Origin of the sequence: Blautia sp. AF14-40 (genome assembly GCF_003479665.1) — a bacterium.
Taxonomy (GTDB): Bacteria; Bacillota; Clostridia; order Lachnospirales; family Lachnospiraceae; genus Fusicatenibacter; species Fusicatenibacter saccharivorans.
In genome coordinates, this window is record NZ_QUHK01000004.1 from 115344 (window position 1) to 173014 (window position 57671).

Below are 57671 nucleotides of genomic sequence, written 5' to 3' on the forward strand. Positions count from 1 at the left end.
CCTCCCGCTACGGAACACCGAAAGAGTTTAAATATCTTGTTGATTATCTGCATAAAAATAAAATCGGTGTTATTCTGGACTGGGTACCGGCACACTTCCCGAAAGATGCGCACGGCCTTGTTGATTTTGATGGTCAGCCGCTGTATGAGTACGCCGACCCGAGAAAGGGCGAGCACCCGGAGTGGGGAACGAAGATCTTTGATTACGGCAAAAATGAAGTGAAAAACTTTATGCTGGCAAATGCGCTTTATTGGGTAGAAGAGTACCACGTAGACGGTCTCCGTGTCGATGCTGTTGCTTCGATGCTGTATCTCGACTACGGAAAAGAGCCGGGCCAGTGGGTGCCGAACAAGAACGGCGGAAATGAAAATCTCGAAGCCGTCGAGTTCTTCAAACACCTGAATACCCTGGTGCGCGGACGAAACAAAGGTGTCATCATGATTGCCGAGGAGTCCACAACGTGGCCGAAGGTAACGGGAAGCGTAGAGGACGGCGGCCTGCATTTCTCCTACAAATGGAACATGGGATGGATGCATGACTTCCTCGATTACATGAAGCTCGATCCATACTTCCGCAAATACAACCATAACAAGATGACCTTCGGCATGACCTATGCATTTTCCGAGAACTACATTCTGGTGCTCTCGCACGATGAGGTTGTCCACTTGAAATGCTCGATGATCAATAAAATGCCGGGCGATCTGGAGGAAAAATTCCAGAACCTGATGGTAGGCTATGCTTTCATGTTCGGGCACCCGGGCAAAAAACTTCTGTTCATGGGACAGGATTTCGGACAGCTCCGCGAGTGGAGCGAGGAACGCGAGATCGACTGGTTCCTGCTGGCAGATGAGGGGCATCAGCATCTGCAGACCTTCTTTAGTGACCTGCTGAAAATGTACCGCAAGTACCCGGCACTCTACGCGAACGACTGCGGCTACGAAGGCTTCCAGTGGATCAATGCCAACGACGGCGACCGCAGCATTTACAGCTTCGTCCGCTGGTCACCGACAGGAAAAAACAACCTGTTGTTCGTCTGCAATTTCACACCGGTCGAGCGTCCGGATTATATGTGTGGCGTACCGCGCAAAAAACAGTACCGCCTGATACTCGACAGCTCCGATATGAAATACGGCGGCCCGACCGAAAAACGCCAGGTAGCCTACCGTGCCAAAGAGGGAGAATGCGATGGCCAGCCATATCGGATTGCATATGCACTTCCGGCGTATGGTGTGGCGGTGTTCAGCTTCTAAAATAAGATAGCTACTAATTTTCATTAATATCATGACCGGCAGAGAACGAAAGAGATTTCTTAAATCTGTCGGTCATTGTGTTTTGTGTTCGAAGGAAAAGAGGTGTTGATTTGATGAAAGAAGAAAGAAAAGAGCCGATACAGATTCCGCACATCCAGACAATCAACGATCACATTTCCTATCTTACACCGACAGAACATCCACTTTCGGCAAATGTTGTGATCATCGAGGGTGATGCATTTTTCTGGGTATATGACGTGGGAAATCATCCTGCGGTTTCAGAAATTCTGCAGAAAAAGTCAGAACAGACAGGAAAAGAAATTCGGGTGATTTTATCCCATTTTCATCCCGACCATATCGGGAATCTGTCGGAGATTTCGTGCGAAGCGGTTTACCAGGGGAAAAATACGTTTCGTTATACAAAAACAGGAACTGTGATAGAAGAAGATACGTGGTTTCAGGACGGTGACGTGTGGTTACATTTATTTCCGATTCCATCGAGTCATGCCAAAGGATCGCTTGCATTGGAAGTGGATGAGACGTGGTGCTTTCTCGGGGATGCGGCATATGCGACGCAGAAAAACGGACAGACCGTTTATAATGCCGAGCGCCTGCTGGCAGAAATCCGAGTTCTGAAAAACGTGCGTGCGCCGCATTTTTTCCTAAGTCACAGCGAACCGTTTCAGCAGAACAAAGAGGATGTGCTGGAATGGATGGAAGCGATTTATGAGAAACGGAAACGAGATGAATCATATATAAAAACACCCCAGCGCTTATGACAGGGAGTCCTTCGAGGCTGAATCAGTTATGCCACTTCGGCAATTCACTTTCTTTCACCGAAACTGATTCAAGATCCATATTCGACCAATATGAGCCGATATCTGAATTTGTGAAGTATTCAAAATTGCCCGTGGAAGATTTCAGCTTTCCATTCTTGACTCCATTGCAGACATAAACCAGTTCGTAGTTTGTCCCATCCGAAAGGTTAAATCGAAAACTGGTCACATCTGCGCCTGTGATTTCCTCGACTTGTTTGTCTGTCAATGATAAGTTTTCAAACATATGATACAAGTCTGTTATATCAGTTTTTGCAACGACTATTTTCTTTTCTGCTGATACCGGTGCTCCCGCATAGTGGTACATTTCGACATTTTCAACATCTCCAACTTCAAAAGGAAAGTCGATATGGACCGTTTCTTTGCTACAGCCGACCAGTACCATCATTAAAATCAGAAAGGATATCAAATTTGTCGCTTTTTTCATATCATTGCACTCCTCGTCATGTTTTTGACAGGTCAAGAGTTCAAAAATCCTCTTGCAAGCGAGCTTGCATTAGCTTTTTGAGCCTGGTATCATGATGATTTGAGTATATCATAGTTTAACCGAATCAAACAAGTCCCCTGCTTCCATTGCGAAAAGTAATAAGCAGTGGGTGGGGACTTGCTTGTATCAGGAGTGGTACAAGCCACTTCTGATAAGCTGCGAAGCAGCTATTCGGTTATGAGCAAGTAGCGAAGCGGATTGCGAATATCCGCTTTGACCCGAATCAAACAAGTCCCCTGCTTCCATTGCGAAAAGTAATAAGCAGTGGGTGGGGACTTACTTGATTCGGTTAAAAAAACAAGGGAGATGAAAAAATGAATGAAATTATAGCTTTACAGAAATATGAAAACGAAGCACAACTTGCAAAAGAGCTGATTCGAGGCTTTTGGCTGGCTCATGGTGATTATGTTATAACCGACGAAGAGGCCGCGGAGAATCTTGCTGCCTGGACAGACAAAGGGCATGTGTTTTATTTTATCTTAAAAGAAGAGATCCCCATTGGATTTGTGCATCTCGGAAGCCGCGGGGCGGAAGTTGACTGGATCGAAGATCTTTTCGTACTTCCGGAATACCAGGGAAACGGATACGGAAGTCATGCGATTGCGCTGGTTGAAGCCGAGATAAAAAAGTATTCTGAATCTGTCTATCTTGAGGTAGCTGCGCGAAATTTTGGAGCGATGAAACTCTATCATAGATTGGGATATCATTGCCTGAACACTGTGACGTTACGCAAAGATTTTCAACCGGAGAATTTTGAAGTGATTCGCAGCGAAGAGCTTTTGGGGTATCCGTTGGAAGTTAAGAAGTATATTAAGTAGAATCTCACGCCGATTTGCGCAGCAAATCCAGACCTCTCCACCTCCCGCCTCAATGTCAGCCCGGAAGTGCGTCTGTGTCGTCTGGGACTGTGTCCTGGGGCGGCGCAGGTGCACTTCCGGGTGTCCGTTTTTTAAACAACCGCAACCCCCGCCATCCCCAGTACCGCCGCAATCGCAAACAGCACCAGCAGATGCACCGGATAAAACGCATAAAACGGATACTTCAGATTCAATCCCCGTTTTCCGTTATAAAAATGCACCGGAATCATAGCCAGAAAACAGGTGATTTCATTCAGACTCAACAGCGTAAGCACCGCACACCCGATTCCGATACAGTACATTTTATTCTTTCTCATATTATACATCAGCACAATCGTCAGAATTCCCATTGCACTGTAATCTGTCTTCAACAGCGTGGCCACTGCACAGGCTGCCACAATCACCAGCAGCTTGCCAACCGAAACCTTCCAGTTCGCCCTCTGCCATGCACCGGCATCTTTTTGCGCTTTTGAATCGATTTTCTGCAGAAAAATCATCATCACAAGGCCGATAAATAAAGTGAAAAATACATTCTGATAATTCAGATAAAACGGTTTTCCTGCAAATGCCAGATCGAACGGGATCTCCGAAACCAGTGCAAAAATCCCAAGATTCAGCGCATACTTTTTCACATCATGCGTATGCATGAACCCTTCAATCAACAGAAAACAGAAAATCGGAAAACTGATCCTTCCGATTGCGCGCATAATCATATCCGCATAATAAATCACAGCTGTGTTTCCGGTAGAGAGAAATGATGCGCCTCCGTCCGAAGCGTTCACCGCATTCAGAAGACCGCGGGAAATCAGGATTCGGTCGAAAAGTACAGCTGCAGTGTGGTCGATCAGCATACAGACCATCGCAATGATTTTCAAGGTACTGCCGGGAATTTTACCGGCGCTTTTTACGGGTTTCGTAGTAGTAGCTGCCATATAAAACATCCTTTCTGGAACGCAAACGAAAGGCAGACTGTGCAAGCCGTCTGCGGATCAGGTTCCTGTAACGACAAACAGCAGAAAATCCTGCTGTTTTGCCAGAGTTGTAATACTATGATTATACGTTCTGAGGAGGTTAATGTCAAAGAAAAAACAGTTCTGAAATAACGCAGAGTATGGTAGAATCTGCCAGTCGGGTAAATGAAAATAGAAAGCGTCTCCGGGCTCATCCCAAAACGAACGGGGCAGCGTACCAATTCGTAAACCAGAATTGGTACGCTGCCCCGTATTTTAAAATACATCCAGGTCTTTTCCGTTCACGACATATCCGTCATACCCTGCATCCCGGATTTCATCCAGAATCGCGGCATCGCGCCATGCCATCTCGGCGGCAAGGTTTTTGTGGTTATCCTGTACATTCATATGGTAAATCCGGTGATACGTAACGAGCAGTTTCGGATTTGCCTTTTTTGCAACACCGGCAAGATCCGTGCTTAACGTATGCACTTCCCGGTGGTATTTCTGCCATTTTGGTTCGCGGCAGGAGATTCCGGCGGCGTATTCCACTTCGTGCAGCAGGATATCACAGCCTTTCGATTTTTCTGCCACGAGATCCAGCGGAGCGGTATCGCCGGTGATGACGATTGTGCGGTCCGGTGTGGTGAATTTATAGCCGTAGCATTCCAGTGTTCCGTGGCTGACCGGAAAAGCCTCCACCGTAACCAGGTCATCCCGGTAGACAATGCCGGATTCAATTTCTGTTACCTCAACGCGGTAGCCGGATTCGTTTGCTTTTTCGAAACCGTGAATTCGGAAATCAATGTCGGTTTCATAGGCCTGTAAGATATGATCGGTCATGTGCTGTAAGCCCTTTGGCCCGAAAACTTTCAATGGAACCGGGCGCTCCAGCACCCACGGAGTAAAAATCAGATCCGGGTATCCGGCGGTATGGTCTGTGTGAAGGTGCGTACAGAAGGCAACGGTCAGAAGATCCGGCCGCAGGGCATCCACGCCGTTAAAATAGGCGGCTGAGGCCTGGCGGACAACGCCAGGGCCAAAATCTACCAGATAAGCACGGTCACCGACCACGACAGCGGAGGAAGGTCCGTTGGCATTCGGACACGCATTTGGTGTGCCGGTTCCGAGAAGAACAAGTTTTGTCTGCATTCTTTCTCTTTTCCTTTTCTTTTTTTGTTTCTGTTTATGATTTCCTGTTACGATTTCTGCTTTTGCCTTATTTCTCTTCTTTTGATTCATTGTTTTTGGTTTCCGGAAGATGCTTAATGGAAATTCCGGTAAATCCATAGAAAATACTGAAAACCGGGGTCAGGTAAAGCAGGAATAAGTACGGGAAAAATGCCGACCATGCAACACCAAGTGTGCCGGCCATGTATACGCCGTAGCCATGCCATGGAATCATAGGACCAGCCATAGTTCCGGAGTCTTCGAGGCAGCGGGAAAGAATTTCCGGTGCAACCTTGCGCTCTTGAAAGACAGGTGCCATCAGACGGCCGGTCAGAACGTGTGCCATCGGCTGGGAGCAGCTGATGAGGCTGGTCACGTAACCGACAATCATCGTTGCCAGGATCATACTTCCATCGCTGTTGATTCTCTTTACAATCGCCTGAAGAATGTGATCCAGTACACCGAGTTTTTCCAGCATGCCGCCCATGCCGACAGCAAAGCAGATAATGGCTACGTACTGGAGCATGCTTCCCATGCCGCCGCGGTTTAAGATGGATTGTAATACCGGTTCTTCGATTGCGGTTGTGTAACCGTTGTAAGCTGTGCGGATGATGTCCTGCAGAGTATCGTGCTGCACAAAATAGGAAACAAATCCGGCAGCGAAGCTGGAAAGACCAAGTGCAGAGATCGCATTTACTTTGCAGAGGAGCAATACAATAATCAGGATGGCAGGGATCATGGTAATCCATCCGAGCTGGAATTCACCGTTTAAAGCATCGATGTAAACGGTAATGCTTCCCTCGGTATAGCTTCCGCTGGTCTGCTGGAAACCGAGAATAGTAAAAAGAATTAAGGTAATCACATACGTTGGAAGGGTGGTCCAGAGCATCGAGCGGATATGATCGCCAAGTTTTGCATCTGCAACGGCCGGAGCAAGGTTTGTGGTATCGGAAAGAGGACTTAATTTGTCACCGAACATGGCACCGCAGATGACAGCACCGGCTACCATGCCAGGATGGATACCCATGGCGTTTCCGATCGCCATCATGGCAACACCTGCGCTTCCGACGGAACCATAGGAAGTACCGGTTACAATACTCAAAATGGAGCAGAACAGCAGCGTCAGAGGCAGCAGCCAGGACGGGTTAATCATTTTTAAGCCCCAGGAAATGATGGTGGCAATGGTGCCACTCTGCAGCCAGGTGCCGATCATGACACCGATGGCCATCAGAAGGCAGAGCGTCGGGACGACCATACGGATGGCATCGTATGCGCCGGCAACAATTTTGGCGTAAGAAATACCGAAAATTTTACAAAACAGATAGATAAAAATCCAGCTTGCAAACAGGCCGATCATAGGACCGCCGGTTTTCAGGCGGATACAGACTGCGACGGATACGATGATCAGCAGCAGCAAAAGCAGTGACTGTGGCAGATTGAGTTTTTTTTCTTTCGTTCCACTCATAAAAAAAGTCCCCCATTCATAGGTAAAATGATTTGCTCATTCAACGCGTTAAAGTAGAAAAGATATGTAATATATTATAATGGTGAAATGCAGAAAAAGCAAGGGAAATCCCCTTGATTTTTTGTTCTATGGTTGCTATAATAGGCGTGAGTGTGGGGCGGAGGATAAACTTCGGCCCTTTTATAGCTAACTATAAACGGAATCAACAAGATAAAGAGGTTAAATCAATGACAAGAATAGACATTATTTCAGGTTTCCTGGGCGCAGGAAAAACAACCCTGATCAAAAAACTCCTCGGAGACGCACTGAAAGGCCAGCAGGTTGTCCTGATCGAGAACGAATTCGGTGAAATTGGAATCGACGGAGGCTTCTTAAAAGATGCCGGTATCGAAATCCGTGAAATGAACTCCGGCTGCATCTGCTGCTCTCTTGTGGGAGACTTCGGCGTAGCATTAAAAGACGTTATCACCAAATATCACCCGGACCGCATCATCATCGAGCCGTCCGGCGTAGGTAAACTCTCCGACGTCATCAAAGCGGTAGACGGCGTAGAAAAAGAAGCAGGCGTAGCCCTGAATTCCGCAACAACCGTAGTCGACGTTATGAAATGCAAAATGTATCTCAGAAACTTCGGCGAATTCTTCGAGAATCAGGTAAAGAGCGCAGGAACCATCATCCTGAGCCGTACCGATAAAGCCGATACGGAAAAAGTAGAGGCAGCAGTAAAGATGCTCCGCGAACTGAATCCGGAAGCACACATTATTACCACACCGGTTGAAGTACTGGGTGGTAAGAAAGTACTCGATACGATGGAAGGTGCCATCATCAACCTTGCGCAGGTAGAAGAGGAAGAGCATCATCACCATCATCATGACCACGACGAGTGCTGCTGCGGTCATGACCACGATGAGGAGCATGAGCACCATCATCACGATCATGATGACGAGTGCTGCTGCGGTCACGATCACGAGGAGCACGAGCACCATCATCACGACCATGATGACGAATGCTGCTGCGGTCACGATCACGAGGAACACGAGCATCACCATCATGACCATGATGACGAATGCTGCTGCGGTCACGATCACGACCATGAGCATCATCATCACGATGATGCGTGTGGCTACGGTCACGAGCATCACCATCATCACCACGCAGACGAAGTTTTCACAAGCTGGGGTCAGGAGACTGTGAAGACCTTCACCAAAGAGCAGATCGAAGGCATCTTAAAGAAACTTTCCGAGGATACCGCTTATGGTATGGTTCTTCGGGCCAAAGGTATGGTAGCAGGCGCCGATGGACAGTGGATCTATTTCGATATGGTTCCGGAAGAGTACGAAGTACGTGACGGAGCACCGGAATTCACCGGAAGAATCTGTGTCATCGGTTCCAAATTAGCAGAAGATAAGCTGGCAGAGCTGTTCGGACTGTAAAAATACAAAGTAGCTGCGAAAATTACGGTCCGCAGGGTACCTGTGAACTGTAGTGAAGCTGCCGCATCAGAAACAAAATCCGATGTGGCAGCTTTTTTCTTGATTTAGAGACAAAGCAAAAGGCACGCCCGGAATCTCAGCCGCAAAAGCAAGTGCAGAAAGATTCCGGGAGTACGTCAAAGACAACGGAGGTACAAAATGTACGAAGAAGACGAAGTAGAAATTCCGATTTATCTCATAACAGGATTTCTGGAGAGTGGAAAAACCTCTTTTATCAATTTTACCGTAGCACAGGAATATTTCCAAATTGACGGGCCGACCCTTCTGATCACAACCGAAGAGGGTGAGGTAGAGTATGACGAAAAAGAACTGCTCAAACACAATACAGTACTGGAAATCGTAGAAGGACCGGAGCAGTTTACTTTAGATTACCTGAAAAAACTGAACCGTAAATATCGCCCGGAGCGTATTATTCTGGAATACAATCCGCTCTGGAGTGTAAAAAAACTCGAAGAAATGGAGCTGCCGCGCGGCTGGGGCATTGTACAGGAGATTGTGACGGTCGATGCAAGCTGCTTCCAGATTTATATGCAGAATATGAAATCTGTTTTCATGGAGATGGCAAAAAATGCGGATATGGTTATGTTCAACCGCTGTCGTCCGGAAGATCCGCTTCCATCCTTCCGCCGCAGCATCAAAGTAGTCAACCAGGCGTGCGACGTTCTGTTTGAGAACGAAGAAGGCGAAATTGACAACATTTTTGAGGATCAGATGCCGTTTGATACCGATGCCGATGTGATCGAGATTGATGACGCCGATTACGGAATCTGGTATGTCGATATGGGCGACAACCCGGAGCGTTACGAGGGCAAGACTGTTCATTTCCGCGGTATGGTATTAAAGAGCAAGGATGTCGGAGCCGATTTCTTTGTTCCGGGTCGTATGGCAATGACCTGCTGTGCAGATGATACTTCTTTTATCGGCTATGTCTGCAAATGCGCAAGCGCCAAATCTCTCGTAATGGGTTCCTGGGTTGACGTGACTGCAACGGTAAAATGGGGCTATATGAAGGTTTACGACGGCGAAGGCCCGGTTCTGTATGCAAAAGAAATCAAACCGGCCAAAAAGCCGGAGAGCGAACTGGTATACTTTAACTAAACATTGCCGAAGCATTTCAGCGAATAAAAGAGCAGGAAAAAGGCTGCTCTTTTGTTCGTGTTCTTTCTTTATGACAGATGGAAAAACAATATATCATTTTTCGGTGCGGCGAAGCAGCTATTCGGTTATGCGCAAGTAGCGAAGTGGATGGAGAATATCCGTTTTGACCGTGACGTGAACAAAAACTGCGCCGGAAAATGGTCTGATGACAGGAGAATTTATGTATATTATAGTAGGTCTGGGAAATCCAACGCGCCAGTACGAAGGGACGAAGCACAATGTCGGATTTGATACCATCGATTATCTGATCGATGAATATCAGATCCCTTCCTCCGGTACAGGCCACAAGGCTCTGTTCGGAAAAGGCATGATCGCAGGTCAGAAGGTTATCGTTGCAAAGCCGATGACATATATGAACCTGAGCGGTGAGTCCGTGCGGGAGCTGGTGAACTATTACAAAGTGGATCCGGAGAGCGAGCTGATCGTGGTTTACGATGATATCAGCCTGGCGCCGGGACAGATCCGTATCCGCAAAAAAGGAAGCGCGGGCGGCCACAATGGCATCAAAAACATCATCGCTAATCTTGGCACCGACCATTTTATGCGTGTGAAGGTCGGCGTCGGTGAGAAACCGAAAAACTGGGATCTGGCGGACTACGTGTTAAGTCCGTTTACGAAAGACGAACGTCCCCTTGTAAATCTGGCGATCGAGCATGCGGCAAAAGCAATCGAGCAGATGCTGAACGGGGATGTGGACGCAGCCATGAACGAGTATAACCGCAAATCTGCAAACCCGGCAGAGTAAGGAAAATGAAAGCGTTATTAGAACCGATCAAAGAAATTGCCCGTTTTGACGAGCTGTTCCGTGATCTGAAAAAAGGAACCGCAGGTGTGACGGTGATCTCGGGCTGTCTGGAAAGCCAGAAAGCCCATATGATCGCAGGTCTCTCCGAGGATGCCCCGGTGCGGCTTCTGATCGCGGAAAATGAATTAAAAGCAAAAGAATTATATGAGGATTACCGGCTGTACGATGCGGAGACGCTGTATTATCCGGCGAAGGACCTGATTTTCTATCAGGCAGACATTCACGGAAATCTGCTGATCCGGCAGCGGCTTCAGGTGATCCAGGCACTTCTTGAGCGGAAGGAAGTTACCATCATCACCAGTGTAGGGGGATGTATGGACTTTCTTCTGCCTCTTGGCGTGTTCGAAAAACATTGCATCCATCTGCGCAATGACAGCGAACTCGATCTGGATAAAATAAGAAAAGAGCTGGTGCGGCTCGGCTATGAGAGTACCTTTCAGGTGGAGTCGACCGGCCAGTTTTCCGTCCGCGGCGGCATTCTCGATATTTATCCGCTGACGGAACAGAACCCGATCCGGATTGAGCTATGGGGCGATGAGATAGATTCCATCCGAAGCTTCGATGCGGAGAGCCAGCGGTCGATTGAAAACCTCGAGGAAATCATAATCTATCCGGCATCGGAGCTGATTTTAACAGAGAATACGATTGCGCGCGGTGTGAAAGCGATTAAAAAAGAGGCGAAAGCGCAAAGCACAAAATTCCGCGACAAAATGATGACAGAGGAAGCGGCAAGGATCCGCCATGCAGCAGAAGAAATCTGCGACCAGATCGGAGAAGGCGAAATTCTGCAGGGAGCCGAACAGTATCTTCACTATTTTTATCCGGAGACCGTCTCGTTTCTTGAGTATCTGCCGGAGAACAGCCGCATTTTCCTCGATGAGCCGAACCGCATCATCGAGTGTGCCGATGCGCTGGAAGCAGAATTTCAGGAGAGCGTGAGCCACCGTCTCGAAAAGGGATACCTCCTGCCGGGACAGGCGAAGCTGATGTGCAGTACGGCGGAGCTTGTGGCAAAACTAAACCGCCGCGGCTGTGTTGCCGTATCGCTGATGGAGCCGCAGAAGGGCGAGTGGAATATCCGTGACGAATTCAGTGTGACGGTGAAATCGGTCAATTCGTATAACAATCAGTTCCCGCTTCTGGTAAAAGATCTGAAATCCTGGAAAAAAGCGGGTTACCGTATTGTACTGGCGAGTCCGTCGCGGACGCGGGCGCAGCATCTGGCAGAGGACCTGCAGAATGAGGAGATTCCGGCCTTCTACAGCGAGAATGAGGAGCGTGTTCTGAAACCGGGCGAGGTCATGCTGATCCACGGCGCGGCCCGCAGAGGCTTTGAATATCCGATGCAGAAATTTGTGCTGATTACAGAGACGGATATTTTTGGAAAAGAGAAGAAGAAAAACCGGAAGAAATCGGAGTATTCCGGTCAGAAAATCCAGAATTTTGCGGATCTATCGATCGGTGACTATGTCGTGCATGAGAGCCACGGTCTTGGTATTTACCGCGGTATCGAAAAAATTGAGATGGACCGCGTAACGCGTGACTACATGAAAATCGAGTATGCGGGCGGATCGAACCTCTATGTGCTGGCCACCCAGTTCGATACGCTGCAGAAGTATGCGTCCGGCGAAGCTGCAAAGGTACCGAAGCTGAATAAAATCGGCGGTCAGGAATGGAATAAAACGAAAACACGGGTTCGCCATGCGGTAAAAAATATTGCACAGGATCTCGTGAAGCTGTATGCCGAGCGGCAGGCGTCATCCGGCTATCCGTTCGGAAAGGATACGATCTGGCAGAAGGAATTTGAGGAACTGTTTCCGTTTGAGGAAACGGACGATCAGCTTGCGGCGATTGAGGCGACAAAGGCGGATATGGAGAGCAAAAAGATTATGGACCGCCTGATCTGCGGCGATGTCGGATACGGCAAGACCGAGGTTGCGATCCGTGCAGCGTTTAAGGCAGTGCAGGAGAGCAAACAGGTCGTCTACCTCGTTCCGACCACCATTCTGGCACAGCAGCATTACAATACATTTGTCGAGCGCATGAAGGATTTCCCGGTGCGCGTTGATCTTCTGTGCCGTTTCCGCACACCGGCCGAGCAGAAAAAAACGCTGGAGGATCTGAAAAAAGGACTCGTGGACATTGTCATCGGAACACACCGCGTTCTGTCGAAAGATGTGAAGTTCAAAGATCTTGGCCTTCTGATTGTCGATGAGGAGCAGCGGTTCGGCGTGACGCATAAAGAAAAAATCAAGCAGCTACAAAAAAATGTGGATGTTCTGACACTGACGGCGACGCCGATTCCACGTACCATGCACATGAGCCTGATCGGCATCCGCGATATGAGTGTGCTCGAGGAAGCACCGCAGGATCGTCAGCCGATCCAGACCTTTGTCTGTGAATACAATGAAGAAATGGTCCGCGAGGCGATTAACCGTGAGCTGGCGCGGGGTGGGCAGGTTTACTATGTCTATAACCGTGTCCAGTCGATTGCGGATATGGCGAACACGATTCAGAAGCTCGTGCCGGATGCAAATGTAGGCTTTGCGCACGGACAGATGAAAGAGCGTGAGCTGGAAAAGATCATGTACGGCTTTATCAACGGAGAGATCGATGTGCTCGTGTCAACAACGATCATTGAGACAGGACTCGATATTTCGAATGTCAATACCATGATTATCCATGATTCCGACCAGATGGGACTGTCACAGCTCTATCAGCTCCGCGGCCGCGTCGGACGGTCGAACCGGACTTCCTACGCATTTCTGATGTACCGCAGAAACAAGATGTTGAAGGAAGTGGCGGAGAAGCGTCTCCATGCGATCCGTGAATTTACGGAGATGGGAAGCGGCTTTAAAATTGCGATGCGTGATCTTGAGATCCGCGGCGCTGGAAATCTGCTGGGCGCGGAGCAGTCAGGCCATATGGAGTCGGTAGGATACGATCTCTACTGTAAAATGCTCGCAGAGGCTGTCCAGGAGGCGAAGGGCATCGCACCGGCAGAGGCGTTCGAGACAACGATTGATCTGAATGTCAGTGCCTATATTCCGGATAGCTACATCAGCAACGAGTCTCTGAAGCTTGACACCTATAAGCGAATTGCGGCGATTGAAAATAAGGAAGAGTATGAGGACATGACGGAGGAGCTGACCGACCGCTTCGGGGAACCGCCGAAAAATGTACAGAATCTTCTGGCTGTTGCAGAACTGAAAGCGCTGGCGCACTGTGCGTATGTGACGGAGCTGAAACAGATGGGCGATTCGGTACGAGTCACCTTACAGCAGCATGCAAAAATCGATGTGGCGCGGATTCCGGAGCTGCTGCAGAAATACCGAGACGAACTGAAATTCCAGATGGAGTCGCTGGCGTTTGTCTACACGCCGCGGCGGAGAAATTCAAAGGAAAAGATCGATCTGCTGGAGAAGAGCCATGCACTGGTGGAAGATCTGCTGCAGATCACGCAGGAGTGAAACACTCGCATACCCCCAAAATCGTGTGAAAAAGGCGTGAACAGGGAAGAAAAAAGTTGCCCTGTATCAGCAAAAAGGGTATAATAGAAAAAGCGTTTATAAAAATCGATGCAGGACCGGAAATTCGAATGTGTAAAAAGAAAAACTCTTTTTGAGCATACATTTCGTCCTGCATGAGGAGGAAGTAATGAAAAATTTAAAAGCAAAAGCAGTCTGCGTTATGCTGAGTGCTTCGATGGCAGCGATGGGACTGACCGGCTGCGGTTCCGACAATGTGGACGGAACAAAAACGGCAGTTACTGTAAATGACGAGTCGATTACACTCGGACAGGCAAATTTCATGCTGAGATATCAGCAGGCAACCATGTACAATTATTATTCCAAGATGTACTCTATGTACGGAATGCAGATGCCGTCTGAGATGTACGACAAGGAAGGCGACGATGGAAAGACTACCGGGGAAACGTTCAAGGAGCAGTCTCTTGATACGATCGAAAAAGAGCTTCTGATGCGGCAGCACGCAGAGGAATACGGAATTTCCCTGACAGACGAGGAAAAACAGCAGGCGAAAGAGGCTGCACAGGCATTCGCAGATAAGAACGGTGACGATGTGATGAAAAAGCTGCACGCAACCGTTGAGGACATCCAGGATGCACTGGAGCTGTATGTTATTCAGACCAGAATTTATGATCCGATCATCGCAGATGTAGATACCGAGGTATCCGATGAAGAGGCAAAGCAGACCTCCATCAGCTACATCACGGTATCCACAGCAGGAACCGAGAAGGATGACGATGGAAAAACGATTGATTTGACGGACGAGGAAAAAGCGGCAAAGAAAGAAATCGCACAGAGATTCCTGGATCTCTTAAAAGAGTCTGAGGATCCGGCAACCGCATCGTTTACCGATCTGCGCAAGGAGCTGAACGATCAGTTAAATGCGGAGAATACCGCAGATTCCACCGATTCTGCCGACAGCTCCGATGAGAGCAGCTCTTCTTCCGATGCTTCCGACACAAGCGCATCCGACGCTTCAAGCGCGAGCACATCGAGCAGTTCCGCCAGCGATTCCTCCTCTGAGGTTTCTTATCTGACCTCTTCCGAGACATCCTTTGGAACCGGATCGGAGAAAGACGATGACGATACCTGTTCTCTTGGAGATAAAGTAGCGGAAGAAGCAGCAAAGCTGAAGGATGGCGAGTATTATGACGGTGTCATCGAAGGCGACGATGCATATTATGTGATCCGTGTAGATAAAGCATTCGACGAGGACAAAACCGAGTCCAGAAGACAGACTATCATTTCCAACCGCAAATCGGATAAGTACAACGATACATTGGATGGATGGGTAAAGGAGAGCGATATCAAGGTCGCATCCAACTGGAAAAAACTTGAAGTAACGGACGCAGATCTGTATACGATGACAGTTGACAGCGCTTCTACAGATTCCACAGATGGAACCACAACCGACAGTACAACGTCTGACAGCACGACATCAGGCAGTACCGAAACGACATCGACAAGCAGCACAGGCACTGCTTCAACGTCTTCAAGCACTGCAGAATAAAAGCATACGATACAGGACAAACGGCAGCCGGATCCGGGAGAGGGATCCGGCTGCTGTTTGTGTCTGAAAATATTTTTGAATAAAAAAAAGAAAATAATAGGGAATTTGTAGAGTAAATTGACAATAGTAAGAAGTTCATTTAAAATGAAATTACAACCAGAGTGTATCTCGCAAATTGCGGAAATAATTTTTCAGACACGCTCTAATGTTCAGGCGAAAACGATGTACCAGGAAAGAAGGTGGAGAAATGAAGAAGGCAGTAATTTCCGTACTTGTCGGTACAGCAGTACTGGCTTTCGTTGCGTGTGGAAAAAATGCTGCAACGGAAAACAGTTCCGATTCGGGTGTTTCAACGGTATCGGCATCCTCGCAGGTGGAAAATGGACAGAAAGCAACCCGTGTGAATCAGGGAACAAATTTGTCTCCGGGGTCACCGAAAAATACCACATCCGGTGGAGGGAACAGCTCGGGCAGGACACATCATTCGGAGACACATCATTCAGACGCGCATCATGATTAAGGATGTCAGGGTTTGCTGAACATCCGTGAACGGAAACAGGAGAAGGGGTATCCAAAACGGATACCTCTTTTCTACTTGTCGGGAAAACAATACAATGCTATACTGAACATGAATTTGACGCGAAAAGCGCGGCAGGTTCAGAAAAAACAGCCGGGATTTGTCAGTATACGCGGACATGTGCTGCAGGTAACTCGGGCAGAATGGAGAAAAGAAAATGACAAGAGAAGAATTTGAACAGCTTGCCGGAGCAGGTGTCATTTTATTGGATGGCGCAACCGGATCAAATCTGACAAAAGCGGGAATGCCAAAAGGAGTCAGTACAGAGCTTTGGGTTCTGGAGCACCCTGATATTCTGGCAAATTTACAGAAGGCTTACGTGGAGGCGGGAAGCCAGATTGTCTATGCGCCGACCTTTGGTGCAAACAGATTGAAATTAGCGGATTATGGAAGAGAAAACGAGGTGGAGGAGCTGAACGCACGCCTGGTGGATATCTCGAAAAAAGCGCTTGCCGGAACGGGTGCGCTGATCGCGGGAGATTTTTCCACACCGGGAAAAATGCTGCAGCCAAAAGGCGATCTCTCTTATGAAGAGCTGCTGGAATCCTACACAGAGCAGGTAACAGCGGTAGCAAATGCGGGCGTTGATCTTCTGGTAGCGGAGACGATGCTGAGCGTAGACGAAACGTGTGTCTTTATGGATGCTGCACTTTCTGTCTGCGATCTGCCGATTATGTGTTCTCTGACGCTGGAAGCAGACGGTTCTGCCCTGTTCGGCGGAAACGCTGTGGAAGCAGTTGAGACACTGCAGGAAATGGGAGCATCCGCCGTAGGACTGAACTGCTCGGTCGGACCGGATCAGCTTGAGGCAGTCGTAAATTCCATGAAAAAAGTGGCAAGAGTACCGGTTATCGTAAAACCGAATGCCGGCCTGCCGAAAATCACGCCGACCGGTGAGGCAATCTACAGCATGGATGCGCCGACGTTTGCAAAATATATGAACATTCTGGTAGACGCGGGTGCAGGCATTGTCGGCGGCTGCTGCGGAACGACACCGGAGTATATTCGTCTGGTGAAAGAAATGCTGGATGCGAGAAAGTAAATCAAAGATTACAATTCGCAGGAAACTGTGAGATGTAATGAATTCCCCTGTTGCGGACAAAATCTGTACAGGGGAATTTTTTGCGTTACCAGAAACTTCGTTGAATTTTCCGATAAAGTAAAAAGCCCTCCTGGCAGGATTCTTTCTTACAGAAAGCAAGACAAAACAGGTTTCAACGATCTGGTCTGATGGAAAGCCCGGGTGGAGAAAAAAGATAGGAAGTCTGGAAAAAAGACATGGAATTGTGGAGAAAAGTCTGGTAGAATACGTGTCGTGTGGAAAACTTTCCGTAAGAAAGGATGATGAAGGATGTATCAGAATTATATTTTTGATTTATATGGAACTCTGGTAGATATACATACGAATGAAAAGAAAGCGTATCTCTGGAAAAAAATGAGCCTGTTCTTCGGCATGAAAGGGGCCGCCTATGAGCCGAAAGAACTCCGGATGGCGTATGAGACAAAAATCAAAGAGCAGGAAGCTGCGCTTAAAATGGAATGCCGCGGCAGCCATGTACCGGAAATCGACATTGCGGATGTGTTCCGGCAGCTGTTTGAGGATCAAGCTGTTTCGGTAACGGAAAAAGAAATTGCAGATCTGGCGAAAATGTTCCGTGCGATTTCGATAGAAGAACTGAAACTGTTCCCCGGCGTGCCGGAAATGCTGCAGCGTTTAAAAGACGCAGGAAAGAAGGTTTTTCTGCTGTCCAACGCACAGGCGCTTTTCACCGCGCCGGAAATTTCCCTGCTCGGCCTTACGAAATACTTTGACGGAATCCTGCTCTCATCGGATGCCGGTGTGAAAAAGCCGGATCCGGCGTTTTATGAGATGCTGCTGAAGCAGTATCACCTCGATCCGGCAGAATGCCTGATGACAGGAAATGACGACATCGCTGACTGCCACGGTGCAGCCTCTGCCGGAATCGCAAGCTGTTACGTGGCAACGCGCCAGTCACCGAAAATCAATGGTCCGCTGCCGGAAAACTGTGAGAAGATCGCGGCGATTGCAGAGTTGTTCTGATTAAAGAGCATTCAGCAGCACTCCTGAAAAAATAATGCGAAAAAAGGGGCTGTCGCACTACGTTCATTTTCTTAGTGCGACAGCCCCTTTTGCTTATGTCCGGAAAGGAATCCTTCAGTTTTTCCGCATTCCTTTATCCCATCGGAATTTCCGATAGCAGGCATAAATCAGAACACTGCATACCAGCCATCCCGCCGGATAACCAAGTGCAATCGGAATGATGGAATCAAATATATGAGACATCACAAACAGGTAAATCTGGCGGAACACGACGAAGCTTCCGAGCATTACGATCATTGGTGTTCTGGTGTCTCCTGCGCCACGCAGGACGTTAGAATAAACCTGGTTGACGCAGCAGAGAATGTAGAACGGGGAGAGGAGATACAGGAACAGGGTTCCGTAACGAATCACAGCTGCCTCCTGGTTAAACAGATAGACCATTTGCGGAGCGAAAATCAGCAGAGGAATCATCATCACAATGGTTACAAGCTCAGCAAGCAGGAATGCGGTTGTAGCACCCTTCTTTGCACGGTCAATGTAGCTGGCACCGACGTTCTGTCCGGTGAAGGTGGTCGAAGCAAGACCAACACTCATCATCGGCAGCATCATAAACTGGTCGATTTTCATGCAGGCACTCCAGCCTGCCATAACATCCGAGCCGAATACATTGATATAGGACTGCACGAAAACGTTGGAAACGGAAGTCACCATCTGCTGGATCGCTGCCGGCAGTCCGACGCAGACGATGCGGTACAGCAAAGACCAGTCCATGCAGAGCTTTTTCCAACAGATGCGGTATGGGCCGTCTGTTGTGGTCAGCACATACAGCGTCAGAACCGCCGAAAGGCACTGTGCAATAACGGTTGCAAGCGCCACACCCTCGATTCCCATGCCGAAGGAAACGACAAACAAAAGATCGAGCACGGTATTGACAACAGCGGAAAAAATCAGGAAATACAGCGGATGACGGGAATCGCCGACAGCGCGGAGAACGCCGGAGCCCATGTTGTAGAACATCAGACCGGCAACACCGCCAAAGTAAATTTTAAGATACGTTGCCGACTCACGGATGACGTCGTTCGGCGTACTCATCATGCGGAGCATGTACGGTGTAATGAAGATGCCGAGAATAGTAAAGACAATAGAGAGAAAAAATGTCATCACCAGTGTCGTGCTGACGGTGCGGCTGACCTTTTCATCCGCCTTTGCGCCATAATACTGAGAGATAATGACACCGGCACCGGTGGAAAGTCCCATGAAAAAGCCGATCAGAGAATTGATGATCGGACCGACGGAGCCGACGGCGGCGAGTGCTTCCTTGCCGACAAAGTTGCCGACAACGATGCTGTCAACGGTGTTGTAAAGCTGCTGGAAGAGATTTCCGGCCATCAGCGGAAGCGAGAAGAGAAGAAGCTGTTTCCAGATAGAGCCCTGGGTCATATCGCGGGCTTTGCTCTTTTGTACTGTTTTCGTCATAGTAGTCCCCTTTTTTACGTTGATTTTACCTTCTTTTTTATTGTAGCACTTTGAAGTTGTGATGGAAATATCAGTTTTTGACGCGATTTTCGGACTTTATTGATATAAACAGCCGAAAATAAAAGTGAAAAGAATTGTTTCTGAAAAAATTGTCTGGTATAATAAGGAGCAGATGCGTAAATGCAAAAACAACAGATGCTTCAAAGACCGGTGCAAAAACGGAAAGATCAGGGGGATTTTGCGGTGGTTTTTTGGAAACTGCGCGTCACAGAACAGGATAGAAAGAAGGTAACTGAAATATGGGAGATTATTTTGTATGCAGTAAAACAGATCCGGTAGTAGAGACAAAAGCAGGAAAGGTACGCGGTTTCCGACTGAACACGACGTATGCCTTTCATGGAATCCATTACGCCGAGGCGGATCGTTTCCAGATGCCGCAGCCGGTGAAACCGTGGAAAGGAATCAAAAATGCACTGGCATACGGCTATGTATGCCCGCTTTTAAAGCAGGATGAGCCGAACATGGAGGTGCTGGTACCGCATCGCTACTGGCCGCAGGACGAGCATTGCCAGAACCTGAATGTCTGGACACAGAGTCTTGATCCGGGTGCGAAAAAGCCGGTCATGGTATGGCTCCACGGCGGCGGCTTCAGCGCCGGTTCTGCGATTGAGCATGTGGCATATGAGGGGGATCACTTAAGCGAGTTCGGTGATGTCGTTGTTGTTTCCGTGAACCATCGGCTGAATATCCTCGGTTATCTCGATCTTTCGCCGTTTGGCGAAAAATACAAAAATTCTGCGAATGCAGGAAACGCAGATATGGTAGCTGCATTGCAGTGGGTACATGACAATATCGCGGCATTCGGCGGAGACCCGGAGAATGTTACGATTTTCGGTCAGTCCGGCGGCGGTATGAAGGTGGCAACGCTGATGAATACGCCGGCAGCAGACGGCCTGTTCCAGAAGGGTATCATCGAGAGCGGTGTTTATGAGGCAAAGGTTTATCAGAAAGAGGACGGAGACGGCACCGCGATTGTGAAGGCTCTGTTAAAAGAACTGAATCTGGACGAGTCCGAGGTGGAGAAGCTTGAGACGATCCCGTATTATGAGCTGTCAAATGCGTACAATAAAGTTGAGGCAGAGGTTGCTGCGAAAGGCTGCTATATCGGACAGGGACCGATGGAGAATGGCTGGTTCCGCGGAAATCCGATCAAGTGCGGATTTACGGATCACGCTAAAACGATTCCTGTGCTGGCAGGAACCAACATCGGTGAGTTTGATTTTGGACCGGTTGTGCCGGGAAAACATGAGATGAACCGTGAGGAACAGATTGCGTTCCTGACGAGAAAATATGGTGATGCAACGCCGGAGCTGATTTCTCTTTTTGAAAAAGCATATCCGGACAAAACAATTGTGGATCTGTGGTCTGTGGATACGTTCTTCCGTCCGGACACGATCGAATTCATTCGTCAGAAATCGGAGTTTACAGAAGCGCCGACTTATTCCTATCAGTTTACCTATGAATTCCCGATCGATGGCGGAAAAGCCGCATGGCATTGTGCCGAGATTCCGTTCGTATTCCATAACATCGACCGCATCGCCGTATGCAATGTCCCGGGCGAAACAGACCGTCTGCAGGAGCGTATGGCCACCGCCTGGATCAACTTTGCCCGCTACGGAAGTCCGGAAACCCCATCCCTCCCGAACTGGCCGGCATGCACCCCAGGGGATGAAGCAACCATGATTTTCGACAGAACCTGTGAAATCCGCCGCAACTTCGATCACGAGCTGGTGAAAAAATTGGTGGAAACCGAGTATAACCCGATGACACCGGTTGTGGAAGACGAGGAAGAGGACGCGTTCTTTATTCATTAATTAATTGACTCATAGCAATCCCAGAAAAAACAGCCAGAATGTTTTGCCTCAGTTAAAAACATTCTGGCATTTTTCAACTTATGCTAAATTGAACTTAAGGCAAGAATATCGTATGATAGAGGTAGAAAGAGAAAGGCGCAGGTGGAATATGGGAGTTTATCTGAATCCGGGAAATGAAAAATTTGCAAAAGCGGTTCAGTCCGAAATTTATGTGGATAAAACAGGGCTGATCGAGTATACCAATCAGGTGATTAATACTGTGCAGAGATATGTCTGTGTCAGCCGTCCGCGGCGCTTTGGAAAATCTATGACGGCGGATATGCTGACGGCTTATTATGGGAAGGAATGCGATTCCAGAGAACTTTTTTCTGGATTGAAAATTTCTCAAAATGCTGTATTTGGACAGCACTTAAATCAATATCCTACGATTTTTTTGAATATGCAGGAATTTCTGAGCCGGAGCAAGGAAATTGGCCAGGTGATTGACCGTGTTCGAAGAATGCTGCTGCGGGAACTGAAAAACAGTTATCCGGACGTGGACTACTTTGACGATACGGATCTGGTAGAATCGCTGCAGGATATTTATGCGGCAACAAAACAGTCGTTTGTCATTATCATTGATGAATGGGACTGTGTTTTCCGGGAATATCAGCAGGATAAAAAAGCACAGGAAGAGTATCTTGATTTCCTGCGGGATTTTCTGAAAGATAAGGTTTACGTAGCACTTGCCTATCTGACGGGTATTCTGCCGATCAAAAAATATGGAACCCATTCTGCACTGAATATGTTTGATGAATTTACAATGCTTGATCCAGGGCCGCTCGCAGAATATGTAGGATTTACGGAGCAGGAAGTAGAAGAACTCTGCGGCCGGTATCAGATGGATCTGGCAGAAATTAAAAACTGGTATGACGGCTATTCGTTCCCGGGAGAAAGTTCGGTTTACAGCCCGCGTTCGGTTGTCAATGCCATGCGATTCCGGAAAATCGGCAATTACTGGAATCAGACAGAAACATTTGAAGCACTACAGTGGTATATTGATCTGAATTTTGACGGCCTGCGGGATGACGTACTGCAGATGATGGCAGGGAAAAAGATTCCGGTGAACACGGGCAGTTTTACGAATGATATGACAACTTTCCGGACAGAGGATGATGTGCTGACACTGCTGATTCATCTTGGATATCTTGGTTATGAGGAACAGAATAAATATGTTTTTATTCCGAATGCCGAGGTACAGTCAGAATATGCCAGTGCGGTAACCGTTTCCCAATGGGGAGATATTTCAAAGGCACTGAAAAATTCCGCAGATCTTCTGCAGGCTGTGTGGGAAAAACAGGAAACACAGGTAGCAGAGGGAATTCGGCTGGCACATTTTGAAACGTCACAGCTTCAGTACAATGATGAAAATGCGTTGAGCTATACGATTTCACTGGCGCTGTATGCAGCACGGAATTTTTACACGGTTTACCGTGAACTGCCTGGGGGAAAAGGGTTTGCGGATCTTGTTTTCGTACCAAGAAAAAGATACCAGGACAAACCGGCGCTGGTTGTAGAACTGAAATGGGACAAAACAGCAGAGGGTGCGCTTGCGCAGATTAAGGACAAAGAATATTGCAGAAGTCTGGAAGAATATCAGGGAAACTTGCTTCTGGTAGGAATTAATTATAATAAAAAGACAAAAGAACATGTTTGCAGAATTGAGGAATATCAGAAGTAAAAGGGAGAGGACGAAGGCCTGATTCGGGACAGGATGAGTGGTGTCCTGAAATCATGTAATAGAAAAACCAGAGTCGGATGAGAATGTTTTCACCGGCTCTGGTTTTGCGTTTCCGGTAACGGTTTTGAGCGGTAAATGCTATGCAATTCTGCCGCGGGAATGGTATAATAAAACCAGTATGCGCCGCTTTAGGCAGGCTGCTTAGAAAGAGGATCGATGCATGTACACATATCTGATTGTAGATGATGAAATGATAGAGCGAAAGGGCATTCGGATGCTGCTTTCGCGGATGAATATCCGGGAGAATATTCTGGAGGCCTCCAATGGAGAGGAAGCGCTGGAGGTGTTTGAAAAAGAGAAAATTGACGTACTGCTGACCGACATCAATATGCCGTTCATGGATGGAATTGAGCTTCTTTCCCGGATTCATGAGGCGTATCCGGGGACGGAAACGGTGATTTTCAGCGGGTATGATGAGTTTTCCTACGCAAAAAAGGCAATTTCCTACGGTGTTTCCGCCTATATTTTAAAACCGGTCAACCCGGAAGAATTTGAAAAGGTGGTTGGTGAAATCACGGAAAAGCTTGCAAAGAGTGAGCGTGAGGAAAAACGGAAGGACGAAAGTATGGAGTTTCTGCGGGAGCATCTGCTGTATCTGATGGTCAATGGTCAGAGCCGCAGCGCAATGCAGGAGAAAACACAGACGCTTCTCGATATGAGCTTTGTCCGGGATTTTTGCCGTATGGTACTGCTGGAGTGTGCCAACAACTATTTTGAACAGGTAAACAGCGAACAGATTGAAAAGATGCAGAGCGATTTGCAGATGCCGTTTCACTATCTGAACCTGAACCCACAGCAGTCCATCCTGTTTTTTAGCGAGGAGCCGGATGGCGGCTGGGAAGCGTTCGGACGGAAGCTGTACCATTATATTCGTGAAATGTGGGACCAGGAATGCTTTCTGGCCGTGTCGGGCGAGATCACGCCGGACGGTGAGCTTTACGATGCATTTGCACAGACGGAGCAGCTCATGGAGCGGCGCTTTTATCACACGGGAAACCATGTTTTTCTTCCTTTTCAGGAGGAGCAGTCCGAGGTGCTGGTGCAGATTGATGCTGAAATCCTGATCCGCCAGATCCAGCAGGACATTCGCATGAAGGATCTGGAGAGCCTGCGTGAACACTTTGACCAGTTCTGCGAAAAGTATGAGCACCAGACGATTTTTTCTCAGATTTACATCAAATTTATGTTTTCCAACTTATTGAAAGAGATTTACGACAATCTCGAGAGAAAAGATGAGCGGGAGCTGGACCGTGAGATCGACGCCCTGTATCACAGCAGCAACATGACCGGTGTGATTCAAGCGGTCCGTATGGGTATTGACCGGCTCGAAACGGTCTTCCGCGCAGACGGCGGTGTTGCGAAACGCAGAGAAGTCGAGCAGATTAAACAGTATATCTGTGAGAACTATTCTGACAGTGGCATGGGTGTTGACCAGCTTGCGCGCGAGGTTGGCATGACACCGAATTATCTGAGCAGCATTTTCAAGAAAAATACAGGAGAAAACCTGAGCCGCTACTTAAAAGGTTTCCGCATGGAGCGTGCGCGGGAGATGCTTGAAAATACGAATGAGAAAATCGGTATAATCTGCGAAAAATGCGGTTTTGTGAATGTGTCCTATTTCTGTCAGAGCTTCCGCGAATATTTTGGAATCAGCCCGCAGAAATACCGGGATCAGGGGGAGTAAGATGACATCATTTGCCGGCAGAATAAAAAAAGCATTTTCAGATATGAAGGTACACCGGAAACTTATCGTGGCTTACGTTCTCACAGGACTTTTCCCAATGTGCCTGATGTTCACACTGTTTTACACCCAGATGCGCCGTGTACTTGTCGAGCGTGAGATCAAAAATCTGCAGACCACCTTTGATCAGGCAGTGGACGATGTGAATACGGAGCTTGCGCTGCACCAGAGTATGTCGGACTATCTGGCATTCGACCAGACGATTGTTCAGATTATAAAGGCAGAAGACAAAAACAGCTTCGAAGCATACGAGCGCATGGTGAAAGAGTTTGATCCGATGATGGATTCCTTAAGTTATTTTTACCCGGAAATCCGACAATCTACGGTCTATGTGCGTGATTTCGTCATTCCGCACGGCACGTATCTGCGTCCGGCGCAGGAAATTGAAAATGATGAATGGACAGCACCGGCGGACAATGACGTTCACTGGTATGCCGATATGGATCAGGGAACGGTGACGATGGTGCGGTCTATGCCGCTGATTGATGACGGAAAAGGCGGTTTTTTATACATTTCCATGGACTACAGTAAGATTTTTGGCTCCATGGAGCTTGCAGTCAATGAGGATTACGGTGTTTTCGTCTACAATGAGGACAAAGAAGTGCTGTATGAAAATCAGAAGATGACCAGGAATGCGAAATACCAGATGGAATTTTCAGACTTTCAGAAGATACAAAAAAAAGAGAAGCAGAATACAGCGAACTACATTCTCCTGGAAAAGGAGATTGAGCAGAATGGATGGCATGCCGCGTGCTATCTGCCGAAAAAAGGCATCATCAGTCCGATGCAGCCGATTCTTCTGATAGTTCTTCTGATGTGGGCGGGCTGCGTCCTTTTCTCTGCGGTCGTGATTATGAGATTCTCCGGAAATATGGCGCACCGCCTTGAAAAGCTGAAAAAGACGATGGCCGAGGTAGAGGAAGGAAACCTGGAAGTGGAAATGGTTTCTACGGAAAGAGATGAAATCGGTGATCTGACGCGTGGCTTTAATCAGATGCTGTCGCGTATCCGTCAGCTGATTCAGGAAGTCTATGAGAGCCGCATCCGCCAGAAGCAGTATGAAATGACGGCGCTCCGTGCGCAGATTAACCCGCATTTTCTGTATAATTCGTTGTCGCTGATCAACTGGAAAGCATTGGAAATCGGTTCGGATGATATCAGCAAGGCTACGCTGGCGCTTTCGCGGTACTACCGGACTTCTCTGAACAAAGGCAAAAATACGATGTCCATCCGCGAGGAGATCGACAATGTGCGTTCGTATCTGCAGATTCAGGAAATGTTTCACGACTACAGTTTTACGGTCAAAATGGATGTGGCGGAGGATATTCTGGATTACCGTACATTGAACCTGATTCTGCAGCCGCTTGCCGAAAATGCGATTGCACATGGAATTGACCGGCGGCGCGGCAGTGAGCCAGGCGTGATCACAATCAGCGGACGGCGTGACGGAGACTGTGTGGTGCTTTCCGTGGCGGATAATGGCGTTGGCATGGAACAGGAAAAAGCACAGACCATTCTGACGGAGAAGAGCAGCGGCTACGGTGTGCGGAATGTCAATTCCAGGATTCAGCTCGAATACGGAGAAGCGTATGGTCTTTCGATTGAGAGTGAGCCGGGAAAGGGAACGAAAGTGACGGTACGGATTCCGGGTGTGGAAAGGGAGGTACAGGCATGATGCAAAAAAAAATTGCGGCAGGCCTCGCTGTATTGCTGGCAGCGGGAACGATTCTGGGTGGCTGCGGAGAAAGTGGCGCAGCAGGGAATGATTCTGTTTCCGATGCTGCCGGAAATGAGGCTGCGGCTCTTACGGAAGCGAAAACAACGCCGTACGGACGTTACCCGGAAACCATCACGTACACGCTGGCAAAAATGACGGGTGTGAATAATTCCAATCTCCCGGAGGGAGAAACCTATGAGGACAATGCCTATACACGCCTGATCCGCGAAATCATTAATGTACAGAACGAGGATGTTTATGAAAACTACGGTGATACCTATAACGTTGGCATTTCTACCATGATTGCAACAGGAAACATTGCCGATATCATGGTTGTGGATCAGAAAACGATGAATGCCATGCAGAAAAACGATCAGCTTGCCGATCTTACAGAGGTTTATGCAAATTGTGCCAGCGACCGTATCAAGGATATTTATGCAAGCTACGGTGAGGAGATTCTGCAGGGCTGTACCTTTGACGGAAAGCTGATGGCATTCCCGGAAACCAACATTTCGGACGGTCCGAATCTTCTCTGGGTGCGGAAGGACTGGATGGAAAAACTGGGACTTTCCGTACCGGAAACGATCGATGATGTGAAACATATTGCGTTGACGTTTGCAGAGGAGAATCCGGCAAACCAGGAGATGAGTAACATCGGCCTTGCAGTCAGCACAACTCTGTACGGCGGCACGGGCATTTCTTCGGAATACGGCATGAATCTTATTTTTGCCTCATTTGGTGCATATCCGGGAAGATGGCTGACGGATGCGGAAGGAATGCCGGTTTATGGTTCCGTTCAGCCCAATGTAAAAGACGCACTTGGCATGCTGGCCGACTGGTACCAGGAGGGCGTCCTTGACCGGGACTTTTTGATCCGCACACAGGATGACATTGCCGATCTCATTGCCCAGGGACGCTGCGGCATTTTCTTCGCACCGTGGTGGGCACCGAACAATCCGCTCTGGCGCTGTCATGAGACGGATCCGGAGGCCGACTGGCAGCCGTTTCTGATTCGGACCGGGAAGGATGGAAGTGTGCGGTACTGCAACGAAAAGCTGACCGGAAATTATGTGGTAGTGCGAAAAGGGTATGAATATCCGGAGATTGTGCCGAAGATTCTGTCGGTGATGTTTGATTATATGCGTTATTCCTACGATGATCCAAGGGGAGAATTTCAGCAATATTATACGGGAAATATCGATCCGACGGCACGCCCCTTAGCAATCAATCTCGACTATAATCAGGCACTGACGATCTGTTACGAAAATCTGCAGGCGGCACTGAACGGGGAAAAATCGGAGGATGAGCTGGAGATTCTGGAAAGATCGTTCGAAAAGGTATGCCGCGCCTATCTGGAGAACCCGAAAACAGCGAGTGCGGAGGAGTGGAGCGCGTATTTATCCCGTATCAAAGCCTGCTCGCTTTTGAGCGACGAAAAGATTCAAAGAGTGAATACGATTTATCCGACCCGGACGAAGACCACAGAAGCATATCGTTACACCTTAAAAGAACTGGAGTCGGAGACCTTTTTAAAAATTATCCGGGGCGAGTCTGAGCTTTCTTCTTTTGATGATTTTGTAAAAGAGTGGCAGGAGGAAGGCGGAGATGAAATCATTCAGGAGATGATTCAGGAAAGGAAAAGCCTGAGTTCACAGGAAGATCAGAAGGCGGAAGAAAAAACAGAAGAAAAAACAGAATAAAAAACAGAAGAGGAGGCAGGACACACCGGAAAAACGGTGCGCTGCCTCTTTTTCTGCTGCGGAAAAGAATTCTGCAGATTGCGGAAATGATTTTCCGGATACGCTCCGGTGTAGAAATGTAACGTAGAAATCCAACATAGATCATAGATTCTTGATATTTCAGAAAAATCCGCCAACTGCTATAATAAAATCAACAAGAACGAGAGATACCAAGCAGCAAATGCGATATGACAGCAGACGTTCCAGAAAGAAAAATCATATAAGGAGGATTTTCAATATGAAAAAGAAAGTAGTATCTATTATGATGACCGCAGCACTTGCAGTTGGCATGCTGGCAGGATGCGGAAACAGCGACAGCGGTTCTTCAAATGCCGCTTCCGGAAACGATTCCAAGAGCACATCCGAGGCAGGAAGCACAAGCGCATCTGCTTCCAACGCAGCAGAGGAAGAGGAAATTACCACAACCCTTACCGTATGGTCTCCATCAGAGGATCAGGCAAGCGACAGCGGTGAGTGGCTGCAGACCATGTGCAATCAGTTTGCAGAGGAGCATCCATCCTGGCACATCACCTTCGATTACGGCGTATGCGCAGAGAGCGATGCAAAAGATACCGTAACACAGGACGTGGAAGGTGCAGCAGATGTTTACATGTTTGCAAACGACAACCTGACATCCCTGATCGCTGCAAACGGAATTTCCAAACTCGGCGGACAGACAGCAGAGGATGTAAAAAAGAACAACTCTCAGGCAATTGTGGATTCTGTATCCGTTGACGGCGATATCTACGGTGTACCATTCACCACAAACACCTGGTTTATGTATTATGATAAATCCGCATTCACAGAGGATGAAGTGAAAAACCTGGATACCATGATCGCAAAAGACAAGATTTCCTTCCCGATTACAAACTCCTGGTACATTGCTTCCTTCTACGTAGCAAACGGCTGTACGCTGTTCGGTGAGGACGGAACAGACGAGGCAGCAGGCGTTGACTTCGAAGGCGATAAAGCAAAAGCAGTAACCGATTACCTGGTTGACCTGGTAAACAATCCGAACTTCGTATCTGATGCAGACGGATCCGGTCTTTCCGGTCTGCGTGACGGTTCTGTAAAAGCAATGTTCTCCGGTTCCTGGGATGCATCCGCAGTTAAAGAGGCACTCGGTGATAATTACGGTGTTGTACAGCTTCCGACCATCACCATCAACGGCGAGGAGAAACAGATGAAATCCTTCTCCGGCTCTAAAGCAATCGGTGTGAATCCGAACTGTGAATATCCGCAGGTTGCAGTTGCTCTTGCAAGATATCTCGGAAGCGCAGATGCTCAGAAAGCACACTATGAAATGAGAAACGTAGTTCCGTGTAACGAAGAGCTGCTTTCCCAGATCACAGACGATGCACTGGTAACTGCTCAGAACGATACCTTCAACAATACTTCTATCATCCAGCCGTTCGTTAAGAATATGAGCAACTACTGGACTCCGGCAGAGAATTTTGGTAAATCTCTGGTCAACGGTGAAGTTACCCATGATAACGCTGCAGAAATGACAGAGAAACTGAACACAAGCATGAATACTTCTGCAGTCGAGTAAGTAAAACCGGCTCTGAAGCGTTCGAAAATCAACAGGATTGAAACCGCAGGCATTGTCAGACACCAGGATTGACAATGCCTGTCTTTCGGAAAGGATAGATTATGGCATCATTGAAAAAACGCGCCAAAGAGTTTGAGACTCCCTATCCGGTGACAAAAGCCATCACAAAGGGCGATGCGGTCACGAAACTTTCCATGCTTGTCATGGGACTGGGAAATCTGGCTCACAAACAGATCGTAAAGGGTATTTTATTTCTGGCAGTAGAAATTGCGTATCTCCTGTTTATGATCGAGGGCGGTATCAACAATCTCTATCATCTCATCACCCTGGGCGGCCGTGCGCAGGAAGAGGTGTGGAACGAGGCCAAGGGTATTTATGAATATACCGGCGGCGATATGACAATTCTGTTCCTGCTCTACGGAGTAGCAACGATTTTTATTACGGTTCTCTTCTTTATGATCTGGCGTGTCAATATGAAGAGTGCTTATGAGGTAGAGTGTCGCGCAAAGGAAGGGAAACATATCAACACCATCAAAGAGGATCTGGAAGCACTCGTTGACAAAAGACTGCACTGGACCCTGCTGACACTTCCGATTCTCGGTATTGTGATTTTCACAATCCTTCCACTGGTCTTTATGATCTGTATGGCTTTCACCAGCTACAGTAAAGTCGGCGACCATCTGACGATTTTTCATTGGGTTGGACTGAAAAATTTCAGTACGGTTCTTGGCATGGGCAACTCGATCGGCAAGACATTCTGGTCTGTTCTTGGATGGACACTGATCTGGGCTGTGCTCGCTACCTTCCTGAACTATATTTTTGGTATGATTCTTGCGATTGTCATCAACCGTAAAACGACCCGCATCAAGGGATTCTGGAGATTCTGCTTTATGCTCTCCGCTGCAATTCCGCAGTTCGTTTCTCTTCTTCTGATGCGTACGATGTTAAAGGACAACGGCCTGATCAACAACCTCTTGGTTCAGGCCGGTCTGATCAGCAGTCCGCTTCCGTTCCTGACAAATGCGACCTGGGCGAGAGCAACGGTTGTTATCATCAACCTCTGGGTTGGTATTCCGTTTACCATGATGCAGGTTACCGGTATCTTACAGAACATTCCGGGTGAGCTTTACGAGGCAGCCCGTGTTGATGGCGCAGGTCCTGTGACAATTTTCTTTAAAATTACGCTGCCGTATATGCTGTTTGTCACGACTCCGTATCTGATTACAACGTTTACGGGTAATATCAACAACTTCAACGTTATCTATCTGCTGACTGCAGGAGCACCGGTTCCGGTCGGAGCAACCGCCGGAAAGACGGACCTTCTGGTTACCTGGCTGTACAAGCTGACGGTTGACTTACAGTACTTTAACGTTGGTGCGGTTGTCGGTATTCTTACCTTTGTCATTCTGGCGGTAGTTTCACTGATCACGTACCGGAATACTGGTTCTTACAAGAACGAGGAGGGATTCCAATAATGAATAACAAAGAGAAAAAAACACACTCCATGAAAGCGCGCGGAATGATTTCCGATGTGGTTGTACATGTGGTTCTGGCACTGCTTGCGATTGTATGGGTGATTCCGGTTCTGTGGATTGCACTCTTAAGCTTCAGCACACAGAAGGGATCTTATGTTACCAGCTTTTTCCCAAAGGGATATACGCTTCATAATTATGTGCGTCTGTTTACAGATACGCAGGTTTTGGACTTTCCGCAGATGTTTAAGAATACGTTTATCATTGCTGTGTTCAGTTGTCTGATCTCTACGGTATTCGTGCTTTCGGTTTCTTACTGTATGTCGAGAATGCGTTTTAAAATCCGTAAGACTTACATGAACATCGCGATGATCTTAGGTCTGTTCCCGGCATTTATGTCGATGGTTGCTGTCTACTATATCTTAAAGGCAGTTGGTCTTTCGGAGGGATCAATGATCCGCGTGGCATTGATTCTGGTGTACTCGGGCGGTTCCGGAGCGGGATTCCTGCTTGCAAAGGGATTTTTCGATACGGTTCCGAAGGCACTGGATGAGGCGGCTTATCTGGATGGAGCAACGAGATTCCAGGTATTTACGAAGGTGACAATTCCACTGAGTAAGCCGATTATTGTGTACACGACTTTGAGTGCATTTCTGGGACCGTGGCTGGACTTTATTTTCGCAAAGGTTATCTGCAGGGCGAATGCGAAGTATTATACGGTTGCACTGGGTCTGTGGAAGATGCTGGAGAAGGAGTATATCGACAGCTGGTATACTTGCTTTGCGGCGGGAGCGGTTTGCATTTCGGTGCCGATTGCGATTTTGTTTGTTGTAATGCAGAGATATTATACAGATGGGCTTTCAGGAGCCGTCAAAGGATGATTTGTGGAGCAGCCGATGAGGGGTCGGCTGCTCTATTTGTGTGTGGGGGGGAGGGACGGATCTGGCTCCGGCGCCGTGGCACCTGCCGCACAGACGGGCGCGGTGGCATCGGCGGGCGGATGATGACGTGTGGGAGGCGGTGGATTGAGGAACCGAGGCTATTCGACAGGAAATCTGATGATTTCCCGTCTCAGAGCCTCTTGACTTCCGGCCTGGATGGCCGTCCGTCATCCTCACTCCACTGCCTCCCACGAGTGCATCATCCGCATGCCGCCGATGCCAATGCGCCTGTCTGCGCGGCAGGTGCCACGACGCCGGAGCCAGATCCTGGGGTTGGAGGACGGGAGGAGTGGTCTGGATCTGCCCGGAGGGCAGATCGGCGTGAGATTGTTGTGTGTGGAAGGGGAGAGTGTGTTGGAGGACGGGGAGAGGGGCTGGATTCGCCTGGAGGGCGAATCGGCGTGAGTTTGTTGACTGGTGCAAAGTTTGGAGATAGAATGAAAAAAATATTTTCGGAGTTTTTTGTGCTTGATTTTATGAGAACAGAAAAGTTTCGGGAAGATATTGTGTGAAATTTGGAGGTTTTTGGGTATGGATAGGATTCGACTGAATGCTTCGGAGTGGATGGATTTCCGGAGTGGAGAAAAGAAGTGTTTTTTGCTGACAAACGGACTGGGAGGTTATTGTTCGCTGACGGTGATGGGGAATGCGGCGAGGAATGATCAGGCGCTGTTAATGGGAGCATTGAAGGCGCCTACGGTGCGGGAGCATCTGATTTCGAATGTCTGGGAGACGTTGGAGGTGGATGGTGAGGAGACGGAGCTGTTTTCACAGGAGTTTGTGAATCGGACGCAGAATGTGGAGGGGTTTCGGTTTCTGGAAGGATTTGAGATGGGGAGTCTGCCGGTATGGTTTTACCGGGTGAAGGGGGTTGAGATTGAGAAGACGATTGGGATGGTTCAGGGGGAGAATACGGTTCTTGTCCGGTATCGGGTGAGAAGTGGGAAGAAGGGGAGTTTTTCGGTTCGGCCGGTGATGCGGTTTGCGGCGAAGGGGGAGCAGCTGCAGGAGGGGCAGGATTTTGCGGTGGACCGGAAGTGCATTGCGAGCAATGGTGTGATTCTTTCTTATGGGACAAATGGGGAGCTTCAGATGGAGAAGGAGAGGATCTGGAGGGATTTGTTTTTTGAGCAGGATGCGCGGGATGGAAGAGATGGCATCGGAAGTGCTGTCGTGAATCACCGGATTCGGTTTGAGATGACGGGAGACGGCAGGGAGCAGGTCTTTTTTGTTGTGTATAGTCTTGCGGATGATGTGGATAAGTGGGATGAGGAAAGGATTGCGCTGTGGATAGAAGAGGAAGAAAAGCGGCAGGAGGCGATTGCGGAAAAGTCCGGGATTTCTGATCCGGTGGGAAAGCGGCTGGCGGTGAGTGCGAGTCAGTATATTACGGAACGGGCATCGACAGGCGGGAAGAGTATTATGGCTGGCTTTCCTTATTTTGCGGACTGGGGGCGGGATACGATGATTTCGCTCCCGGGATGCACGCTGGCACTTGGGGAGTATGAGGCGTGTAAGAGCATTCTTCGGACTTTTATGGCATATACAAAAGAAGGACTGATGCCGAACCTGTTTCCGGAGGGGGATGCGCTTCCGATGTATAATACGGTGGATGCGGCCCTTTTGTTTCTGGATGTGGTGTATGAGTATTACCTTGAAACAGGAGATCTGGAGTTTGTGCGCGAGGCGTTTCCTGTGATGGAGGATATTGTGTTCTGGTATCAGAAGGGAACGGATTTCCATATTAAAATGGACAGTGACGGGCTGATTATGGCCGGGGGCGGCCTGGAGCAGGTGACGTGGATGGATGTGCGGATTGACAAGGAGCTGCCGACACCGCGTCACGGAAAGCCGGTGGAGATTAATGCGTACTGGTATAATGGTCTGAGGATTCTGGAAGAGCTGGCACCGTTTGTCGGAAAGGATGGATCGGCGTATGGGAAGCTTGCGGAGCAGGTGAAGAAGAGTTTTCTCGAAAAGTTCTGGATGGAAGAGGAAGGATATCTGAAGGATGTGCTGAACGGCACGTATGAAGAGAAGCAGTTCCGATGCAATCAGGTCTTTGTGCTGGCGCTTCCGTTTCAGATGGTGAGTCAGAAGCAGGGGCAGCGGATCTTACAGGCGGTCAAAGAAAAGCTGTATACGACAGCAGGACTGCGGTCATTGGAGATGGAGGATCCGGCGTTTCATCCATGGATCGGTGGAAGTCAGCCGGAGCGTGACAGAGCATATCATCAGGGGACAGTCTGGGGATTTCCGCTTGGGGCGTATTTCCGTGCGGTGCTGAATTATTATTTCCCGAAGGAGGGAAAACAGGAAGTGCGCCGCGGACTGGACCGTCTTGCGAGCTGGATGCAGGAAGGATGCCTGTTTCATCTGGCGGAGATTTATGATGGTGCGGCGCCGGTGATGTCGAAGGGCTGCTATGCGCAGGCGTGGAGTGTCGGAGAGATTCTGCGAGTTTACAAAGAAATGGAGGGAAAGAAGATGAATGCGGTGGTGAAAAGAACGCCGGCGGAGTGGAAAAGTTTTTTTGAATCGGAAGAATTTGTGGAAAACTTTACGTATGAAGGGGATGACCTCGGTGTTTCGGTAAAAAAGAGCGGGGAATGCGATGAAAACTGGCAGATGCCGAAAAAGGATGAACAGTTTGTGACAGAATGGAAGCTCTGGGCGCCGACAGCGATGGAGGTTTCGCTGGAGCTGTTTTCCCGCGGCAGCAGCCGGGAGAACGGGGACCGAAAAATAGCTTCGCTTGCGATGACACGCGGCGAAAAGGGTGTCTGGAGCTGTGCAATGCAGGGAGCCTGGTATGGAACGTATTATACGTATCATATCCTGCACTCGGATGGTGTCTTTGATACGACAGATCCGTACGGCGTGGCTTCCGGTATTGATTCGGAGCGGAGCATGGTGGTGAATCTTGCAGAGACGGACCCGGCAGGCTGGGAGCAGGATGAAAGACCGGAAATCCGGCCGGAGGATCGTTGTGTGTATGAGCTTCATGTGAAAGATTTTTCGAGTGATCCGCATTCCGGTATTTCGGATAAACACCGTGGAAAGTTTCTGGCGTTTACGGAAGAAGGCACGACGCTGAACGGCGACGGGATTCATGCGACGGGGTTCAATTACCTGAAATCGCTTGGCATTTCTCATGTGCATCTGCTTCCTGTTTTCGATTTTGGCAGTGTGCCGGAAGATGATGCGGAAGCGTTCAACTGGGGATATGACCCGGTGCAGTACAATGTGCCGGAGGGATCCTATGCAACCGATCCGTTCCACGGGGAGGTACGTATCCGGGAAATGAAGGAAATGGTTCAGGCGCTGCATAAGGCCGGCATCGGTGTGATTATGGATGTGGTATACAATCATACGTACAATCTCGATTCGCCGTTTCAGAAAACAGTTCCTTACTATTATTATCGTGAATGGGAGGACGGCACGATTTCCAATGGTTCCGACTGCGGAAACGAGACAGCGAGTGAGCGGGAGATGTTCCGCCGCTTTATGGCGCGCTCGGTTTGCTACTGGGCGAAGGAGTATCACATCGACGGATTCCGCTTCGATCTGATGGCACTGCACGATACGGAGACAATGAATGCGATCCGCACAGCGCTGAACCGGATGCCGCGCGGCGAGGAGATTCTGGTTTACGGTGAACCGTGGAAAGCAGCGGCAAGCGCAATGCAGGAGGGATATTTTCCGTCGGATAAACAGAATATCGGAAGGCTGATGGATGGCATTTCCATGTTCTGCGACGATACGAGAGATTCGATCAAGGGAAGCGTTTTTATTGCCGCAGAGGGAGGCTATGTCAATGGAAAAGAGCGTCTTTCCGCAGGAATACTTTCTGCGACAGATGGCTGGATGGACGGAAAAGGAGCCTACGAGCCGCGCAATGCGAGCCAGCTGATTCCGTATGTGTCGGCACATGATAATTATACACTGTGGGATAAATTAAAACTGTCCGATCCGAAGCGGAAGGAGGATGCGGAGCCGGATTTTGACAAGATGGATGAGCGGACGCTTTCGATGAACCGTCTGGCGGCGGGCATTGTGATGACCTGCAAGGGAATGCCGTTTTTCCAGGCGGGTGAGGAATTTGCGCGCACGAAGCATGGCGAAGGAAACAGCTTCAAATCGTCGTGGCAGCTCAACAAAATTGACTGGACACGCGCCTTAGAGCAGGAAGAGCTGGTGGACTATTACCGTGGTCTTCTCGCTCTGCGCCGAAAATTTCAGGCATACGGAACGTGCGAGCCGGACTGTAAAAAGACATTTTTCCGTGAAAACCAGATCGCAGGTTACGAACTGGAATACCCGAATGGCCGCGCAGTCTGCGTCTTCTACAATCCATGGGAAAAAGAAGCTTTGCAGAAACTCCCGGAAGGAAACTGGAAACTGCTCTGCGATGGAAAACGCTGTGCAGAGGATGGAGCAGAGATGAAAGAAAGCATGATGCTTCCGGCAAAATCGATGGTTCTGCTGGCGCGGGAGTAAAATTGTAAATTTTGTCCCTTTTTGTCGGAATGCTGTCTGCGGAAACGGGCATCGATCATTCTGCCAGGCGGCGAGCGGGAATCAATTGTTTTTCGTTTAACAGAAAAATGCACTGTGGAATTGTCCGACGACGTTCCACAGTGCATTTTTATGTTTATGTGAGCAATGAGTCAGGATCTGTGCTTACATGAGATCCTGGCGGTATCTAAGAGTTCGGATCATTATTCGTCCACAACTTCCAGTACATCCATCGGGCAGGCTTTCGCGCAGATACCGCAGGCGATACATTTGGAAGCCGGATTTCCCTCGGTTTTTACGATCAGGCCAAATGGACAGGCCTTCGCACAGGCTCCGCATCCCGTACATTTTTTCTTGTTGATCATGTAAACGCCCTTCGGGTTCTGGGTGATGGCGCCTTCCGGACAGGCCTCGGCACATTTACCGCACTGCGGACAGGCGATCGGGCGAACAGCCTTTTTCTCTACGATCTGCAGACATGCCTTGTCCGGATCAAATACCTTATAAAATGCCTCAGAACATGCTCCCACACAGGCAAGACAAGCCATACAGGTGCTGCCTTTTTTTACTTTCAGTTTTTTCATTTTGTTTTATCCTCCGCTTAAAGATGTTGTTTTTCCTATTTTACCATTTTTGAACTTTTTTCTCAATGATATTTCCGGAATTTGCCATCTTTTTCCTGCTTGCGGTTTTGCTTCCGTTTCGCATGGCTTTGCACAGATACAAAAAATCTTAAGAAAGCAGACGGAAAAAAAGCAGTTTTTCTTCGGAAAATATACAAAAAGAAAAATCGGAAATTTGTTATGATGAAAAGGAAGAATGTACTCTCAATCAGCTCACAAAATCAGGCACAGAAAGATTTTGGGAGTACACCATAAGATCGGGAGGGGGATTTTTCATGATTCGTGAAGACAATACACTGGAATGGCAAGAGACAGCAGAACAAAAAAGAATGACACAAAGAAGGATAATACAAAGAAGAGAAAGAGCACGGAGACGAAAAAGAAAGGTATGGCGGATCCGCGGGCTGCTATTGCTGTTCGGCTGTCTTCTGTTTTTGGGCGGTGTGCGGCGCTTCCGGCAGAATCCGATCCAACGGTATGCGAAAGCAAACGGCATTTCAATGGATCAGTACCCGGAGGAGCTGTTGTCGCTTTACGAGAGAAACAATGAGACGGAGACGTTCGTCGAAGAATATCCGTTGAAAAAAGAGGAGGAGCCGGAGATTGACCTGAGCGACCTGTCATCCGCATCGGAGGTTCCGCTTCTCTTGCAGTGGGATCAGAGATGGGGCTATCACCGATATGCCGGTGAAGTGATGGGATTAAGCGGCTGCGGACCGACAGCACTTTCCATGGTTGCCATTTTCATGACCGGCGATATCACAAAAAATCCGCGCTGGGTCGCCGATTTTGCCTCACAGAACGGCTATGCCGTGGACGGCAGCGGAACCGCCTGGTCTCTGATGCTGGAAGGAGCCCGGCAGATCGGCCTTTCCAGCAAAGAAATCCCTGTGGAACGGGAACGGGTGGAAAACAACCTGCAGGCCGGAAACCCCATCATTGCCCTGATGGGACCCGGGGAGTTTACCAGCAACGGTCATTTTATCGTTCTTACCGGATTGCAGAATGGCAGACTGAAAATCAACGACCCAAACAGCAGAAAAAATTCCGAAAAAACCTGGGATATCGATCAGGTGCTGGAACAGACAAAAGCGGTATGGGTATATTACAAATAATAAAATAGAAGACATACCCATCAAAGCCTCCGAATACACTGTAAAAACAGCGTCTTCGGAGGCTTTTTGTGAGGGACTATATCGAAGAGCGTGCTGTGGAGACAGCAATTTACATGATTGAGACGAAAGCGACCGTACGGCAGACGGCGAAAAAATTCGGAGTGAGCAAAAGTACCGTGCATAAGGATCTGACATCACGTCTGGTACAAGTGAATCCGGGTCTGGCGGCAGAGGCAAGGAAAATTCTGGATGTGAACAAGTCTGAACGCCACATTCGCGGCGGCATGGCAACGAGAGAAAAATATCTGCATCAGAAGCAGAAGTGAACGAAAGTGAAACAAAGAAGCTCTTTCCTAATTGCCTCAAATAGGGTATGATAGAGAAAGAAAATTACGAAAACAGAGGGAATTTTATGAACGATTATATCCTGGAAGTCTGCGTGGACTCGGCGGAGTCGGCGCTTGCGGCGGCAAAAGGCGGGGCAAGCCGGCTGGAGCTGTGTCAAAATCTGGTGATCGGCGGAACAACGCCGAGTCCGAAGCTGTTTGAGGTGATCCGCAGACAGACAACCATTCCGATTCATGCATTGATCCGCCCGCGGTTCGGGGATTTCTGCTACACCCCATATGAATTAGAAGAAATCCGCGAGGAAGTCGCGATGTACCGCGAACTTGGTGCAGAGGGCGTTGTGGTCGGTGTACTGAAAGAGGATGGAACGATGAATATGGCGGCAATGGAACAGCTGATGGAGGCAGCCGACGGCATGTCCGTGACGCTGCACCGCGCGTTTGATGTCTGCCGCGATCCCAAAGAAGCGCTTGAGCAGGCGGTATCGCTCGGTATGAACACCATTCTCACCTCAGGTCAGCAGAACAGTGCGGTAAAAGGAGCAGAGCTTCTCGCCGAACTGCAGCGCCAGGCGGCGGGACGCATCCGTATTCAGGCGGGCGGCGGTATCTGCGCGGATGCGATCCGCGAGCTGTATCCGAAAACCGGCGTGACCGCCTACCACATGTCCGGAAAAATCGAACTGGCGAGCCCGATGCAGTATCGGAAAGAAAATGTGAACATGGGACTTCCATCCTTAAGCGAATACACCCTCTACCGCACGGACGTCAAAGCCGTGCGCAGCGCGAGAGCGGTACTGGAAGAACTTTAAGAAAATAAAAAAAGAAAAGAAAAGGACATAACATTATTATGAAAGCAAATACCATCAGCGGCCAGCGGCAGTATGCGTTCGTCAGCCAGTTTAACTACATCCGCGAAGCCGGAACGGAAGGCGAAGAAAAAGCAGCCTGCCGGATCGAAAAAGAACTTTCTGAAATCGCAGAAAAATGGGGGCAGGGCGAATTGCAGATCCGCCGCGAGCCGTTCGAGATTGAGACATGGCAGGTTGACGAAGCTGTCTTTACGGTCACAGAGCCATATGAGAAAACATACACCGTCCGCGGCTGCTTCGCGGCAGCCAATACCGCTCCGGAAGGCGTGGAGGCACCATTCCTCTACGTAGAAAACGGCGACCCGGTCAGCCTTTCCCATGCAGAAGGGAAAATCGTCCTGATCAACGGCGGTGCCAATGCAGAAAACTATGAAAAACTGGAAAAAGCAGGAGCCGTCGGATTTCTGATCCTGACCGGAACGCCGCTGGACAAAGACGAGGACCGTCTGCCGGACTACCGCACCCTGCGCGGCGTAAAAAATCCGAAACTGCCGTGCGCCGTCATTCATTATCTTGATGCGATGGAACTGGTAGAACGGGGAGCGAGCCGTGCACGCCTCGTTTTACAGCAGAAAAAAATCAGGAGAACGTCGAAAAATATCATCCTGCGCATCACGGGAACCGAGCAGCCAGAGGAAATCCTGACGCTGACGGCTCATTACGATTCCGTTCCGCAGGGACCTGGTGCATACGACAACATGGCGGGCGCAGCGATCATCATGGAGCTGGCACACTACTTCGCCGAAAACCGCCCGAAACGGACACTGGAATGCATCTGGTTCGGCGCGGAGGAGCTGGGTCTCTGCGGAAGCCGGGCATATGTGAAAGCGCACGAAGCCGAGCTGGCGCAGCACCGCTTCAACATGAACGTCGACCTCGCCGGACAGGCCATCGGCGGAACCGTGCTTGGCGTGGCAGCAACGAAAGAGGCATGCGACGCGATCATGGAGCACTTAAAACAGGCGGACAAAGGCGTATCGCTCATCAACAACATCTGGAGCAGCGATTCCAACACCTTCGCATGGAAGGGCATCCCGGCGATGACGCTGAACCGCGATGGTTTCGGCATGCACACCTGCCACGATACGATCGACTGGATCTCCGCCTGGTCACTGAACCGGAGCGCCGGTGTCCTGGGCGAAATCGCCGAGTATCTGGCGGATGCAGAACCATTTCCATTTGAAAGAGAAATCCCGGCAGACTTTGCGGAGAGATTAAAAGTTTATTTTGGAGAATAAAAAGGAGAGAAGATCATGAGCAAAAAACCAGTATTAGTCATCATGGCAGCAGGAATGGGAAGCCGTTACGGCGGATTAAAACAGATTGATCCGGTTGACCCGTACGGAAATATGATTATCGACTTTTCCATTTATGATGCAAAACAGGCAGGCTTTGAGAAAGTCATCTTTATCATCAAAAAAGCCATCGACGAGGCATTCCGCGAGGGCATCGGCAAGCGAATTGAGAAATACATGGATGTAGAGTATGTTTACCAGGAACTCGACGTTCTCCCGAAAGGCTACGAAGTGCCGGAAGGCCGCGTCAAACCGTGGGGAACCGGTCATGCGATTCTCTGTGCGGCAGAAGCCATCGACGGCGCACCGTTCGCCGTCATCAATTCCGATGATTATTATGGAAGAACGGCATTCGAGGAGATCTACCGCCAGCTGACAACCGAGCAGGACGGCGCGACCTATCAGTACGCGATGGTTGCCTACGACCTGTACAAAACCCTGACCGACAATGGCCACGTAGCCCGCGGCATCTGCACCGCAGACGATCAGAATCACCTTGTCGGCATTCATGAGCGCACAAGAATCGAAAACCACGGCGGACAGGCCGAATACACCGAGGATGACGGCGCAACCTGGACTGGACTGCCGCAGGGAACCGTCGTTTCCATGAACCTCTGGGGCTTCACACCGAGCATTCTGATCGAGCTGAAACGCCGCTTCCTGCCGTTCCTCGAGAATGTATACAAAACCAACCCGTTAAAAGGCGAATACTTCCTGCCGTTCGTTGTCGATGAACTGCTGCAGGAGAAAAAAGCGGAAGTCACCGTACTCCGCTCCTATGATAACTGGTACGGCGTAACGTACAAAGAAGACAAAGAAAATGTCATGGCAGCACTGCAGAAATTAAAAGACGAGGGCCGTTATCCGCAGAAACTGTGGGAAGAATAACAAACGAACAGTACTGGGAAATTTTCTCCATGAGCGCATCTTTCGCAATGAAAAGAAATCCTGTATAATGGATGGAAGGAAATGCAAGGAGAATACCAATGGATACTTTATATATTGTAATACCAGCCTATAATGAGTCGGAAAATATCAAAAGAACGATCGAGGAATGGTGTCCCGTCGTGGAGAAGCATAACGGCGGCGGTGCGTCCCGTCTTGTGATCATCAACGACGGAAGCCGCGACGATACGTATGAAATTGCTTCAGCAGAGTGCGAAACCCACCCGTTGCTCACCGTGCTGACGAAGCCAAACGGCGGCCACGGTTCCACCGTTCTGTACGGCTACCGCTATGCACTTGAAAACGGTGCGGACTATATCTTCCAGACCGATTCCGACGGTCAGACCGATCCGGCGGAGTTCGAAAAGTTCTGGCAGATCCGCGAGGGCTACGACGCCATTTTCGGAAACCGCACAAGCCGCGGCGACGGCTTTTCCCGCGCTGTCGTGGAAAAAGTGCTGTGCGCGGTGCTCTGGACCTATTTCCACGTATCCGTGCCGGATGCAAATGCCCCGTTCCGTCTGATGAAAACAGACTACGTGGCCGAGTATCTGCCGCTGATGCCGGAAAACTACAATCTGCCGAACGCACTGCTGACTGCCTTCGGAGCGTATTTTCACCGGAAAATCCGTTTCATCCCGATCAGCTTCAAGCCGCGTCAGGGAGGAACAAATTCCATCAACATCCGTAAAATTGTAAAAATCGGCCGTCAGGCGTTGCACGATTTCTGTGAGATTCAGAAAGCGGCTGCGAAAAAAGAGGATAAAAAATAATATAAGAGAAGGAACGTATCCCATGTTTCATGAGATACGTTCCTTCTTTTTGTATGCTTATTTTTTGTTATGGACCTTATTTTTAATAGAAGCGATGCGATCTTTCCTGATTCATGGAATCCTTTAGTGCCAGAAGTGATTCGATCAGGATCAGAAGCAGGATCACAGCAATCATGACTGCGAGGATCTGATTTGTTCGCTGATGGAACCAGGAGCCGATTCCTGTGTGTGCAGTCTGTGTATTCTCGGCCTGTGCGGCATTTTCAAGAGCTGCAGTTTCCGAAGTAAGAATCTGTGCATCCGGGTCTGTTGTTCTGCCAGATGGTAGAATCTGCGTTGCAGCTGGAAGCTGGCTGGAAGAAGTAACAGCGGATGCGGTAACTTCCGGGTGGATGGTGGAAAGATCAACTTCTTCGTCTTCTGTAACAACTGCGCTGGCAATCGGTTCTGCTGCGATCGGTTCGGATGCAGGAACCTGTTCCGGTGCGGTTTTGGATGCAGGAGCTGCGGTTTCCGGAAGAATATTTTCCTGTGCCGGCTGTTCCGAAGCAGATGGCTGTACCACGGTCGGGGTTTCTGCCGGTGCGGATGGCTGTTCCGGAACGGATGGTTCTGGAGCGGCCGGTTCTTCCGGAACTTCCGGTGCAGATGGCTCTTCTGGAAGAGATGGCTCCGGGTCAGTTGCCGGTGTTTCCGGGATTGCGGTACAGTAAACAAGAGAAGTCATCGCCGCCGAAGAATCCGTAATCACAACGGAACCACCATTGGAAACGGCCTGTCCATTAACATAGAAGGAAATCTGATCCATATCCAGTGTGTAGCCAGGTTCCGTAACCATCGATACGGAGAACGTTCCGTTTACTTCCTCGACCGGTTCGCTGTTCTGATACAGGACATAGGAACCATCATCGGAAAGATATGACATGGTGACCGGCGCATCCATTGTGGAATCCTGAAATGTCAGGGCAGCATCGGTAAAAGCAAGAGCCGCCTGATCGGTGTTCAGATAGAATTCCAGGTCCTGTGCATCGTAATGGGTGAAGTGAATGGTAATTTCACCGGCGTCTGTATTTTCTGCACTTGGAACTGTCTCGGCGGCTGCCGAATACGGAGCGGAAAAAAATAATCCGGCCGCCAGGAGGCCTGCCATTCCGAATCTCAGAATCAAATTTCCTGTGTGTTTTTTCATTGTCTGTGTGCTGTGTAACATATGACATCCTCCTTTCACCTGATTGGTTTCTGATGTCGGTCTGTTTTATTTTCCTGCGGTAAGTTTCACGTATAAATTGAAAGAAAAATAATTGATAAAATATAAATTTTCTTTCTTTTTAAAGATTATACCATATGTAGAAAGAAATATCATGTAAAAATAAAAAGTTAAAAGAAAATTTGAAAATGCGTCAAAAGTGGAAAAGGTTTGTAATGCATGTCGAAAAATAGAAAAAGAACTGTCACAATTTCTTAAAAAATATTTGCGGAAAAAGAGGGCAGAAAGGGCAGAATGTGAAACAAAAGCAAAATAAAAAGAAGGAAACAAGACACGGAAAAGTATTCCAGGCAGGCCGCATGCAGAAGAAAAAGTGGGAATAAAAACCGATCCAATTCGTCAAAAAAGCGGAAAAGTGGTGAAAAATTGTGGGTTCTATGAAAAAAACGATGGGAAAAGACAGGAATGTTGTCGAAATATTCTAGTTGACAAAAAGATGTAACACTGGTAGAATCGGTTTGTAACAAGATGTAACAAAAACGTAATAATTATTCAGGAGGTAAGTATGACATTCAAAAAAAGTTATGTGCCGGGCATCCTGGGGAGCGTGCTCACACTGACTGTCATCATGGCTGCACCCGTAAAAGCAGAGACAAAGGAAGAAACCATTTTAAATAAAACAGACTGGAGCACAATGGCTGCAGCAAACGTAGAAGGATATGTCAACATCCGCAGCGAGGCAAACGCAGATTCCGAGATCGTCGGAGTTCTGATGCCGGGCTATGCGGTTACTGTAACAGAAAAAGGAGACGAGTGGAGCAAGATCTCTTCCAATGGTGTAGAAGGCTACATAAAGAATGAATATCTGGTATTTGGGGAAGAGGCAAAAGCACATTACCGCAATATGTGCGGTATCACCGGAGTTGTTCAGGCGGACAGCCTTCGTGTCCGTGAGGCAGCATCCACAGATTCCGCGCAGGTTGGAACACTGACACAGAATGGTGAAGTCAGCATATTCGGCGAAGAGGCTGACTGGTATCAGATCCAGTACAGCGGAAGCAGCGCATACGTTCATGGAGACTATGTGACACTTTCAGAGGAGTTAAAAGGTGCTGTTTCCATGGAGGAATACCAGGCATCACAGGCCTGTGCGGCAAGCAGCGCAGCAGCAGCCTCCACAGCAGGCAGTGCATCGGTAATTTCCGCAGACAGCAATGATGTGGCAATGCTTGCAGCACTGATCGAGTGCGAGGCAGGCGGCGAGAGCTACACAGGAATGGTGGCAGTCGGAGCGGTTGTAGTAAACCGTGTCAACAGCGGTTCCTTCCCGAACAGCATTTCCGGCGTTATTTATCAGAGTGGACAGTTTACACCGGTTGCGACCGGAACTTTCCAGAGTGTGCTCGCACGCGGAGCGAGAAGTGACTGTTACGCAGCTGCACAGGCTGCACTTGCAGGTGAGAGCCCGGTTGGCGGATGCCTGTATTTCAACAGCGGCTACGGCAGCGGAATTCAGATCGGATATCAGCATTTTTATTAAAAACAGGCGTGGAACCTTTGCAAGGGGATAGGCAGAGGGAAGACGCATTCCCATAGATTGACAGAACAGAAAAACGAGTAAGTGAACAGGGGAGACGTTCGCTTACTCGTTTTTCGTTTTATTGCAAATCGTTGTTGTCGAAGATTTTTAACAGCTTGGTCTTCCGGTTATCGGCCCGGAAGTCTGCCAGCGTCTGCCGCAGTGTCGTGTGGCGGATACGGTAGGTGTTGGACAGGAAACAGAAAAATGTGATGACCCAGAGAACCGGCCAGAGAAGTACGCATTTATGAAGCTTTGGGAACCGCAGCTTCATCTGAATATGGCCTTCGTGGAACCAGGCATGGATACCGGTGTGCTGGTAGGAACCGCTGCTGACAATTTTTCTCTGTGTATCACTGCCGAAATCGCCGTCTGCGAGAATTTTTTCCAGAAAAATGGCACAGTCAGAGGCAGAGCAGTGAACCTGCGGATCAATGGAGGCAGAAAGACCGAAATAAATACGGCAGGATTCCAGAATCAGCTCATACAGATGAAAAATTTTCGATTCCCGGCACCAGAAGTGGATTTTTTCAAAATTAACCTCGGAGGCATAACGTTCCAGATACAGAGTGAAATCGCAGAGCAGACGGCTGCCAAAACCGCTGTAGAGGTAATGCTTGAGCATGTGATGCAGCATGTAAAACACATTTTCCGTTGGCGGCAGTACCGGATAGGTCTGACCGTAGAGTTCCACGAAAGATGGTTTCAGATGACTGGCGGAAAAAATTTCGTCCACCAGTTCATTGGCCCGGGAAAACTGATAAATACCGACGATGCGGTAATGGAGTTCCAGCGTAAAGGAGCGGCCAGTCTCGGGAAAAGTGAAGCGGTAGGTGACATGGTGATCGCTCTCCTCCGGCTCCTCCGTGTAGCCATGAGCGTTAAGAATCCGGCAGGCACGGGAAAAAGCATCTTTTTCGGGAATATAAAGATCCAGATCTCCCAGCTTCCGATATTCGGGAATGGGATAATTGGCGGCGAGACTGATGCCCTTTAAGAGAAAGCAGGGAATCTTCTCCGCAAGGAGGAGCGAAAAAGTAAGGCGTGTAAAATGTTCCAGCTGATAATAGGAGAGCAGCATCTGCTTCGTCTGCTGTTTGAGAGCAGAAAACTGCGGCTGCTGTTCAAAATATGGCAGAAGAAACGGAAGCGAACAGTGTTTTTCGGCCAGACGGTATAAGGCGGACGGATCCACACCATCAAGCGGGACCGGTTCGGACAAATCCGTGCATAAATTTTTTAAAATCTGTAAATAAACGGCATCAAGCGGCTGCATAAGATACTCCTTTGGGGAAAAGATTTTTCAAATATGTTTTAGTATATCACAAAATGGAAAAAGAAAGTGCAGAGAAATAAAACTTTATTACAGATATCAATAAAAAGCAAAATAAAGTTTACAATGCAATTGGGTAGGGCTATAATAGAACTATTAGTATCCTTGTTTTTCTCTGAGGTAAGAAAGAAAAGCAAGACGCAGAAGAATGGAGATAAAAATGACCAGAAAAGGTGATTTTGTACTCAGACAGATTGCAGACGAATATGTTCTGATTCCATATGGGGCGACGGCGGAAAAGATGAATCAGGTACTCACACTGAGTGAAACAGCAGCTTTTATTTACGAGCAGACCGGCGATGCCGTATCTGCAAAAGAGATTGCAAAACGGCTCGGAAAAGCTTACGATATGCCGGCGGAGGAAGTGCAGGAGGACGTAAACGCAGTGCTGGAAACATTCCGAAACTATGGTATCCTGGAGCGTGTTTGAAAAATCTACGAAAACGGCGAGGTAGCGTATGATAGTATTTTTAGTCGGCGGCGAGAGCAGACTGATGGATGCTCTGATCACCAAAATGGAAAAAGACGGACATAAGACATATCTGCTGACCGGAAAGCGGGATGGAAGAGGAAAGTACCGCCGCGTCTTCGAACGGTATAATTTCCCCTACGACAGCGAGAGCGTGCGGGAAATTTTTACCAATGTAAACCCGGATCTTGTTATTTTTCTCGGAGCTTACGATACCAACTATGACTGGAGTGATGCCAGAAGAGAGTCGGTCCGTTACACCGCAGATCTGACGAACCTTCTTTCGGCGTATGCATTTAAACAAAATGGTCGTTTTGTGTACCTGTCTTCCGAAGTTGTTTATGGCCGGTCTTACAGCAGCGATATCCACGAAACGGAACCGGCATCGTCCAAAAGCTTTCAGGCAATGGCGATTTTGCAGGGAGAAAATATCTGCAAAAGCTATCGTGACACCAGAGAGATGGACACGCGGGTTCTGCGCTTCGATCATATGTATGATATTCCACGGAAAGGAAAGGCCGACAATAACCCATGTTTCCAGATGATGCTGGAAATGCTGAAAACCAATCAGATTGCAGCAAACAGCCGAAATGTTTTTTCCATGATTTATCAGAGCGATGCGGTGGAGTTTGCGTACCGCGTGATGATGGCAGAGCATCCGAAATATCCGCTGTATCACATTTCTTCCGGCGAGGTCATCAGTCAGATGAAACTGGCAGAGCTGATTCAGCAGAATGCGGGAGACGGAACGACGATTCGGGATGATACCGTCGGAGAGGGCTATCGCCTGGTGCTGGATGGCAGACGGTACAGGAAAGAATTTGACGGAAAAATTTTTGTCCCATACGAAGAAGGCGTAAAAGCTGTTGTAGAGTATATGAAGAAATACAGCAGTTCCTTTTTACAGAGAGAAGATACGGGCGCCGGATGGGGCAACCGGGTCTGGAGACTGCTGGTGCGGATTTTCCGCATGCTGGCTCCGTATCTGGAAAACCTGATCTGTTTTATCCCGTTCTTTATGATTCATAACCGTGCGGTCGGCAGCCAGTATTTTGCAAAGCTGGATGCGTATCTTTTGTATGTGCTTTTGTTTGCGATTGTGTATGGACAGCAGCAGGCGATCTTCTCAGCGCTTCTGGCGACGGCTGGCTACTGTTTCCGCCAGATGTATAACCAGAGCGGTCTGGAAGTGCTGATGGATTACAGTACGTATATCTGGATGGCGCAGCTTTTTATCCTGGGCATGGTAGTCGGTTACATGCGTGACCAGATTCATCATATCAAAAAGGACGATCAGGAGGAGATCAGCTATCTGCACGGACAGCTTGGCGATATGACTGAGATCAACGACAGCAATGTGCGGATGAAACAGATTTTTGAACTGCAGCTTGTCAACCAGAAGGACAGTCTTGGAAAAATTTATGAAATTACATCGTCACTGGATCAATACGGTGCCTATGAGGTGCTTTTCTATGCAGCACAGACGATTTCCAAGCTGATGAATACGGAGGATGTGGCGGTTTACACCGTTGCCAACCAGTCGTATGCGCGTCTCTTTTCCTTTACTTCGCCGACGGCCAGAAAGCTGGGAAATTCCATCCGCTACCCGGAGATGGAAGCGATGTATACGGATCTGAAAGAACGCCGCGTATTCATCAACAAGACGATGGATGAGCGCTATCCGCTGATGGCGCAGGCCATTTATGCGGAGGATGAAATGCAGATCATTCTGATGCTGTGGGGACTTCCGTGGGACCGCATGAACCTGGCCGAGTCCAATCGTCTGACGGTCATCAGCTATCTGATTCAGAATGCGGTTGTCCGTGCAAACCGTTATCTGGAAGCACTCCGGGAGCACCGTTATCTGGGCAACAGCAGCATTTTGGAAAAAGAGGCATTTACACAGCTGGTAAGTGCGTTTTTTGAGGCAAAGCGGAATGGACTGACAGAATGTTCCCTGGTAAAGATTACCTGCGGAGAAGAAAAATATCTGGAAGCAGCAGAGGTGCTCGGAAAGAAACTGCGACAGACCGATTACGTCGGAATGCTGGATGGCGGCCTGTATGTATTGCTTTCGGATACAGAGGAAAAGAATGCGCTGGGTGTTATTACTCGTTTTGCAGAAGCTGGATATGAGAGTACAATTGCAAATGGGGAGGTGGCCGCATGAGCATAAACGGAACACTGGCGTTTGTGATCCTGTGGATCGTGAATGCTCTGATTGCGCTTGTGTATCTGCTGGTTGGAATTTTCCTTTATGTTCCGGCGTGTGATCTGAAAAGAGAGCAGGGGGAGGAGATTCAGTACGACAATCGGAGAGCATTTTTTATTCGTTTTATCGTCATGGTTCTCTGCCCGGTCGTCGGTCCGGCATTTTTTCTGTGCAGTTATCTGATTTACAAGACGGTATTCCGCCAGGCGGTCGATCTGGAAGATGTTATTTTCAGCAAGGAACGTGTGCAGACACATCTGAAAGCGGACGAGGAGCGGGAGCGCAACATGGCGCCGCTGGAAGAATCGCTTGCCGTCAGTGACAAGCGGAATATGCGTATGCTGATGCTGAATGTGATCCGCGGAGATATGCAAAAATCCCTGGAATCCATTACCATGGCACTGAACAGCGAAGATTCTGAGACATCCCATTATGCGGCCTCGGTATTGCGGGATGAGCTGAACGATTTCCGGTCCAATGTGCAGAAAATGTACACGCAGATGCAGCAGGAAACAGAGACGGAAACAGAATGTGAAGAAATGCTGATCGATTATATGAATCGAATTTTAAGTCAGAAAATTTTTACAACAATGGAGCAGACCAAGTATGTCAATATGCTGGAAGAAGCGGCCGAATCGCTGTACCAGAAAAACGGTGCACGAATTACGGCAGACCGGTACGAGGGACTGTGCCTGAAACTTCTGGATTTAAAAAAAATTCCGGAAACCGAAAAGTGGTGTATGCGTCTGGCACGGCAGCACGGAAATGCGCTGGCAGCGTATACCTGCCGGTTAAAACTGTATTTCACAATGGGGGAAAAAGAGAAATTCTTCGAAGTTTTGCAGGAACTGAAAGAGTCTGATATTATTATTGATAATGAGACGCTGGAGCTGATCCGGATTTTCAGTTAAGCAGGAAGAAAAAGAAAAGCAGAAAGGAGGAACAGAGATTATGACAATGAAATGGCTTACAATTTTACAGTTTCTGGAAATTGTCGCGGCATATGGCATTGTAACTTTGTTCCTCCCATGGCTGGTACTCCGGAAGCGGTTCCGCCGTTTTTCTGCTGCGGAACAGCTGACCGGATATTTTTTTGCGGGAAATTTTTATATCATCTATCTGGTATATCTGCTGCAGTTTCTTCATATCAGCAATCGTGTGACACTGACGGCAGGCACCGTGGGGCCGTTTCTTCTGGTGTGGATCTGGAAAAGAAGAAGTAAGATTCCAGGTGTGATCGAGTGGGTTCTGGAGAATGTAGAGCGTCTGCTGAGTGGAGAACGTGGAAAGAAAACTTCGCTTGTGCAGCTGCGAGGGACCATTTACAGGCGGTTTTTCCGTGGAAAAAGAAAGCAATGGCTGAATGTGCTGCTGGAGCTTGCTGTGATGGGGGCCGCGATTGCGGCAATTACGTATGTCTATGGGCCGAATATGATCGAAGCTTACGGTTATAAAGCCAGTGATATCCCGGTACACAACTACTGGATCAATGAGCTGGATCGGAACAACATCTGGGTTGCAGGTGTGTACCCGTATGGATTTCACATCGTGATTTATTATCTGCATATGGTGTTTGGGATCAAAACGTATGTCTTGCTGCGGATCTTTGGCGTAGTGCAGACATATTTTGTATATCTGGCAATGGTTGTGGCGCTGAAAATGGTGTGCAAGGGAAGATTTACTCCATATCTTGGCGTGCTGTTCTATGTGATGGATATTTTTAACCGGAATACGTATGCAAGATTTGAAGGTGCGCTGCCGCAGGAATTCAGTATGATCTTTATTCTGACGTCTGTCTGCATGGCGATCCGTTTTTTTCAGGAATTTGCAAAAGAGCAGAAGGCAGAAGAGAATGAAAAAAAAGAACTGGATCAAAACTGCCGTTGGTATCTGATCCAGTTTGCCATTGGATTTTCGCTTACGCTGACGATCCACTTTTACAGCACGATGATCGCCGGGCTGTTTTGCATTGGCGTTGCAGTCGGCTTTTGTTTCCGGTTTGCCCGGTGGAAGTATTTCCGCAGAATTATGGCAACGGGAATCCTGAGTGTGCTGCTTTCTGTACTGCCCATGGCGGCGGGTGTTGCGATGGGAAAAGGACTGCAGGGATCCCTGTACTGGGGATTAAGTGTTATCAATGGAGGAAAGGATGATGAAACGGAAGCGACAGATTCTCTGGTGGAAAATACAGAGCTGAGCACCATTTCGGAAAGTGAGGGGACAGAAAACAGGGATGGCGGCTCAACAGTCAGTGCATCACAGGTCGAGGCGCTGAAAAAAGCGGCTGAAGAGAAACTGGCAGAACAAGCGAAGGAGCAGCAGAAGCCATTAAAGGAACGTTTAAAAGAAAAATTTGCAGCAGTTCGAAGCAGCATTCGCGTAAATGTGATGAATGTAAAACCATATATTGTGGAAATTACCCTGGGAAGTATTGTGCTTTTGGCTGCGCTTGGAAGTTTGATGGTGCTTTTACGGGAGATTGATTTTGCGGGAGTGATTTTTTCCACTGCCTTTTATCTGCTCTGTATGTGCTGTCTGCAATGTGCATCCCTGCTGCATTTGCCGGCATTGATGGATCCAAACCGCTGCAGCATTTTCCTTTGCTATTCGGTTTGTTTTTCATGGACGCTGGGAGCAGATGCCATCGTACATCTCCTGATACGATGGTGGAAGAAAAGATGGGTCAGCAATGTTGCATCTATCCTTACTTTAGTCATAGCGGTTTCTGCTGTGATATCAAATGGTCTTCTGAGAAAGCCGATTGTTGTAGACGCTCTGGAAGATAATGGAGCGATTGCCTGCGTTACCAATATTTTAAAAGAAAACAGGAATTTCACCTGGACCATCTGCTCTGCCGATGATGAACTTCGAATGACGGAGTTTTACGGCTACCATTATGAGACCATTACTTTTCTGCGTGAACTGCAGGATCTGGAAAAAAATCCGGAGATCATTATGCCGACACAGAATGTATATTTTTTTGTGGAAAAAATTCCAATTGATTATGCGGGAAGTACCAACCACAAAGAAGTAACCGTGGAGGGAGCAGAAGCATCCCTTCCGTCAGCAGGCGGAATTGAACCGTATTTTGCAGAAAACCGGTGGTATACGATGTGCCATATTTATTACTGGACACAGAAATTTAAAGAACTTTATCCAGACGAGATGGAAGTCTATTATGAAACAGACAGTTTTATTTGTTATCGTGTACAGCAGAACGTAAACAGTCCGTACAATTTTGCAATTGATTACGGATATAACAATCCAACGCCAAAGGCAGGAAGCGAGGAAGAATAGAGATGGTTTCGCGTAGAAATTTTGTAGCAATTACAATCATTATGGCGATCGTTCTTTTCTTATTCCAGGGATTGAATGTGGCAAGAGAAAAGCTGAACTATTACGATACAAATGCATATGCGAAGGATAAAGAAACGTTAGCGGATGGAAGCGGAGCATTTGGAGCAGTGGATGCTTCCGATCAGATTAACATAGAGGGCAGCAGGGGAACCATTGTTTATATCGGAGCAGAAAAGAGCGACTCTATCGGTACCGTTGTTCAGGAATGGTGCCGGTATATGAAATATGAGTCAGCAGTCTATTCATCGATAACAAAATATGAGAAAGCAATGGAGAAAAAAGATACCAGGCTGCCGGAAATGGTGATTGTGAATTCGGAAAATATAGACTGGACAACCGTAAAGGATACCGTGGAACTGCAAAAATGTACAGAACAGGGGATTCATCTTGTATTTGCAAATCTGCCTGATGTTTCTGTGATAAAAAAGAATCAGAAATTCATGGAATTGCTTGGCATCAAAAAAATTACAGCAGATCAGGTAACGGTGAAGGGAATGGATTTGTATGCGAATCTGATGCTTGGCGGAGAAAACATTTATGAGGCGAAGAAACAGGAAGAGAAAAAGATGCAGGATCTTGAACTGACTTTTCCGTGGTTTAAACTGGCAGGTGGTACGAAAGCTTATATGAAAGGTATTCCGGAAGACAGTACCTTAAAAGTGCAGGAACATCCCGTTGCAATCTGGCGAAAAAGTACGGGAAATGCCTATGTTTTTGCAGTAAACGGAGATTATATGGAGGATGAAACGGGACTTGGAATCCTGACCGGAATGCTTTACGAGACAAGAGATTATCTGATTTACCCGGTCGTAAATGCACAGAATCTGATTGCTGCTAATTTTCCGGTTCTGACAGAGGAAAATACAGCACAGATGCAGGAGATTTACGGCAACACAGCAACAGCTGTTAACCGTGATATCATCTGGCCCTCTTTTGCTTCTGTTTATGAAAAGAATCATCTCGGACTGACCTGTATGCTGGCGCCGAAGCTTGATTACAGCAGTACAACAAAACCAGATGGCAGTATGCTGAACTATTATGTGAAACTGATTAATGAGCAAAAAGGGGAAACAGGGCTTTCCGGTACTTGTGAGTCAGAAACGGATGTGATACAGAAACTGCAGGAAGATCAGGAGTTCATGCAAAAAAAATTGAATACGTTTGCTTTTTCTTCTTTTTACGCTGGAGAACAGACGGATGAAGAAATGGAAAAAGCATTGCAGCAGCCTGTTCTTGAACAGATTCGTACGGTTGTAAAAGCCAAGGATACCGAGGGGGATATTGTAAGATATCAGAACGATCAGGTTACAAGCCAGAAAGTGATATCGGAAGAAGAGGAGCAATTTACATACCGTTCCTGGATGAAAGTAAAGAGTGTGGAATCTGCACTTGGATATACCAGTGTTCTGCTGGATTTGGATGCTATTCTTTATCCGAAAACAGAAGAGGATCGCTGGGAAAATATCGGCAAGGAATTTGCGGCGAATCTTTCTACGTACTGGAAGCTATTCTCCGGTTTTGACGGCACGACCGTATCGGAATGTGACACCAGAATCCGGACATTTCTGAATTCCCGTTATGAAGATGACAGAGAAGACAATGCCATCACATTAAGGACAACAGGAACCGATGAAACAGCGTATTATGTTCTTCGCACGCACAATGAAGATGTCAGAAAAGTTACAGGCGGAACAGCAGAAAAACTTGAAGATTCCGCGTGGCTGATTCGCGCAGAGCAAAGTGAGGTAAGGATTACGCTTGGAGCATCGGATCAACGGTATTACTATGAGAAAGGGGCGAAAAACGAATGAGAGTCTGCATTGTTGCGGAAGGATGCTACCCTTTCGTCGTAGGAGGTGTTTCAAGCTGGGTACACAGCCTGATCCAGCTGTTTCCGGAAACGGAATTTGTGATTCTTGCAATTGCGGCAAATCGTTCCCAGCGGGGAAAATATGCCTATGAATTGCCGAAAAATGTGTCTGCGGTCTATGAACTTTATCTTGACGATGTGGACTGGAGCGGCAGCAAGAAACTGCACAGAAAACGGCTGAAAAAAGAACAGTATCAGGCACTGCGCAGTCTGATTCTGGATCAGGACATCGAGTGGGATGTTTTGTTTGACCTTTTCCAGAAAGAAAATGTTTCCCTGAATGCGCTACTGATGGGGGAGGATTTTCTGAATGCGGTCAGAGACTGCTATAATCTGAAATACAGTCAGATTGTCTTTTCTGATTTCCTGTGGACGATGCGTTCGATTTATCTGCCGCTGTTTCTCACCATGCAGACGGAAATACCGCGTGCCGATTTGTACCACTGTGTTGCAACCGGTTATGCGGGGGTTCTTGGTGCCATGGCAAAACACTTCTACGGCAGCCGTCTCCTGATTTCTGAGCACGGAATTTACACCAGAGAGCGGGAAGAAGAACTGATCAAAGCCAAATGGGTAGAAGGAATCTATAAAAATATCTGGATCGATCAGTTTCGAAAAATGTCAAAGCTGGCGTACAACGAAGGGACGCTCATTACATCACTGTTTGAACATGCACGGGAACTGCAGATCGAACTTGGCTGCCCGATCGAAAAAACCATGGTCACGCCAAACGGAATCCGTGTGGAAAATCTGCAGAATATTCCGGGGAAAACGGAAGAAGATGAAGGAAAAATCAACATCGGTGCGGTACTGCGTGTGACCCCGATTAAAGATGTCAAAACGATGATTCAGGCATTTGGTTTTGCGAAAGAAAAAGATGACCGTCTGAAACTCTGGATTATGGGACCATGGGAAGAAGACCGGGAATATGCCGAGGAGTGTTTCCAGCTTGTCTCGGATATGGAAATCCCGGATGTTGTTTTTACCGGAAGAATCAATATCCGCGATTATCTTGGAAGAATGGATGTGACCATTCTGACCAGCATAAGTGAGGGACAGCCGCTGACCATTCTGGAAAGCTATGCGGCGCATAAGCCGGTGATTGCAACGGATGTCGGAAACTGCTATGGACTGATTTACGGGGAAAGTGATGATTTCGGTGCGGCCGGAATTGTCACGCATATCATGAATATTGAAGAAATCGCGCAGGCGATGCTGGATATGGCGGCAAATGAAAAAATGCGCCTGGAAATGGGAGAGACCGGCTATCGCCGTGTGATGGAGAAATATAGAGTAGAATATATGCAGAAAACATACTGGGAGATTTACCGGGATTTCGCAGAACAGATGGGGCTGGAGTGGAAGGAAGAATCGGTAAAACTGCCGGATAAGGAAAAGTAAAACCGGAGCAGGCACAAAAAAGGAGGAAGAGGATATGGCAGGAATCGGAGTTCGGCTGAATCGGATTTTTGAAAAAAATACACTTACGACAAATCTGGTTGGATTTTTCTACAGCACCGTAGTGACGGTTGCGCCCATGTTTGTCATCATTATCAATCTGATTTTAATGGAATATCTGCTGGATTTTGCCAGTGTGGGATATGTGACAAGAGAGCTGTTTTCCTGCACGATTCTTTATACCTTTATCTTTTCTCTTCTGACGGCGTCCCCGTTTAATGCGGTGCTGTCCCGCTATATGTCTGATGTGATCTACGAAGAGCGGTATCAGGATATTTTACCCTGCTATCATATTGGTATGCTTCTGAACATTGGTCTCAGCTGTCTGTTGGGGATTCCGTTCTGTCTCTGGGAACATTTTGTGGGAAAGGTACCAACCGCATATGTATTCTGTGGCTTTTGCGGTTATATCAGTCTGGTGCTTGTTTTTTACTCGATGATTTATCTTTCTATTTGCAAAGATTATCAACGGATTTCACAGTATTTTTTCTTCGGCATGCTGGTGGCATTTGTCCTTGCCCTGATTTTACACTTTATTCTGAAGTGGGAGACAACATGGAGTATGCTGTTTTCTCTGACGATCGGATTTTTTGTGACGGCAACGCTGGAAAATGCGCTGATCCGCCGGTATTTTGTGCGAAATAGCAATCATTACCGGCCGGTACTGCAGTATTTTAGGAAATATTGGAAATTGATTTTTACAAACTTTTTGTATATCCTTGGGTTATACATTCACAATTTTGTGTTCTGGACAACGGATATGCGGATGGAGATTGCAAAAAGTTTCGTATGTAACCAGCCATACGATATGGCATCCTGTCTCGCCATGTTTACCAACATTTCCGCAACGATCATCTTTATTGCGCGTGTGGAGATGAACTTTCACGAAAAATATAAACTGTACTCGGAGGCAGTCATCGGCGGAAAAGGCGCCGATATTGACAATGCGAAGAAACGGATGTTCCGTCAGCTTTCCAGTGAACTGATGACACTGGCGCGGTTACAGTTTATCATTTCTGTTGTGGTTTATCTGATCTGTGTTATTCTGCTACCAGGGGAGGGATTTTCCGGTATGACACTGAAAATTTATCCGTCACTTGCGGTTGGATATTTTATTCTGTTTCTGATGTATGCGGAAATTATCTTCCTGTATTATTTTGACGATCTGACAGGGGCAATCTGGACAGCGATCGTGTTTTGCCTGGTGACATGGATTGGCAGTCTGATTGCAACACATTTACCGGTGATCTGGTATGGCG

42 protein-coding genes (2 of these 42 cut by a window edge) are annotated in these 57671 nt (G+C 48.1%); 34 read left to right on the forward strand and 8 right to left on the reverse strand.

All coding sequences use genetic code 11. From position 1 onward, the window contains the following. Both glgB and DWW13_RS04805 read left to right on the forward strand, forming a co-directional pair. Positions 1-1250: the 3' portion of a 1,4-alpha-glucan branching protein GlgB gene (glgB, locus tag DWW13_RS04800; protein ID WP_118601733.1), read on the forward strand. Its footprint begins 721 nt before the window's first position; the window shows 1250 of its 1971 coding nt (coding positions 722-1971); its start codon lies off the left edge, out of view; the stop codon is at positions 1248-1250. Positions 1251-1363: 113 nt separating this feature from the next. Then, complete coding sequence (locus tag DWW13_RS04805) at positions 1364-2029, forward strand: MBL fold metallo-hydrolase (protein WP_055225761.1); 666 nt, start codon at positions 1364-1366, stop codon at positions 2027-2029. Positions 2030-2051: 22 nt separating this feature from the next. On the opposite strand, the gene DWW13_RS04810 is transcribed toward DWW13_RS04805, so the two are convergent. Beyond that, positions 2052-2513: a hypothetical protein gene (locus DWW13_RS04810; RefSeq protein WP_118601734.1), complete on the reverse strand. Its 462-nt coding sequence runs from the start codon at positions 2511-2513 to the stop codon at positions 2052-2054. Between the two features lie 374 nt (positions 2514-2887). Here DWW13_RS04810 and DWW13_RS04815 point away from each other — a divergent pair, with 374 nt between their 5' ends. Beyond that, positions 2888-3391: a GNAT family N-acetyltransferase gene (locus DWW13_RS04815; protein WP_117761329.1), complete on the forward strand. Its 504-nt coding sequence runs from the start codon at positions 2888-2890 to the stop codon at positions 3389-3391. A gap of 131 nt (positions 3392-3522) precedes the next feature. Here DWW13_RS04815 and DWW13_RS04820 read toward each other — a convergent pair whose 3' ends face one another. The 3 genes from DWW13_RS04820 to nhaC form a co-directional block, all read right to left on the reverse strand. Then, the gene (locus tag DWW13_RS04820; RefSeq protein ID WP_118601735.1) at positions 3523-4362 is read right to left on the reverse strand and encodes a TraX family protein; all 840 of its coding nucleotides are present in this window, start codon (positions 4360-4362) and stop codon (positions 3523-3525) included. A 294-nt stretch (positions 4363-4656) separates the two neighbouring features. Continuing rightward, a complete protein-coding gene (locus tag DWW13_RS04825; protein WP_117510903.1) occupies positions 4657-5532 on the reverse strand; it encodes an MBL fold metallo-hydrolase in 876 nt (291 codons plus the stop codon). 67 nt (positions 5533-5599) lie between these two features. Further along, positions 5600-7015: a Na+/H+ antiporter NhaC gene (gene nhaC / locus DWW13_RS04830; protein ID WP_118719451.1), complete on the reverse strand. Its 1416-nt coding sequence runs from the start codon at positions 7013-7015 to the stop codon at positions 5600-5602. 227 nt (positions 7016-7242) lie between these two features. Between nhaC and DWW13_RS04835 the strand changes: the two genes are divergently transcribed. From DWW13_RS04835 to DWW13_RS04875, 8 genes are all read left to right on the forward strand, one after another. Beyond that, positions 7243-8448: a CobW family GTP-binding protein gene (locus DWW13_RS04835; protein WP_118719453.1), complete on the forward strand. Its 1206-nt coding sequence runs from the start codon at positions 7243-7245 to the stop codon at positions 8446-8448. Positions 8449-8646: 198 nt separating this feature from the next. Further along, positions 8647-9606, forward strand: coding sequence for a TIGR03943 family putative permease subunit (locus DWW13_RS04840; protein ID WP_118719455.1), 960 nt, complete (start codon positions 8647-8649; stop codon positions 9604-9606). 220 nt (positions 9607-9826) lie between these two features. Further along, a complete protein-coding gene (pth, locus tag DWW13_RS04845; protein WP_022462621.1) occupies positions 9827-10411 on the forward strand; it encodes an aminoacyl-tRNA hydrolase in 585 nt (194 codons plus the stop codon). Positions 10412-10416: 5 nt separating this feature from the next. Next, entirely contained in the window at positions 10417-13941 is a 3525-nt protein-coding gene (gene mfd / locus DWW13_RS04850) for a transcription-repair coupling factor (protein ID WP_117805280.1), read from the forward strand. Between the two features lie 187 nt (positions 13942-14128). Beyond that, positions 14129-15508 (forward strand): SurA N-terminal domain-containing protein, encoded by a 1380-nt coding sequence (locus DWW13_RS04855; protein WP_118666874.1) that lies wholly within the window; start codon positions 14129-14131, stop codon positions 15506-15508. Between the two features lie 247 nt (positions 15509-15755). Then, entirely contained in the window at positions 15756-16028 is a 273-nt protein-coding gene (locus tag DWW13_RS04860) for a hypothetical protein (protein ID WP_118697415.1), read from the forward strand. A gap of 214 nt (positions 16029-16242) precedes the next feature. Further along, positions 16243-17127, forward strand: a complete 885-nt coding sequence (locus DWW13_RS04870; protein WP_055220913.1) for a homocysteine S-methyltransferase family protein — start codon at positions 16243-16245, stop codon at positions 17125-17127. Positions 17128-17436: 309 nt separating this feature from the next. After that, positions 17437-18147: an HAD family hydrolase gene (locus DWW13_RS04875; protein WP_117805278.1), complete on the forward strand. Its 711-nt coding sequence runs from the start codon at positions 17437-17439 to the stop codon at positions 18145-18147. Positions 18148-18261: 114 nt separating this feature from the next. Here the strand turns inward: DWW13_RS04875 and DWW13_RS04880 are convergent, their stop codons facing one another. Continuing rightward, positions 18262-19623, reverse strand: coding sequence for an MATE family efflux transporter (locus DWW13_RS04880; RefSeq protein WP_117805277.1), 1362 nt, complete (start codon positions 19621-19623; stop codon positions 18262-18264). Between the two features lie 299 nt (positions 19624-19922). On the opposite strand from DWW13_RS04880, the gene DWW13_RS04885 reads away from it, so the two are divergent. From DWW13_RS04885 to pulA, 9 genes are all read left to right on the forward strand, one after another. Then, the gene (locus DWW13_RS04885; protein WP_117805276.1) at positions 19923-21497 is read left to right on the forward strand and encodes a carboxylesterase/lipase family protein; all 1575 of its coding nucleotides are present in this window, start codon (positions 19923-19925) and stop codon (positions 21495-21497) included. A 148-nt stretch (positions 21498-21645) separates the two neighbouring features. After that, positions 21646-23217, forward strand: coding sequence for an AAA family ATPase (locus DWW13_RS04890; protein ID WP_117805275.1), 1572 nt, complete (start codon positions 21646-21648; stop codon positions 23215-23217). Between the two features lie 220 nt (positions 23218-23437). Next, positions 23438-24961, forward strand: coding sequence for a response regulator (locus tag DWW13_RS19725; protein ID WP_117805274.1), 1524 nt, complete (start codon positions 23438-23440; stop codon positions 24959-24961). A gap of 1 nt (position 24962) precedes the next feature. Continuing rightward, the gene (locus DWW13_RS04900) at positions 24963-26693 is read left to right on the forward strand and encodes a sensor histidine kinase (protein ID WP_158568333.1); all 1731 of its coding nucleotides are present in this window, start codon (positions 24963-24965) and stop codon (positions 26691-26693) included. Further along, positions 26690-28435 carry an extracellular solute-binding protein gene (locus tag DWW13_RS04905; protein ID WP_118719457.1) on the forward strand — a complete coding sequence of 582 codons (1746 nt, stop codon included), beginning with the start codon at positions 26690-26692 and terminating at the stop codon, positions 28433-28435. Before DWW13_RS04900 ends, DWW13_RS04905 begins: the two co-directional genes overlap by 4 nt. Positions 28436-28712: 277 nt before the next feature. Next, positions 28713-30026, forward strand: coding sequence for an extracellular solute-binding protein (locus DWW13_RS04915; protein ID WP_118719461.1), 1314 nt, complete (start codon positions 28713-28715; stop codon positions 30024-30026). Positions 30027-30127: 101 nt separating this feature from the next. Next, positions 30128-31501 (forward strand): carbohydrate ABC transporter permease, encoded by a 1374-nt coding sequence (locus tag DWW13_RS04920; protein WP_118719463.1) that lies wholly within the window; start codon positions 30128-30130, stop codon positions 31499-31501. Next, the gene (locus DWW13_RS04925) at positions 31501-32379 is read left to right on the forward strand and encodes a sugar ABC transporter permease (protein WP_243026017.1); all 879 of its coding nucleotides are present in this window, start codon (positions 31501-31503) and stop codon (positions 32377-32379) included. The genes DWW13_RS04920 and DWW13_RS04925 overlap by 1 nt, the downstream gene beginning before the upstream one ends. Before the next feature lie 591 nt (positions 32380-32970). Further along, a complete protein-coding gene (pulA, locus tag DWW13_RS18790; RefSeq protein WP_158579749.1) occupies positions 32971-36939 on the forward strand; it encodes a type I pullulanase in 3969 nt (1322 codons plus the stop codon). Between the two features lie 221 nt (positions 36940-37160). Here the strand turns inward: pulA and DWW13_RS04940 are convergent, their stop codons facing one another. After that, on the reverse strand, positions 37161-37541 hold the full coding sequence (locus DWW13_RS04940) for a 4Fe-4S binding protein (protein ID WP_022463049.1): 381 nt from the start codon (positions 37539-37541) through the stop codon (positions 37161-37163). Between the two features lie 314 nt (positions 37542-37855). On the opposite strand from DWW13_RS04940, the gene DWW13_RS04950 reads away from it, so the two are divergent. The 6 genes from DWW13_RS04950 (at position 37856) to DWW13_RS04975 (ending at position 42927) form a co-directional block, all read left to right on the forward strand. Further along, complete coding sequence (locus DWW13_RS04950; RefSeq protein WP_117801633.1) at positions 37856-38695, forward strand: C39 family peptidase; 840 nt, start codon at positions 37856-37858, stop codon at positions 38693-38695. A 68-nt stretch (positions 38696-38763) separates the two neighbouring features. Further along, positions 38764-39021 (forward strand): sporulation transcriptional regulator SpoIIID, encoded by a 258-nt coding sequence (gene spoIIID / locus DWW13_RS04955; RefSeq protein WP_055220903.1) that lies wholly within the window; start codon positions 38764-38766, stop codon positions 39019-39021. An 86-nt stretch (positions 39022-39107) separates the two neighbouring features. After that, positions 39108-39854, forward strand: a complete 747-nt coding sequence (locus DWW13_RS04960) for a copper homeostasis protein CutC (protein ID WP_118660421.1) — start codon at positions 39108-39110, stop codon at positions 39852-39854. Positions 39855-39892: 38 nt separating this feature from the next. Further along, entirely contained in the window at positions 39893-41152 is a 1260-nt protein-coding gene (locus tag DWW13_RS04965) for a M20/M25/M40 family metallo-hydrolase (protein WP_118719467.1), read from the forward strand. 15 nt (positions 41153-41167) lie between these two features. Beyond that, positions 41168-42097, forward strand: a complete 930-nt coding sequence (locus tag DWW13_RS04970) for a nucleotidyltransferase family protein (RefSeq protein WP_117801631.1) — start codon at positions 41168-41170, stop codon at positions 42095-42097. Between the two features lie 98 nt (positions 42098-42195). Further along, complete coding sequence (locus DWW13_RS04975) at positions 42196-42927, forward strand: glycosyltransferase family 2 protein (protein WP_118719469.1); 732 nt, start codon at positions 42196-42198, stop codon at positions 42925-42927. An 82-nt stretch (positions 42928-43009) separates the two neighbouring features. Here the strand turns inward: DWW13_RS04975 and DWW13_RS04980 are convergent, their stop codons facing one another. After that, positions 43010-44137, reverse strand: coding sequence for a hypothetical protein (locus DWW13_RS04980; RefSeq protein WP_118719471.1), 1128 nt, complete (start codon positions 44135-44137; stop codon positions 43010-43012). Positions 44138-44699: 562 nt separating this feature from the next. Between DWW13_RS04980 and DWW13_RS04985 the strand changes: the two genes are divergently transcribed. After that, positions 44700-45674: a cell wall hydrolase gene (locus DWW13_RS04985; protein WP_118719473.1), complete on the forward strand. Its 975-nt coding sequence runs from the start codon at positions 44700-44702 to the stop codon at positions 45672-45674. 118 nt (positions 45675-45792) lie between these two features. Here the strand turns inward: DWW13_RS04985 and DWW13_RS04990 are convergent, their stop codons facing one another. Beyond that, the gene (locus DWW13_RS04990) at positions 45793-46989 is read right to left on the reverse strand and encodes a nucleotidyltransferase domain-containing protein (RefSeq protein ID WP_022461109.1); all 1197 of its coding nucleotides are present in this window, start codon (positions 46987-46989) and stop codon (positions 45793-45795) included. 217 nt (positions 46990-47206) lie between these two features. On the opposite strand from DWW13_RS04990, the gene DWW13_RS04995 reads away from it, so the two are divergent. The 7 genes in view from DWW13_RS04995 to pelG are tightly spaced (at most 40 nt apart) and all read left to right on the forward strand, a layout consistent with a single transcriptional unit that may run on beyond the window. Continuing rightward, positions 47207-47476, forward strand: coding sequence for a PqqD family protein (locus tag DWW13_RS04995; RefSeq protein ID WP_022461108.1), 270 nt, complete (start codon positions 47207-47209; stop codon positions 47474-47476). Positions 47477-47504: 28 nt separating this feature from the next. Continuing rightward, positions 47505-49685 (forward strand): NAD-dependent epimerase/dehydratase family protein, encoded by a 2181-nt coding sequence (locus DWW13_RS05000; protein ID WP_117813388.1) that lies wholly within the window; start codon positions 47505-47507, stop codon positions 49683-49685. Continuing rightward, on the forward strand, positions 49682-50638 hold the full coding sequence (locus DWW13_RS05005; RefSeq protein WP_022461106.1) for a hypothetical protein: 957 nt from the start codon (positions 49682-49684) through the stop codon (positions 50636-50638). The genes DWW13_RS05000 and DWW13_RS05005 overlap by 4 nt, the downstream gene beginning before the upstream one ends. Before the next feature lie 40 nt (positions 50639-50678). Beyond that, complete coding sequence (locus DWW13_RS05010) at positions 50679-53024, forward strand: hypothetical protein (RefSeq protein ID WP_117813386.1); 2346 nt, start codon at positions 50679-50681, stop codon at positions 53022-53024. A gap of 2 nt (positions 53025-53026) precedes the next feature. Beyond that, positions 53027-54895 (forward strand): DUF2194 domain-containing protein, encoded by a 1869-nt coding sequence (locus tag DWW13_RS05015; protein ID WP_055220894.1) that lies wholly within the window; start codon positions 53027-53029, stop codon positions 54893-54895. Further along, positions 54892-56355 (forward strand): GT4 family glycosyltransferase PelF, encoded by a 1464-nt coding sequence (pelF, locus tag DWW13_RS05020; RefSeq protein WP_022461103.1) that lies wholly within the window; start codon positions 54892-54894, stop codon positions 56353-56355. Before DWW13_RS05015 ends, pelF begins: the two co-directional genes overlap by 4 nt. Before the next feature lie 34 nt (positions 56356-56389). Next, positions 56390-57671 carry the 5' portion of an exopolysaccharide Pel transporter PelG gene (gene pelG, locus DWW13_RS05025; protein WP_022461102.1) on the forward strand. 185 nt of this gene lie beyond the right edge of the window, so only the first 1282 of its 1467 coding nucleotides appear in the window; its start codon is at positions 56390-56392; the stop codon falls past the right edge of the window.

Excerpts from the sequence above, each read along its gene's own strand:
- DWW13_RS04805 (WP_055225761.1), top strand. The coding sequence starts at position 1,364 with ATGAAAGAAGAAAGAAAAGAGCCGATACAGATTCCGCACATCCAGACA.
- DWW13_RS04810 (WP_118601734.1), bottom strand. The coding sequence starts at position 2,513 with ATGAAAAAAGCGACAAATTTGATATCCTTTCTGATTTTAATGATGGTA.
- DWW13_RS04815 (WP_117761329.1), top strand. The coding sequence starts at position 2,888 with ATGAATGAAATTATAGCTTTACAGAAATATGAAAACGAAGCACAACTT.
- DWW13_RS04820 (WP_118601735.1), bottom strand. The coding sequence starts at position 4,362 with ATGGCAGCTACTACTACGAAACCCGTAAAAAGCGCCGGTAAAATTCCC.
- DWW13_RS04825 (WP_117510903.1), bottom strand. The coding sequence starts at position 5,532 with ATGCAGACAAAACTTGTTCTTCTCGGAACCGGCACACCAAATGCGTGT.
- nhaC (WP_118719451.1), bottom strand. The coding sequence starts at position 7,015 with ATGAGTGGAACGAAAGAAAAAAAACTCAATCTGCCACAGTCACTGCTT.
- DWW13_RS04835 (WP_118719453.1), top strand. The coding sequence starts at position 7,243 with ATGACAAGAATAGACATTATTTCAGGTTTCCTGGGCGCAGGAAAAACA.
- DWW13_RS04840 (WP_118719455.1), top strand. The coding sequence starts at position 8,647 with ATGTACGAAGAAGACGAAGTAGAAATTCCGATTTATCTCATAACAGGA.
- pth (WP_022462621.1), top strand. The coding sequence starts at position 9,827 with ATGTATATTATAGTAGGTCTGGGAAATCCAACGCGCCAGTACGAAGGG.
- mfd (WP_117805280.1), top strand. The coding sequence starts at position 10,417 with ATGAAAGCGTTATTAGAACCGATCAAAGAAATTGCCCGTTTTGACGAG.
- DWW13_RS04855 (WP_118666874.1), top strand. The coding sequence starts at position 14,129 with ATGAAAAATTTAAAAGCAAAAGCAGTCTGCGTTATGCTGAGTGCTTCG.
- DWW13_RS04860 (WP_118697415.1), top strand. The coding sequence starts at position 15,756 with ATGAAGAAGGCAGTAATTTCCGTACTTGTCGGTACAGCAGTACTGGCT.
- DWW13_RS04870 (WP_055220913.1), top strand. The coding sequence starts at position 16,243 with ATGACAAGAGAAGAATTTGAACAGCTTGCCGGAGCAGGTGTCATTTTA.
- DWW13_RS04875 (WP_117805278.1), top strand. The coding sequence starts at position 17,437 with ATGTATCAGAATTATATTTTTGATTTATATGGAACTCTGGTAGATATA.
- DWW13_RS04880 (WP_117805277.1), bottom strand. The coding sequence starts at position 19,623 with ATGACGAAAACAGTACAAAAGAGCAAAGCCCGCGATATGACCCAGGGC.
- DWW13_RS04885 (WP_117805276.1), top strand. The coding sequence starts at position 19,923 with ATGGGAGATTATTTTGTATGCAGTAAAACAGATCCGGTAGTAGAGACA.
- DWW13_RS04890 (WP_117805275.1), top strand. The coding sequence starts at position 21,646 with ATGGGAGTTTATCTGAATCCGGGAAATGAAAAATTTGCAAAAGCGGTT.
- DWW13_RS19725 (WP_117805274.1), top strand. The coding sequence starts at position 23,438 with ATGTACACATATCTGATTGTAGATGATGAAATGATAGAGCGAAAGGGC.
- DWW13_RS04900 (WP_158568333.1), top strand. The coding sequence starts at position 24,963 with ATGACATCATTTGCCGGCAGAATAAAAAAAGCATTTTCAGATATGAAG.
- DWW13_RS04905 (WP_118719457.1), top strand. The coding sequence starts at position 26,690 with ATGATGCAAAAAAAAATTGCGGCAGGCCTCGCTGTATTGCTGGCAGCG.
- DWW13_RS04915 (WP_118719461.1), top strand. The coding sequence starts at position 28,713 with ATGAAAAAGAAAGTAGTATCTATTATGATGACCGCAGCACTTGCAGTT.
- DWW13_RS04920 (WP_118719463.1), top strand. The coding sequence starts at position 30,128 with ATGGCATCATTGAAAAAACGCGCCAAAGAGTTTGAGACTCCCTATCCG.
- DWW13_RS04925 (WP_243026017.1), top strand. The coding sequence starts at position 31,501 with ATGAATAACAAAGAGAAAAAAACACACTCCATGAAAGCGCGCGGAATG.
- pulA (WP_158579749.1), top strand. The coding sequence starts at position 32,971 with ATGGATAGGATTCGACTGAATGCTTCGGAGTGGATGGATTTCCGGAGT.
- DWW13_RS04940 (WP_022463049.1), bottom strand. The coding sequence starts at position 37,541 with ATGAAAAAACTGAAAGTAAAAAAAGGCAGCACCTGTATGGCTTGTCTT.
- DWW13_RS04950 (WP_117801633.1), top strand. The coding sequence starts at position 37,856 with ATGATTCGTGAAGACAATACACTGGAATGGCAAGAGACAGCAGAACAA.
- DWW13_RS04960 (WP_118660421.1), top strand. The coding sequence starts at position 39,108 with ATGAACGATTATATCCTGGAAGTCTGCGTGGACTCGGCGGAGTCGGCG.
- DWW13_RS04965 (WP_118719467.1), top strand. The coding sequence starts at position 39,893 with ATGAAAGCAAATACCATCAGCGGCCAGCGGCAGTATGCGTTCGTCAGC.
- DWW13_RS04970 (WP_117801631.1), top strand. The coding sequence starts at position 41,168 with ATGAGCAAAAAACCAGTATTAGTCATCATGGCAGCAGGAATGGGAAGC.
- DWW13_RS04975 (WP_118719469.1), top strand. The coding sequence starts at position 42,196 with ATGGATACTTTATATATTGTAATACCAGCCTATAATGAGTCGGAAAAT.
- DWW13_RS04980 (WP_118719471.1), bottom strand. The coding sequence starts at position 44,137 with ATGTTACACAGCACACAGACAATGAAAAAACACACAGGAAATTTGATT.
- DWW13_RS04985 (WP_118719473.1), top strand. The coding sequence starts at position 44,700 with ATGACATTCAAAAAAAGTTATGTGCCGGGCATCCTGGGGAGCGTGCTC.
- DWW13_RS04990 (WP_022461109.1), bottom strand. The coding sequence starts at position 46,989 with ATGCAGCCGCTTGATGCCGTTTATTTACAGATTTTAAAAAATTTATGC.
- DWW13_RS04995 (WP_022461108.1), top strand. The coding sequence starts at position 47,207 with ATGACCAGAAAAGGTGATTTTGTACTCAGACAGATTGCAGACGAATAT.
- DWW13_RS05000 (WP_117813388.1), top strand. The coding sequence starts at position 47,505 with ATGATAGTATTTTTAGTCGGCGGCGAGAGCAGACTGATGGATGCTCTG.
- DWW13_RS05005 (WP_022461106.1), top strand. The coding sequence starts at position 49,682 with ATGAGCATAAACGGAACACTGGCGTTTGTGATCCTGTGGATCGTGAAT.
- DWW13_RS05010 (WP_117813386.1), top strand. The coding sequence starts at position 50,679 with ATGACAATGAAATGGCTTACAATTTTACAGTTTCTGGAAATTGTCGCG.
- DWW13_RS05015 (WP_055220894.1), top strand. The coding sequence starts at position 53,027 with ATGGTTTCGCGTAGAAATTTTGTAGCAATTACAATCATTATGGCGATC.
- pelF (WP_022461103.1), top strand. The coding sequence starts at position 54,892 with ATGAGAGTCTGCATTGTTGCGGAAGGATGCTACCCTTTCGTCGTAGGA.